At 41.8% G+C, this 42,658-nt stretch carries 35 protein-coding genes and 2 pseudogenes; 20 read left to right on the top strand and 17 right to left on the bottom strand.

What is annotated here, in order from left to right; all coding sequences use genetic code 11:
- Nucleotides 1-395 (bottom strand): 2-amino-4-hydroxy-6-hydroxymethyldihydropteridine diphosphokinase (folK, locus tag ACESK1_RS04425; RefSeq protein WP_372918314.1); only part of this gene is annotated, 395 nt, incomplete at its 3' end.
- 159 nt (nucleotides 396-554) lie between these two features.
- Between folK and ACESK1_RS04420 the strand changes: the two are divergent.
- Nucleotides 555-1,060 (top strand): annotated as a pseudogene (locus ACESK1_RS04420) (queuosine precursor transporter); the annotation flags it as partial.
- Between the two features lie 86 nt (nucleotides 1,061-1,146).
- On the top strand, nucleotides 1,147-3,834 hold the full coding sequence (locus ACESK1_RS04415; RefSeq protein WP_372918312.1) for an AsmA-like C-terminal region-containing protein: 2,688 nt from the start codon (nucleotides 1,147-1,149) through the stop codon (nucleotides 3,832-3,834).
- 76 nt (nucleotides 3,835-3,910) lie between these two features.
- On the opposite strand, the gene ACESK1_RS04410 is transcribed toward ACESK1_RS04415, so the two are convergent.
- On the bottom strand, nucleotides 3,911-4,705 hold the full coding sequence (locus ACESK1_RS04410) for a DUF2797 domain-containing protein (protein WP_372918310.1): 795 nt from the start codon (nucleotides 4,703-4,705) through the stop codon (nucleotides 3,911-3,913).
- Nucleotides 4,706-4,818: 113 nt separating this feature from the next.
- Between ACESK1_RS04410 and ACESK1_RS04405 the strand changes: the two genes are divergently transcribed.
- Nucleotides 4,819-6,333 (top strand): GH3 auxin-responsive promoter family protein, encoded by a 1,515-nt coding sequence (locus tag ACESK1_RS04405; RefSeq protein ID WP_372918308.1) that lies wholly within the window; start codon nucleotides 4,819-4,821, stop codon nucleotides 6,331-6,333.
- Between the two features lie 96 nt (nucleotides 6,334-6,429).
- On the opposite strand, the gene hemL is transcribed toward ACESK1_RS04405, so the two are convergent.
- Genes hemL through ACESK1_RS04385 form a run of 4 tightly spaced genes read right to left on the bottom strand, consistent with a single transcriptional unit; the run spans nucleotide 6,430 to nucleotide 9,854 of the window.
- On the bottom strand, nucleotides 6,430-7,719 hold the full coding sequence (hemL, locus tag ACESK1_RS04400) for a glutamate-1-semialdehyde 2,1-aminomutase (protein ID WP_372918306.1): 1,290 nt from the start codon (nucleotides 7,717-7,719) through the stop codon (nucleotides 6,430-6,432).
- A 4-nt stretch (nucleotides 7,720-7,723) separates the two neighbouring features.
- On the bottom strand, nucleotides 7,724-8,554 hold the full coding sequence (locus ACESK1_RS04395) for a glucosaminidase domain-containing protein (protein WP_372918304.1): 831 nt from the start codon (nucleotides 8,552-8,554) through the stop codon (nucleotides 7,724-7,726).
- Between the two features lie 4 nt (nucleotides 8,555-8,558).
- Nucleotides 8,559-9,494: a 1-aminocyclopropane-1-carboxylate deaminase/D-cysteine desulfhydrase gene (locus ACESK1_RS04390; RefSeq protein ID WP_372918302.1), complete on the bottom strand. Its 936-nt coding sequence runs from the start codon at nucleotides 9,492-9,494 to the stop codon at nucleotides 8,559-8,561.
- 33 nt (nucleotides 9,495-9,527) lie between these two features.
- A complete protein-coding gene (locus ACESK1_RS04385) occupies nucleotides 9,528-9,854 on the bottom strand; it encodes a hypothetical protein (RefSeq protein ID WP_372918300.1) in 327 nt (108 codons plus the stop codon).
- A gap of 32 nt (nucleotides 9,855-9,886) precedes the next feature.
- On the opposite strand from ACESK1_RS04385, the gene ACESK1_RS04380 reads away from it, so the two are divergent.
- From ACESK1_RS04380 to ACESK1_RS04365, 4 genes are all read left to right on the top strand, one after another.
- Entirely contained in the window at nucleotides 9,887-10,057 is a 171-nt protein-coding gene (locus tag ACESK1_RS04380) for a DUF5522 domain-containing protein (protein ID WP_372918298.1), read from the top strand.
- Nucleotides 10,054-12,051 (top strand): urocanate hydratase, encoded by a 1,998-nt coding sequence (locus ACESK1_RS04375; protein ID WP_372918296.1) that lies wholly within the window; start codon nucleotides 10,054-10,056, stop codon nucleotides 12,049-12,051. The genes ACESK1_RS04380 and ACESK1_RS04375 overlap by 4 nt, the downstream gene beginning before the upstream one ends.
- Nucleotides 12,052-12,069: 18 nt before the next feature.
- A complete protein-coding gene (locus ACESK1_RS04370) occupies nucleotides 12,070-12,612 on the top strand; it encodes a DUF4136 domain-containing protein (protein WP_372918294.1) in 543 nt (180 codons plus the stop codon).
- A 126-nt stretch (nucleotides 12,613-12,738) separates the two neighbouring features.
- Nucleotides 12,739-14,496, top strand: a complete 1,758-nt coding sequence (locus ACESK1_RS04365) for an aromatic amino acid hydroxylase (protein ID WP_372918292.1) — start codon at nucleotides 12,739-12,741, stop codon at nucleotides 14,494-14,496.
- Between the two features lies 1 nt (nucleotide 14,497).
- Here ACESK1_RS04365 and ACESK1_RS04360 read toward each other — a convergent pair whose 3' ends face one another.
- The 3 genes from ACESK1_RS04360 to alaS form a co-directional block, all read right to left on the bottom strand.
- On the bottom strand, nucleotides 14,498-15,112 hold the full coding sequence (locus ACESK1_RS04360; protein WP_372918290.1) for a DUF4230 domain-containing protein: 615 nt from the start codon (nucleotides 15,110-15,112) through the stop codon (nucleotides 14,498-14,500).
- A 285-nt stretch (nucleotides 15,113-15,397) separates the two neighbouring features.
- A complete protein-coding gene (locus ACESK1_RS04355; protein WP_372918288.1) occupies nucleotides 15,398-16,333 on the bottom strand; it encodes a GSCFA domain-containing protein in 936 nt (311 codons plus the stop codon).
- Between the two features lie 23 nt (nucleotides 16,334-16,356).
- Complete coding sequence (gene alaS / locus ACESK1_RS04350) at nucleotides 16,357-18,972, bottom strand: alanine--tRNA ligase (protein ID WP_372918286.1); 2,616 nt, start codon at nucleotides 18,970-18,972, stop codon at nucleotides 16,357-16,359.
- A 130-nt stretch (nucleotides 18,973-19,102) separates the two neighbouring features.
- On the opposite strand from alaS, the gene ACESK1_RS04345 reads away from it, so the two are divergent.
- The 5 genes from ACESK1_RS04345 to ACESK1_RS04325 are packed head-to-tail and all read left to right on the top strand — an operon-like array spanning nucleotide 19,103 to nucleotide 22,250.
- A complete protein-coding gene (locus tag ACESK1_RS04345) occupies nucleotides 19,103-20,080 on the top strand; it encodes a M23 family metallopeptidase (protein ID WP_372918284.1) in 978 nt (325 codons plus the stop codon).
- Nucleotides 20,080-20,409, top strand: coding sequence for a MerR family transcriptional regulator (locus tag ACESK1_RS04340; protein WP_372918282.1), 330 nt, complete (start codon nucleotides 20,080-20,082; stop codon nucleotides 20,407-20,409). The genes ACESK1_RS04345 and ACESK1_RS04340 overlap by 1 nt, the downstream gene beginning before the upstream one ends.
- 2 nt (nucleotides 20,410-20,411) lie before the next feature.
- Entirely contained in the window at nucleotides 20,412-21,008 is a 597-nt protein-coding gene (locus ACESK1_RS04335) for a LemA family protein (RefSeq protein WP_372918280.1), read from the top strand.
- Between the two features lie 3 nt (nucleotides 21,009-21,011).
- Nucleotides 21,012-21,452 (top strand): TPM domain-containing protein, encoded by a 441-nt coding sequence (locus ACESK1_RS04330; RefSeq protein ID WP_372918278.1) that lies wholly within the window; start codon nucleotides 21,012-21,014, stop codon nucleotides 21,450-21,452.
- Nucleotides 21,453-22,250: a YgcG family protein gene (locus ACESK1_RS04325; RefSeq protein ID WP_372918276.1), complete on the top strand. Its 798-nt coding sequence runs from the start codon at nucleotides 21,453-21,455 to the stop codon at nucleotides 22,248-22,250. It begins immediately after the preceding gene.
- A 49-nt stretch (nucleotides 22,251-22,299) separates the two neighbouring features.
- On the opposite strand, the gene ACESK1_RS04320 is transcribed toward ACESK1_RS04325, so the two are convergent.
- The 4 genes from ACESK1_RS04320 to era form a co-directional block, all read right to left on the bottom strand.
- Nucleotides 22,300-23,340, bottom strand: a complete 1,041-nt coding sequence (locus ACESK1_RS04320; protein WP_372918316.1) for an AI-2E family transporter — start codon at nucleotides 23,338-23,340, stop codon at nucleotides 22,300-22,302.
- Nucleotides 23,341-23,497: 157 nt separating this feature from the next.
- The gene (locus ACESK1_RS04315) at nucleotides 23,498-26,221 is read right to left on the bottom strand and encodes an outer membrane beta-barrel protein (protein ID WP_372918274.1); all 2,724 of its coding nucleotides are present in this window, start codon (nucleotides 26,219-26,221) and stop codon (nucleotides 23,498-23,500) included.
- Between the two features lie 103 nt (nucleotides 26,222-26,324).
- Nucleotides 26,325-27,632, bottom strand: coding sequence for a ribosome biogenesis GTPase Der (gene der, locus ACESK1_RS04310; RefSeq protein WP_372918271.1), 1,308 nt, complete (start codon nucleotides 27,630-27,632; stop codon nucleotides 26,325-26,327).
- Nucleotides 27,633-27,746: 114 nt separating this feature from the next.
- Nucleotides 27,747-28,628, bottom strand: coding sequence for a GTPase Era (gene era, locus ACESK1_RS04305; protein WP_372918269.1), 882 nt, complete (start codon nucleotides 28,626-28,628; stop codon nucleotides 27,747-27,749).
- A gap of 416 nt (nucleotides 28,629-29,044) precedes the next feature.
- On the opposite strand from era, the gene ACESK1_RS04300 reads away from it, so the two are divergent.
- The gene (locus tag ACESK1_RS04300; protein ID WP_372918267.1) at nucleotides 29,045-30,586 is read left to right on the top strand and encodes a SulP family inorganic anion transporter; all 1,542 of its coding nucleotides are present in this window, start codon (nucleotides 29,045-29,047) and stop codon (nucleotides 30,584-30,586) included.
- Nucleotides 30,587-30,626: 40 nt separating this feature from the next.
- Entirely contained in the window at nucleotides 30,627-32,063 is a 1,437-nt protein-coding gene (locus tag ACESK1_RS04295) for a TonB-dependent receptor (protein WP_372918265.1), read from the top strand.
- Between the two features lie 45 nt (nucleotides 32,064-32,108).
- Here ACESK1_RS04295 and ACESK1_RS04290 read toward each other — a convergent pair whose 3' ends face one another.
- From ACESK1_RS04290 to ACESK1_RS04275, 4 genes are all read right to left on the bottom strand, one after another.
- Nucleotides 32,109-33,608, bottom strand: coding sequence for a carboxypeptidase-like regulatory domain-containing protein (locus ACESK1_RS04290; protein WP_372918263.1), 1,500 nt, complete (start codon nucleotides 33,606-33,608; stop codon nucleotides 32,109-32,111).
- A gap of 64 nt (nucleotides 33,609-33,672) precedes the next feature.
- Nucleotides 33,673-33,996: a TraR/DksA family transcriptional regulator gene (locus tag ACESK1_RS04285; RefSeq protein ID WP_372918261.1), complete on the bottom strand. Its 324-nt coding sequence runs from the start codon at nucleotides 33,994-33,996 to the stop codon at nucleotides 33,673-33,675.
- Between the two features lie 117 nt (nucleotides 33,997-34,113).
- Nucleotides 34,114-36,060 (bottom strand): M1 family metallopeptidase, encoded by a 1,947-nt coding sequence (locus ACESK1_RS04280; protein WP_372918259.1) that lies wholly within the window; start codon nucleotides 36,058-36,060, stop codon nucleotides 34,114-34,116.
- 84 nt (nucleotides 36,061-36,144) lie between these two features.
- A complete protein-coding gene (locus ACESK1_RS04275; RefSeq protein WP_372918257.1) occupies nucleotides 36,145-36,609 on the bottom strand; it encodes an RNA methyltransferase in 465 nt (154 codons plus the stop codon).
- 150 nt (nucleotides 36,610-36,759) lie between these two features.
- Between ACESK1_RS04275 and ACESK1_RS04270 the strand changes: the two genes are divergently transcribed.
- From ACESK1_RS04270 to ACESK1_RS04245, 6 genes and pseudogenes are all read left to right on the top strand, one after another.
- Nucleotides 36,760-37,590, top strand: coding sequence for a universal stress protein (locus ACESK1_RS04270; protein WP_372918255.1), 831 nt, complete (start codon nucleotides 36,760-36,762; stop codon nucleotides 37,588-37,590).
- 128 nt (nucleotides 37,591-37,718) lie between these two features.
- A complete protein-coding gene (locus ACESK1_RS04265) occupies nucleotides 37,719-38,330 on the top strand; it encodes a diheme cytochrome c-553 (RefSeq protein WP_372918253.1) in 612 nt (203 codons plus the stop codon).
- Between the two features lie 167 nt (nucleotides 38,331-38,497).
- Nucleotides 38,498-39,175 carry a TetR/AcrR family transcriptional regulator gene (locus ACESK1_RS04260; RefSeq protein ID WP_372918251.1) on the top strand — a complete coding sequence of 226 codons (678 nt, stop codon included), beginning with the start codon at nucleotides 38,498-38,500 and terminating at the stop codon, nucleotides 39,173-39,175.
- 3 nt (nucleotides 39,176-39,178) lie between these two features.
- Nucleotides 39,179-40,921, top strand: coding sequence for a peptidase domain-containing ABC transporter (locus tag ACESK1_RS04255; RefSeq protein WP_372918249.1), 1,743 nt, complete (start codon nucleotides 39,179-39,181; stop codon nucleotides 40,919-40,921).
- Nucleotides 40,914-42,266 carry an HlyD family secretion protein gene (locus ACESK1_RS04250; protein WP_372918247.1) on the top strand — a complete coding sequence of 451 codons (1,353 nt, stop codon included), beginning with the start codon at nucleotides 40,914-40,916 and terminating at the stop codon, nucleotides 42,264-42,266. The genes ACESK1_RS04255 and ACESK1_RS04250 overlap by 8 nt, the downstream gene beginning before the upstream one ends.
- Nucleotides 42,267-42,298: 32 nt before the next feature.
- Nucleotides 42,299-42,658: pseudogene (locus ACESK1_RS04245) on the top strand (transporter); the annotation flags it as partial.

Genomic DNA, 42,658 nt, shown 5'->3' with positions numbered 1-42,658 from the left:
GCCAGCGGCTGCAAAACGAAACGCCGCTTTTGCATATGAGGATGCGGCAGGATAAGATCTTCAGAATTGATGATCTCCTCTTCCATCATCAGGATATCCAGGTCTAAACTACGGCTATGGAAGTCTTTGGAATCACTACGCAATCTCCCTGCTTCGGTTTCAATTTTTAGCAGTTTTTTCAGCACTTTTTTGGCCGAAAAACGGGTAGAAACAGCGATGCAGGCATTAAGAAAGTCATCCCCTTCAAAACCCCAGGCGGGAGTTCGGTAAACTTTCGAGATCTGGTGAACGTCACCAATCTCTTCATAAATTCTGTTTACCGCCTGTTGAAGCAGGCCTAAACGGTCGCCAAGATTGCTTCCCAGCGCTATATATACTAACTTAGGGGATTTCAAACTGAATTAAGAAAAATTTAATAAGGGTTTTGCTGTAAATTTCACAGCAAATTAAGCAAAACAAAACCACATACCCGTAAATTTGTTAGAAGACTTAACAAAAAAATTTGGCTGAACTTAACCTGAAAGACAGGCTTGCACCCCAGTATATTTATTTGATATTACTGGGATTTTTTCGGGTTGTACACATTTGAGATCTCTGTAGGAATTCTGCCCCTGGTCCTCACCTCCTTATCAACGATATCATCATTGAGGTATACGGGAAGGCAAACCGGGTAGTGATTAGAGGTGTTTTTGTTCGTTCTTTTCATTACTGATAATCTATGCATGCAGTGCATGCCAACGGGTGGTTTCCTATTGACGACGCGCTTTTCAGTAAAGTTTTTTGAGGCAAAGCAATCGCAGTTCCGGCGTGAATGATCGCCTACCTGCCGGCACAGTATATAAAGATTAATTTCTTCCATTTCTGGAAGCGGTTGACCAAAGGCAATCATTTATGGCTTCGGAATAAGTTTTCGACTTTCCTGTTTCAGTTTGTAGATACGTTTGCGGTCCTGTTTTTGCTAAGTAGCTTTGGAAAGATCGAATGGAAACTCTTTGGCGCCCTGCTCCTTAGCTGTTTCCTTTTTAAGGTCATTGTAGCCTCGCTGGACACAGCCTTGCTTTAGGCTTCGGTATATTTACTGAGAAAACGATTTGTAGGGAGAAGAATTTAAAGAATTAGAATTTTAGTATTGATAAATAGCTATATATGAAAAAAGTATTCAAAATAATCGGGATAGTCATTTTGGTTCTCCTGGTGATCCTTATCGCCGCGCCTTTTGTATTCGAGGCACAGATCAAGGATTACGTGAAAAAGACCATTAACCAGAATGTTGATGCACAGGTGGAATTCTCTGACATCAACCTCAGCCTGCTGCGGAGTTTTCCCCAGGCCACGGTTGTGATCAAAGATATCAGCGTGATCAACAACGAACCTTTTGAGGGCGACACGCTTGCCTTAGGAGAAGAATTACTGCTGGAAATGTCTATTAACGAATTATTCAAAGGCAGTGGAGAGGCCAAACGTCTGAATCAGCTTAAACTAAATGAGGGCTACATCAACATCCTGGTAGATTCCCTGGGTAATAATAATTACGATATCGCTATTGAAGAAACCACCAGCCCCGGGGATTCCACGGCGGGTTTTAGCTTTGACCTGCAACATTACGAGATCAATAACAGCCGCATCAAATACTGGGATGAAGGTCAAAACCTGTTGATGGATATTGAAGACTTAAATCACGAAGGAACCGGTGATTTTTCTCTTGCTGAGAGTGAGCTGGACACTAAATCTGATGCCTTAGTTTCCCTGGATTATGACGGGGTTAATTATTTAAACCGCAATAAGGTTGCCCTGGATGCCATAATTCAAATGGACCTGGAGAATATGCGGTATACATTCCTGGAAAATGAAGCCACCGTGAATCAGCTGCCGCTAAGTTTTGAAGGCTGGGTGCAGGTGAACGAAGACAATAACGAGATGGACATCAGTTTCCAGACTCCTTCTTCAGACTTTAAAAACTTCCTGGCAGTGATCCCGGAAACCTATGCAAAAAATATTGAAGATGTAGAAACCTCAGGGGATTTTGTAGTAAACGGAAGGATAAATGGTATTGTGGATGACACCTATATTCCAAAAATCGATATCAGGGCACAATCCAGCAATGCGAGGTTTAAATATCCCGACCTGCCAAAGAGCGTAGACGATATCAATATAGACCTGAAGGTGATGAATGAAACCGGCCTTGTAGACGATACCTTCCTCACCTTTGATGATGTAACCTTTAGGATAGACCAGGACAGGTTCAGCACAAATGGAAGTATAAAAAACCTGATGGGCAATATGCTGGTAGATATGGCACTGAAAGGAACGATAAATCTTGCCAGTCTTGAGCAGGCTTATCCCCTGGAACTGGAGCAGGATCTAAACGGGATCCTCACAGCCGACCTAACCACTCAATTCGATATGAATTCCATAGAAAAAGAACAGTATGAGAATGTGAACAGTCAGGGTACCGCCAATATCAGGAACTTTAGTTATAAATCTCCTGAAATCCCCAACGAAGTGAAGATCGCTAATGCCAATATGAACTTTAACCAGGGAAATGTAAATGTACCTGAACTGAAGCTCACAACCGGCCGCACCGACCTAACGGCTTCGGGAGAGATTCAGAATTTAATGGGCTTTCTTTTTACCGAGCAAAACCTTAAGGGTAATTTCAGGGTAAACTCGAATACCTTTGCTATCAACGATTTTGTGGTGGCAGAGACCGAAGAGGTGCAAACCGAAGATCCTGAAACTTCAGCTAAAAAGACGCAGAAGATTCAGACCGGCAGAGAAGCTGTGAAGATACCTTCATTTCTGGATACCGAGCTTGCCTTCAATATAGGCACGCTTATCTATGACGACCTCGAGTTGAAAAACGCTAAAGGAAATATCATTTTAAGAAATGAAACCGCCACCCTACAAAATATTTCTACGGAAATCTTTGACGGAACAATTGCCCTTAACGGAAATGTTTCCACCAGAGAGGCTACGCCTACCTTCGAGATGGATCTTGATTTAAATGCACTTAATATCGCCGAATCTTTTGCCAGCCTTGAAATGTTACAGGCCTTGGCGCCGGTAGCCCAGGCCCTGGAAGGTAAGCTGCAAACCAATTTGGAACTGAAGGGAAATCTATACGACGATCTCACCCCGCAGTTACAAACAATTGCCGGAAATGCCCTGGCCGAGATCCTCACCGCCGATGTTGATCCTGAAAAATTACCCCTGCTTTCCAGGTTGGACCAGCAATTGGAATTCATAGACCTGGACAATATTGACCTGAGTCAATTGAAAACTTATCTAACCTTTAAAGACGGAATGGTTGAAATACGACCATTCGATTTTGATATTAAAGGGATAAACGTGAGGGTTGATGGAAGTCACGGATTTGATATGAGCATGAACTATAACCTCAACCTGGATATTCCGGCCCAGTTACTTGGCAATCAAATCAGCCAAAGCCTGAGCAGTTTAAGCGGGGAAGAACTTCGCGATATGGTGGTAGCATTACCGGTTGGTTTGAAGGGTACGTTCCAGAATCCGCAGATAAATATCAATATGGAACAGGCCGTTAGCCAGTTAACCCAACGCATCGTAGAAAAACAAAAGGATAACCTAAGACAACGGGGAGAAGAGGCAATAAGGGACGTAATAAGTGGAAGAACCGGACAGCAAGAGGAAACCGACACTACGGCTACCGGTGATACCACGGACACTACTACTCAAACCCCCAGAACCAGGGATACCACGGACACCCAGGAACAACAGGTGAAAGATGCCGCAAGAGAAATCCTTGGAGGAATCCTTAAGAAAAAGGAAACAAAAAAGGACACTACTAATCAGCAGTAGTTACTGAATATTGAACTATAAGGAACAGGCCGGCATTAAATTGCCGGCCTGTTTGTTTGTGTGCTTTATTTTAAGTCTATTTCACCTGCAGCTCTACCACAAAGCCTTCATGGCCGCGAACATTAAATACTGTACCGTCTTCAAAGAGCAGGTACTGGCCTTTGATACCTTTAAGAACACCTTCGTAAAACGGGGTTTTTCCCAGGTTCAGGGTCTTTATTTTTTTGGGAAACTCCAGTACCGGAAATTCAATTTCAGTTTCTTTATTATTGGCCAGATAGTATTCCCGGGCTTCTTCAGGGATATATTGTTTCAGGTTTTCACGGATCTCCGCCAGGTTTAGGTCCAACACATCGTTGGTGAGCATTTTGCGCCAGTTGGTCTTATCGGAAACATGGCTTTTTAAGGCGACTTCTGTGATTCCGGCGAGGTAACGGTTGGGAACTTCCACGATCTCAATGGCCTCATGAGCCCCCTGGTCTATCCATCTTGTTGGGATTTGAGACCTACGGGTTACTCCTACTTTCACATCGCTGGAGTTAGCGAGGTAAACCACGTGAGGCTGCAATTGCGCCCGCTTTTCAAATTCCAGGTCACGGTCTTCTTCGTCGAGATGAGCTTTGCTAAGCTCGGGGCTAATCACCCAATCACCTGCCTGCGGAATTGAATTAAAACAATCGTAACAATATCCCTGGCGAAAGATCTTTTTCTGCAGGCTACAATTCAGACATTGAAACCTCAGGAAATTAATGCTTAAAGTCTTCCCGAGAAGCTGATTCATATTGATGAAATCGCTTTCAAAAATGAGGTAATACTGTACCTTATCGGTGATCTCAGTTCTCATTTTTGTAAGCACTCCTTCGTATCTCATATAATTTTCTGTATTTTTAACCGAAGTTGATTTGCAGGCTTCCAAGTTTAAACTAATTTTAACCGGCAATACCCGCTGAAGCATTGTTCAGCGTATAAAGATATAAAGAAATAATGCCAATCCCATTAGTAAACTCCGTGGCTTCGTGGTTTCTCAAGAAGCGTATTCACCAGATGGAGTTATTTATAAAATACCCCAACGAAGTTCAGGCAGAACTCCTTAAAAATCTTATTTTCAAAGCTAAAAATACCGAAATTGGTCGAAAGTATGATTTCAGCAGCATGAAATCATATACCGACTTTGCGAGCCGATTGCCCATTCAGCAATATGAAGACTACCAGGATTGTATAGAACGCAGCCGGCAGGGAGAAACGAACCTCTTCTGGCCTACTCCTATCAAGTGGTTTGCCAAATCCAGCGGAACCACCAATGCTAAAAGCAAATTTATCCCGGTGAGTGAAGATTCCCTGGAGCTTTGCCATTATAATGCGGGAAAAGATTTGCTATGTATGTATCTCAACAACAATCCGCAGTCTCAGTTGTTTACCGGGAAGAGTCTGCGCCTGGGAGGAAGCAAGGAAATTTACCGCAGCAATGGTACTTCTTACGGCGATCTTTCGGCTATTCTTATAGACAACATGCCATTTTGGGCAGAATACAGCAGTACTCCCAGCAACGATGTTTCCCTCATGCATGACTGGGAGTTAAAAATGCCCGCTATAGTTAAGGAAACCAAAAGCGAAAGGGTAACGAGTCTGGCCGGAGTTCCCAGCTGGATGCTCGTCTTGCTCAACAATATACTGGAGGCTACCGGCAAGGAAAATCTTTTTGAAGTTTGGCCCAGTCTGGAAGTATATTTCCACGGAGGGGTGAGCTTTGAACCTTACGGACCGCAATACAACAAGATCCTGCCGAAAGAAGACTTCAGGTATTATGAGATCTATAATGCTTCGGAAGGTTTCTTTGCCTGCCAGGATCAAAACGACTCCAAAGAATTACTCCTGATGCTGGATTACGGAATATTCTATGAATTTATCACCATGGACACCTACGGCAGCGAGAGTGAAAAAGTAATCCCACTTTCAGAGGTAGAGACCGGAAAAAATTATGCAGTTGTCATCACTACCAACGCCGGACTCTGGCGTTACAAGATTGGAGATACCGTTAGGTTTACTTCCATCAACCCATACCGGATTAAGGTTTCCGGGAGGACTAAACATCACATCAATGTCTTTGGGGAAGAACTCATCATAGAAAACGCTGAAGAAGCTCTCAAAAAGGTTTCCCTGGTTACCAACTGCGAGATCGTAGATTATACCGTGGCGCCAATATTTATGGAAGGACGGGAAAAAGGCGCTCACGAATGGATCATTGAGTTCAAAAATCAGCCCAGCGATTTCGAGCAATTCACAACCGAACTGGATAAGGCCTTACAAACTGTAAACAGCGACTATGAAGCAAAACGTTACAACAATATGACCCTGAATATGCCCAGGGTTCACCAAGCCAGGGAAAAACTATTTTATGACTGGCTGAAGAAGAACGGCAAGCTCGGCGGACAACATAAGGTTCCCAGACTTTCCAATTCCAGAGATTATGTCGAGGAATTACTGGAAATGAATAGCTAACAAAAACAAAGCGTATAAAAAAATGCCCCCGAAAGGTCAAACTCCTTTCGGGGGCATTTTATATTTACAGAAGCGTTTGCTAAATAAACCTCAAACCTACAGGTCTTTGGAAACCTTTTCCACCGCTTCAATGGTCTTATCCAAATCTTCATAGGAAAGCGCCTCGCTGATAAACCAGGTTTCAAAAGCACTTGGTGCGATATATATTCCGTTTTCCAGCAGGCCGTGGAAGAATTTATTGAAGGTCCCGTTTGCAGCCGATTTGGCGGCTGATTCGAAATCAAAAACTGGTTCGTCCCCGAAATGCACCGAGATCATAGAGCCCATACGGTTAATGGTATGAGGCACATTGTTGGCTTTCAGTGCTTTTTCAATTCCCCTGTGCAGATATTCGGTTTTCTTATCGATACTCTGAAATATCTCCCGGTTTTGATCCAGTTCGGTAAGCATAGCAAGGCCTGCAGCCATGGCTAATGGATTCCCGCTCAGGGTTCCCGCCTGGTAAACCGGGCCTACCGGTGCCAGGTAATCCATAATTTCGTTTCGGGCGGCAAAAGCTCCCACCGGAAGTCCTCCACCAATCACTTTTCCGAAGCAAAGGATATCGGCTTTAACCCCGAGTCGTTCCTGAACTCCACCGGGTGCAAGTCTGAATCCACTCATCACCTCGTCAAAAATCAGTAAAATATCATTGGCATCACATAAATTCCTTAATCCTCGCAGGAAACCGTCTTTTGGCGGGATACATCCCATATTTCCGGGTACGGGTTCAATGATAAGGCAGGCGATCTCATCTTTATTAGCTTCAATCACGTCCTTAACATTCTCCAGGTCGTTATAACTGGCCAGCAAAGTATCTTTTGCAGTGCCCTGAGTTACCCCTGGGCTGTTTGGTGTTCCAAAGGTGACCGCGCCACTCCCTGCCTGAATAAGGAAGGAATCGCTATGGCCGTGGTAGCAACCGGCAAATTTGATGATCTTTTCTTTCCCGGTGAAACCACGGGCCAGACGCACGGCACTCATCGTTGCCTCAGTTCCTGAATTCACAAACCTTATCTTATCGATATTAGGCACCATCTTTACAGCCAGTTCTGCAATTTTGGTCTCGATTTCCGTAGGTGTACCAAAGGAAGTTCCGCTTTTTGCTTTTTCTACTACAGCATCCACTACAGGTTTATGAGCATGCCCGAGGATAAGTGGTCCCCAGGAATTTATGTAATCTATAAGTTTATTTCCGTCTTCATCATAAAGATAGGCGCCTTCTGCCTTTTTAATGAAAATCGGGTCACCTCCCACCGCTTTAAAAGCGCGTACAGGAGAGTTAACTCCACCGGGAATTACTTTTTGTGCCGCAGCGAAGAGCTCGCTGCTTCTTTTATAAATCATATTTTTAATATTCTGAAGATGAAATAATATATAAGATCTGGCCTACGGCAAGGCTTTCGTCTTTTAGGTCGTTGTAACGTTGTAAATCTTCCACTGAAATATTATAACGTTTCGCGATTCCGTAAAGGGTATCCCCTTTTTCCACACGGTAAGTTAGTTCTGAGGGTTCAGGATTATGGGTATAACTAGGGGAAGGTCTTTTCAGGACATCGGCGTCATAACGATATAATTCGTAACGCTCAATAATGCCGATTAACTTTTGAGGGTATTTTCTATCGGTTGCATATCCGGCCTTTCGGAGTCCGCGGGCCCAGGCCTTATAATCATCGGTACTTAACTCGAACAATTCGGCATAGCGAACTCTTTCCGTAAGAAACAGCGAATGATCCCTATAGGAATACCGGGCGTCTTTATATTTTCTGAAACATTCTCCACGGGCATCATCATCATGATACACTCTGGGCCCGTCCCATTCGTGACATTTTATACCGAAATGATTATTGGCACGCCGGGAGAGATCACCCTGGCCAGCCCCCGATTCCAATATTCCCTGGGCAAGAGTAATACTGGCAGGAATATTATACAGTCGCATTTCCTCCTGGGCGATACCTGAAAAATCCTTGATATAATCTTCTACGCTATAACGCCGGGGTGAGGGTTCAAGGGTTTCTATCTTAAGAACCCTTGGTTCTTCATTTTCTAAAGGACGAGGTTCCGGTGGGATTATCCGGGTCCCGGAATCATTTTTCTTTTTGGTAACCACTTTTTTCTTACTCCCGCAGGACACGACAAAAACCGCAGCAAAAACCAATAAAAGTATGTATTTTATCCTCATCTTGTTAGTTGATTAAGGGCAGATTCTTTTTTCGTAAGACATTATTAATACCGTCTATTCCCTGGAGTCCGCCTGTATGAATAGCAAGGATCTTAGACCCGGCAGGGAATTTCCCTCTTTTTATCTGGTCAAAAATACCAAAAACTAATTTTCCAGTATATATAGGGTCAAGCTGAATTTGATATTTTTTTTTGAATTTAATAATAAAATCAATTAATTCCGAATTCACCTTAGCATAACCACCAAAATGATAGTTTAGTATAAGCTCCCAATTATTTTTATCACTGTATTTCCGTATTTCTTCAGCAAGAAAATCACCTTTCAGGGCCGGAAATCCCAAAATATGTTGATCTATATCCGATATATTGATTATTCCCGAAATTGTTCCTCCGGTTCCAACAGCACAGCAGATATAATTGAAATCTTCATCGTCGGGTCCCAGAATTTCCATACAGCCTTTTATAGCCAGATCATTTGTACCTCCTTCCGGGAGCAGATAAAAGTCACCAAATTCATCCCGTAATTTTTGCTGAAAAGTGGCGGTTGTTTTTTCCCGGTATTCTTGCCGGCTTACAAAATGAAGTTGCATGCCGCAGGAGTGGGCGAATTTTAGACTGGAATTTGCTTCCAGTGTTTTTGAAAGATCTGTTCCAAGCTCTTCTCCGCGAATCACCCCGATGGTTTTTATCCCGGCAATCTTTCCGGCAGCAGCGGTGGCTGTGATATGGTTAGAGAAAGCGCCACCGAAAGTTAGCAAGGTTTCTTTGTTCAGGCGGAGCGCTTCCTTCAGGTTATATTTTATTTTTCTGAACTTGTTACCAGAGACCTCCGGATGCAATAGATCTTCCCGTTTCAGGTAGAGAGATATGTTCCCGGGAAATTCAGCAATAAACTGATTTCCAGAAGAGACTGGAATATTATAATGCAATGGTTCCGGCATGCTGCAAATATCTCAAAATCTATTTTTGGACCGCTATAAAAATTGCAAAAAGGCCCAGAATTTTCGTTCCTTAAGGTAATCGTCTTTCATCTCCTGCGTATAGGCTTCGCGCTCAAAGCTTATATTCTTATAAGCCAGAAAAGTGTCCTTGTATTGAATAAGCCTGAAAAGATATTCTATTAAATACCAGAGATAAAAAGGCAACACAAGAAGTTCGAGCTGTTGCCTTAGGTGAATCTTTTCGTGATTTAAGAAATAGTGATCGTCCTTAAGCTCCCTGTTTTTAAGGATCACAAAAGGCCAAATGCTCACCCCTTTAAACTGCTTCCCGAGCAGATATTTGTTGACTATCAGAATCACGCAATCAAGATAAGAAATTGTATTTTTGTGATATGAGTTTTTTAAAGAAAAGAATTCCCTTGGAGGAAGGAGATTACTATCTCACCCCGGAAGGCTACCGATGTTTTACCGAGCAATATCATCTTAAAAGAGGTTATTGTTGTGAAAGCGGTTGCCGGCACTGTCCCTACGGATACAATAAGAAAACCAACACACAACAATGACAAAGCTTAGCTTCAAAGAGCAAATATTACAAGGAATACCCGAAACTTTACCGGCAAAGAAAATCTATAATCACAATGTAAATCATGCGCCTAAACGCAAAGATATTCTTAGCAAAGAAGAAAAAAAGCTAGCCCTTCAAAACGCCCTTAGGTATTTCAAACCTGAACATCATGAGGAGTTGATACCTGAATTCAGGGAGGAACTTGAAAAGTACGGTCGCATCTATATGTACCGATTCCAACCTGATTATGAGATGTACGCGCGTTCTATTGAAGAATACCCTGGAAGAACTCCTCAGGCCCGTGGGATCATGTTGATGATCCAGAATAATCTGGATCCCAAAGTAGCCCAACACCCAGACGAACTCATTACCTATGGCGGAAACGGGGCTGTTTTTCAGAATTGGGCTCAGTACCTGCTTACCATGAAATATCTGGCTGAAATGGATAATGAGCAAACTTTAGTCATGTACAGCGGCCACCCGATGGGGCTTTTCCCCTCGCATAAAAAAGCTCCCAGAGTAGTAGTAACCAACGGAATGATGATCCCTAATTATTCCAAACCGGATGATTGGGAAAAATTCAATGCACTAGGTGTAACCCAATACGGCCAAATGACAGCAGGAAGTTACATGTACATAGGGCCACAGGGAATTGTACACGGCACAACCATAACCGTTTTAAATGCAGGCCGGAAAATATCCACTTCAGGAGAAGGCCTGGAAGGAAAATTATTTGTTACCTCAGGGCTTGGAGGGATGAGTGGCGCGCAGCCCAAGGCGGGAAATATCGCCGGATGTATAACAGTTTGTGCCGAAGTAAATCCCAAAGCCACAAAAACCCGTCACAGTCAGGGTTGGGTAGATGAAGTAATCGAGGATCTTAAGGAACTGAGCACAAGAGTGAAGCAGGCGAAAAAAGACAAAGAAGTGGTTTCCATCGCCTACCAGGGGAATATAGTGGATGTCTGGGAACATTTTGATGAGGAGAATATCTATGTCGATCTGGGCAGTGACCAAACTTCCCTACATAATCCCTGGGCCGGAGGTTATTATCCTGCCGGGATTAGCTTTGAAGAGGCCAACAAAATGATGGCCGATGAGCCGGAAAAATTCAAAAAGAAAGTTCAGGAAAGTTTGCGCAGGCAGGTAAATGCCATTAACAAACACACGGCCAACGGCACCTATTTCTTTGACTATGGTAATGCCTTTCTACTGGAGGCCGGGCGTGCAGGCGCTAATATCTTTGCAAAAAACGGCAGGGATTTTAGATACTCCAGTTATGTTCAGGATATCATGGGACCTATGTGTTTCGATTTTGGTTTCGGACCTTTTAGATGGGTTTGTGCTTCAGGAAAAGAAGAAGATCTTGATAAAACCGATAAAATTGCCACTGAAGTCCTGGAAGAACTAAAAAAGGACTCCCCGAAGGAAATTCAGCAGCAAATGGCCGACAATATTAAGTGGATACAGGGAGCCAGGGAAAACAAATTGGTAGTAGGTTCCCAGGCAAGAATCCTTTATGCCGATGCCGAGGGAAGAATTAAGATCGCCAGGGCCTTTAACGATGCCATAGGCCGCGGTGAAATAGGACCTGTGATCCTGGGAAGAGATCATCACGATGTTTCAGGAACCGATTCTCCATACAGGGAAACTTCAAATATTTACGACGGGTCCCAGTTCACGGCTGATATGGCCATTCAAAATGTAATTGGAGACAGCTTTAGAGGGGCCACCTGGGTAAGCATTCACAATGGTGGTGGTGTAGGCTGGGGAGAGGTTATTAATGGTGGATTTGGTATGATTCTTGAGGGTAATAAGGAGTCGGAAGAGCGCTTAAAATCTATGCTTTTCTGGGATGTCAATAACGGAATTGCAAGACGAAGCTGGGCCAGAAATGAGGCGGCGGTTTTCACTGCAAAGCGTGCCATGCAAATGGAACCGCGTTTAAAGCTTAGCATCCCGAATATGGTGGATCCGCGCTTATTGGACTAAAACTAAAAAATAACACCTATGAGATTCTTAAAAATTACTCCGGTTATTCTGCTACTTGCAGTTTTTCTTACCTCATGTAGCAGCGTTAGGGTTGCTTCAGATTACGATCGCGAGGCCGATTTTAATTCTTATCAAACCTACGCTTTTTTCAAGCCCGGAATCGATAAGGCTGAAATCTCAGATCTCGACAAGAAGCGTATTTTAAGAGCTATTGAGACTGAAATGCAAGCTAAAGGATTCACCAAATCAGATGAACCTGATATGCTGGTAAGCATTTTTACCAAAACCAACGAGAACATCAACATCTACCAGAACAATATGATGGGCTGGGGATATGGCTGGGGATGGCATCCCTGGTACTGGGGTTCAGGTTATAACACCGTAAACCGCACCAGCGAAGGAACGCTTTATATAGACCTTATTGATGCGGAAGACAAAGAACTGGTATGGCAGGGAATGGGCACCGCCGCTCTTGCCCGGGAAGTGAATAAAAAACAGGAAAGGATAAATGAAATAGTACAAAAGATCCTTGAAAAATATCCTCCAGGCGCCGACCAGTAGGAAATTTAAAATATACAAAAATGCCCCTCCCAAAGGGGCATTTTTAATTTACAGGGGTTTCTGTTGCCTTATTCTTAATTTCGGGCATAATTCTTTATATTTAGATCAAAATTAAGGCTTGCGATTATGTTAGATAAAATTGAATCAAATGAAATTCTGGACAGGCTTCCTGCCCATCTTCAGCAATTTATAAAACCGCAGAATTATGAGGATTATACCCCAATCAACCAGGCGGTATGGCGTTATGTGATGCGGAAAAATGTAAGTTACCTCAGCAAGGTGGCTCACGAATCCTACCTGGAGGGTCTTCGGCAAACAGGAATTTCCATAGACAGTATTCCCAATATGTACGGGATGAACCGTATCTTAAAAGAGATTGGCTGGGCAGCAGTAGCCGTGGACGGATTTATCCCCCCTGCAGCATTTATGGAATTTCAGGCCTATAATGTATTGGTTATCGCCAGTGACATTCGCCAATTAGAACATATAGAATATACCCCTGCACCTGATATTATTCATGAAGGTGCCGGCCACGCTCCTATTATCGCCAATCCAGAATACGCCGAGTATCTAAGGCGTTTTGGGGAGATTGGATGCAAGGCAATTTCAAGTGCAAAAGATTACGAAATGTATGAGGCGATAAGACATCTTTCTATTATTAAAGAAGCCGAAGATACTCCTCAGGAAGAGATTGAGGCCGCGGAGAAAAAAGTAGACGAATTGCAAAATAATATGGGGAAACAGAGTGAAATGGCCCAGATAAGAAACCTGCATTGGTGGACCGTTGAGTACGGCCTCATTGGCACTCCCGAAGATCCAAAGATCTATGGAGCCGGTTTGCTTTCTTCAATTGGCGAAAGCACCTGGTGTATGACCGATAAGGTGAAGAAGATTCCGTACACCCTAGAAGCCAGCAAACAGGACTTCGATATCACCAAACCTCAGCCACAGCTTTACGTCACTCCTGATTTTGCTCATTTAAGTTCGGTACTGGAAGAGTTTGCGAATAAGATGGCACTTCGCCAGGGTGGCCTTTCAGGGATACAGAAATTAATTGAATCCAAAAATATCGGAACTATAGAACTCAGCACCGGTTTACAAATCTCGGGAGATTTTTCACGGGTCATTGAATTTGAAGGGAAACCCGTTTACATCCAAACAACCGGAAAAACGGCCTTATCTCACAGAGAAAAAGAATTGGTAGGTCACGGGACAAGTAATCATCCCGACGGTTTTGGCTCACCAATAGGAAGTCTCAAAGGTATCAACCTGAGTATTGAGGATATGAGTCCCAGAGACCTCAGGGCTTACGATATTTACGAAGGAGAGGAGATAGAACTCGAATTTGAAGGGGGAATAAAGGTTTCCGGAGAAATCATCACCGGCACCCGAAACCTGCAAGGCAAAATAATTCTAATAAGTTTTAAAAACTGCACCGTGACCAACGGAGAGGAAATTCTGTTCGAGCCCGAATGGGGAAAATTCGATATGGCGGTAGGAAAAGAAATAATTTCAGCTTTTGCCGGCCCAGCCGATGCCGAGTCTTTCGATCTTATAACCCATACCCCATCAAGCACCACAATTAAAAGCAAGAAAACGCCGGAACGGCAGGAACTGGAAGAACTTTATGCTTCTGTAAGAAACATAAGGGACGGAAAAAATGCCAAATTCTCCTTACAGGCTGTGCTGGATCTTTTAACTCAACACCATCTCAACGATTGGTTATTAAGTATAGAAATATATGAATTGGCGGCTGGAAAGGATGAAGCTTTAGCCCGGGAAGCCTTAGAAAATTTGGAAAAAGTCAAGATAAGACGTCCGGATATAAGCCATCTTATAGATGGCGGTTTGGAACTTATTGACGAAAAACTAGTAATGAAGTAGTTTAGAGTTTTATTTCTTCCAGATCTTCAGAGTTAGAAAAGCGCTGGTCTTTATATTCAAGGGTCCAGCCCATAGTGCTGGTGAGGATGTAAATCTTTTGCAGCTCACTAATCAGCCGGTTTTGCGCGTTGGATTTTAGCGTAGAGCCATCTACCTTTTTCCGGATGGAAGCTTCAATCCGGTTTCTGATCTTATTATGATCTTCGGCCTTAAACTGGTTCAGGTAATCCTGGGTGACATCGTAATATTTTATTTCGGGATTGATCGTGATCTCTTCTTCAGGAATACTAAGGATACGCACGATCTTATTTTCTTCATCTATCTCGGTCTCCAGTTTGCTCAAATCGTAAGCAACCGTGGCTTTTGCGTTAACCACAATCAAAGCCTTTTTCCGGGCGGAAAAGATATCGAGGTAGAATTTTCGGGAATCATTATAACTATAAACCTGGGAGAAAGTCCCTTCAGTGACTACCAGTTTCCCTACATTTTTTATCTGTTCCTGAAGCAGGTTTGTATTGGCTTCGAGGCGATCACGCTCATCATCGCGATTTTCACAATATCTTATTCCAAATACAATAAGAAGCACCAAACCAGCACCGATAAGAAAGTTTCTCATAAAGCCTTATTTAACAGGAAGAAGGGATTATTTTCGCCGGATAGCACAAAATTGAAAGTTTAGGTGGTTTTAAAAAAAAACTTATGGACGGCCCCACCCGTCCATAAGTTAAAACTTCTAAAATCTACCCCAACAAATTTTAGAAAAACGAATTATATTTCCAGAGCTTAACCTATAAACTAACTTAAACTCCTGAATATTCAATTCTCATATAAAATTACAAAATAAAATTACACTCGGCAGATATTAAGATGATTTTAAAGTTTCAAAAGAGTTAATAAATCATTAAAATCTTATGTGAGAATATCTTTTCTGAAGATTTGATTTCCGGATTTCCAACTTTTTAAGGAAGCTCCTGTGCGCGTCAGAATTTTCGTTAAAAGGCCTGTGGGCAAGGGCTTTTTGTATGTTTTCCACCTCAGCCAGCGTAAGTATAGCTTCCTCTGTGAACCAGGTTTCTGTAAATCTTTTCCATATATAGTCAATTGCAACCGGTGATGGATGCAGCATATCTTCAGCATAAAAACGGTAGTCCCTAAGCTCATCCATCATGATTTCGTAGGATGGAAAATAAGTACCCTTCCCAACCGAATGCACTGCACTGATGAGATTGGATTTACTATGCTGATTTTCTACAAAGCCATCCCTGAGATGCCTGATTGGTGATATAGTAAAAATGGGTTTTGAATGAGAATTAATACTTTCAAGTTGAGCTGAAATCTTTTCCAAATTTCCAGTGATTGCCTCACCAGAAGATAATTCTTTTTTAAATTCCCGCTGCGGAATTTTATGGCAGTTAGCCACCGGATTTCCGCTTTCAAGGAAAGTATAGTTCCAGGCAGTACCCAGAGTGATCACAACATGACTGGCCTCCTTCAGGAATTTCCTGGTTTCCTCAAGCCTCTGATTCAGATTTTCAAGAATACCCTCTTTATCAGGGTTGCTCAAAGCGGAATGTGCTTCAAAACAATGCCAGCGTTCATTATGAAAAAAAATATCCTTTTCAGAATAATGATAGCCCGAAAGCACGCGGCCAAGGAAGGTCTCAATGGCCTTGGGGTGAAATAGAATACCAAAAGGATTCTGAAGCTGCCGTAGCTTAAAATATTCTAGTTTAGCGCCTATGTTCTCAACAAAACAGGAACCGGTAAGAAAAACCCGGGAATCGTAATCGATCTTGGGTTGTTCTTCCTTAATCGGGATTCTGGTCCTGAATTCCATAGAGTTTAGATTAAAGCGCTTTTTTATTCTTTAATATAAGATTTTGCTTGCTGCAAAGCATCGTTAAGTCCACCAGGATTTTTACCTCCCGCGGTAGCGAAAAACGGCTGGCCACCTCCACCACCCTGAATGAATTTCCCGAGTTCTCTTACGATCTGGCCTGCGTTTAGCTCTTTTTCCTTTACCAGGTTTTTTGAGACATAACAGCTAAGCAGGGCTTTGCCGTCCTGTTCTGTTCCGAAGAGTAGGAAAAGGTTCTCCATCTCATCTCCCAGCTGATAAGCCAGGTCTTTGAGACCACCGGCATCTAAATCAACCATTTTGGCGAGGAAATTTACTCCGTTTATTTCTTCAATTTCAGCCTTTAATTCGGTTTTAAGGTTTTTCGCTTTATCTTTTGATAAGGCTTCAACCTGTTTTTTTAAAGCTGAATTCTCTTCCTGCAGGCTGCTCACCGCTTTCACCGGATCTTTAGCGTTTTTAAGTTCGCTTTTAATCTGATCCAGCACATGGGTTTGTTCGGCGAAATATTCCCGAACTGCATTGCCCGTTATAGCTTCAATCCTTCTAATTCCGCTGGCAACTGCAGCTTCAGAGGTGATCTTGAAATACCAGATATCCCCGGTATTTTTCACGTGAATCCCTCCGCAAAGCTCCATAGAATCCCCAAATTGGATAGCCCTTACAGACTCACCATATTTTTCACCAAAAAGTGCAATAGCGCCCTGGTCTAGTGCTTCCTGAAAAGTGATGTTACGTTGTTCATTCAGGGCGATCCTTTCGGCTATCCGTTTATTCACAAATTCCTCTATCTGCTCCAGTTCCTTTTTAGTCACTTTACTGAAATGAGAGAAATCAAAACGCAGATAATCACTCTTAACCAATGACCCCTTTTGCTCCACATGAGTTCCCAGCACATAGCGTAAGGCCTGGTGAAGCAAATGAGTAGCGGAATGGTTTGAGGCGGTTTCCTCACGCTGGGTTTTACCTACCACGGCCATTAATTTCCCCTTTGGATCCCGGGGTAGTTTTTTAGCAAAATGAACGATAAGGTTATTTTCCTTTTTGGTATCGAAGATGGATATTTTATTTCCATCGGCTTCCTCCAGGTAGCCTTTATCTCCCACCTGGCCACCGCCTTCAGGATAGAATGGAGTTTCGGTTAGCACGAGCTGATAGACCTCACCCTGTTTCTTTGTTTCTACCTTGCGGTATTTTGCCAGCTGCACTTCGGCTTCCAACACATCGTAACCTATAAAAGCTTCATCGGCTACCGGGTTAAGTTCCTGCCAGTCTCCGGCAGTGATTTGAGTGGCGGCACGGGAGCGGTCTTTTTGTTGCTTTAATTCTTCTCCGAATTCTTTTTCGTCAAGGTCATAACCGCGCTCCCTTAAGATAAGCGCAGTTAGATCTATGGGGAATCCGAAAGTGTCGTATAGTTCAAAGGCTTTTTTCCCTGACACCTTTTTTCCTTCGGTTTCAGCGATAATATTTTCGAGACGAACCAAGCCCTGGTCAAGTGTACGAAGGAAAGAATTTTCTTCTTCCCTGATCACATTTTCGATAAGCTTCTTTTGTGAAACAAGTTCAGGAAAAGCATCTCCCATCTGTTTGCTCAATGTTGAAACCAGCTTGAAAATAAATGGTTCTTTGGTGTCGAGAAAAGTGAAGCCGTATCGAATCGCTCTTCTTAAGATTCGGCGTATAACATAACCTGCGCCGGTATTAGAAGGCAACTGGCCATCGGCAATGGAAAATGCAACCGCACGAACGTGATCAGCGATCACCCTGATGGCGATATCGGCCTTTTCAGACTTTCCGTAAGTGGTATTGGTGATCTTTTCTAACTCCTGGATTAGTGGAGTAAAAACATCGGTATCGTAGTTGGATTGTTTTCCCTGCAGAACCATACAAAGACGTTCAAAGCCCATCCCGGTATCGATGTGTTTTGCCGGAAGTTCTTCCAGGGAGCCATCGGCCTTTCTGTTGTATTGCATGAAAACCAGGTTCCATATCTCAACAACCTGCGGATGATCTTCATTTACCAGCTCACGGCCGGGTTGTTTGGCCTTATCGGCTTCAGAACGGATATCGATATGAATTTCAGAACAAGGTCCGCAAGGTCCCTGGTCGCCCATCTCCCAGAAATTATCCTTTTTATTTCCGTAGATAATCCGCTCTTCAGGGGCGATCTTCTTCCAGATCTCCAGGGCTTCGGTATCCAGGCCAAGACCATCCTCTTCACTACCTTCAAAAACCGAAATATATAGATTCTCTTTTTTGATCTTAAAAACTTCAGTCAATAGCTCCCAGGCCCAGTTTATGGCTTCTTCCTTGAAGTAATCGCCGAAACTCCAATTTCCCAGCATCTCAAACATGGTATGATGATAGGTATCCATCCCTACCTCTTCGAGATCGTTATGTTTTCCGCTTACGCGAAGACATTTCTGCGTATCGGTAACCCGGGTATATTTTGGCACCGAATTTCCGAGGAAATATTCCTTGAACTGGTTCATCCCTGCATTGGTAAACATAAGCGTGGGATCGTCTTTTATCACCATTGGCGCCGAAGGCACTATCTGGTGGGATTTCGATTTAAAAAATTCTAAGAATTGGCTGCGTATTTCCTGAGATTTCATCAAAACGTTTTATTCTAAATTTTATAAAATTGTGACGGCGTCGAAACAATTTTTATATTTGCTCGTTAAGCCTTTATAGTTTGCACGGTAATTGCTCTTATTGGTCGCAAAAATAGCATAAATTTGACTCATGTCGAAGGTTAAATATTATTACGATAGCGAAACGCTTTCCTATAAAAAAATCGAACGCCGCAAAGGCAGGCGCATAGGCATTATATTCCTTAGTATTTTAGGTACTTTTCTGGCAGGATTTCTTCTTCTAGTGGCTTATCTCAATATTCCACAAATAGAAACTCCTAAAGAAAAAGCATTAAAACGGGAACTTCATAATATGCAGTTGCAGTATGGACTACTGAACAGAAAAATGGACCAGATCCAGGATGTACTGGCCAATGTAGAAGACCGCGATAACAATATTTACAGAATGTATTTCGAGGCCAATCCTATTCCCGAAGAACAGCGCCGGGCAGGATTTGGCGGTATAAACCGGTACCGGGACCTGGAAGGTTTTGATAACTCAAAATTGATCGTAGAGACCAACAAGCGAATGGATATCCTTACCAAACAGATCGTGGTTCAGTCTAAATCTTTAGATGAGATCGCCGAGCTGGCCAGGGAAAAAGAGGAATTATTATCTGCTGTACCTGCCATTCAACCTGTAAAGAACGAAGACCTCAGCAGGATCGCTTCGGGTTATGGATGGAGAACAGATCCTTTTACCAAAGTGAGAAAATTCCATTACGGGATGGATTTTACCGCTCCCCGGGGAACCCCTATTTATGCGACAGGAGATGGAAGGATAGCACGGGCAGATAACAGATCAACTGGTTACGGAAATCATATTAGAATAGATCATGGCTACGGGTACACGAGTTTGTATGCCCACCTTCATAAATATAATGTAAGAGTTGGGCAGCGTGTAATGCGCGGAGATATTATTGGCTATGTAGGTAGTACCGGTAGATCGCAGGCGCCGCATCTCCATTACGAGATCTTTAAAGACGACCGAAGAATAAATCCTATTAATTTCTATTACGGCCATCTTTCCCCCGAAGAATTTGACGAGGTTTTGAAGAAGGCCCAATTGGAAAACCAATCTCTGGATTAATGCATCTTAACCTACCCGATAAAAGATATTACAGTATTGGTGAAGTAGCAACCGCCTTTAATGTCAATACTTCCCTTATCCGTTTTTGGGAGAAGGAATTCGATGTTATTAAACCGAAGAAAAATGCCAAGGGGAACCGGAAATTCACTCCTGAAGACATCAAAAACCTGGAGTTTATTTATCACCTTGTAAAAGAAAGAGGGTTTACCCTGGAGGGAGCAAAGATTCATTTGAAGGAAGAAAGACAGAAAACCCTCAACAACTTTGAAATAATTCGTAAGTTAGAAGGCATTAAAGCAAGACTAACCGACCTTAAAAATCAATTGTAAATATGAAAAAGTGGCTTATCCCGGCAATTATTATTGCCATTGTAGTTTTTGTAATCTACAGTTTTACTGCGGGCGTTAATAACACCGCTGTACAAAAAGAAGAAAACGCCAAAATGGCCTGGGCCAATGTAGAGAGCTCCTACCAACGCCGGAATGATCTAATTGGAAACCTGGTACAAACTGTAGAAGGTGCAGCCGATTTTGAAAGAGGAACGCTTACCGATGTTATCGAGGCCCGTTCCCGAGCCACTTCTGTCAATGTAGATGCCGATAATCTTAGTGCAGATCAGATCCAGCAATTTCAGCAAGCCCAGAGCGGAGTAAGCTCGGCCTTATCGAGATTACTGGTAACTGTAGAGCGTTATCCAGATATCAAGGCTAACCAAAATTTCCTTCAATTACAATCGCAGTTGGAAGGAACAGAGAACAGGATCAATGTTGCCCGGGACAGGTATAATGAAGCCGTTGCCGATTACAATACTTATATCAGAGTGTTCCCGAATAATATTTTTGCGGGGATGTTCGGTTTTGAGAGGATAGAACGTTTCCAGGCAGATGCAGGAGCAGAGGACGTTCCAGATGTTGAATTTGATTTTTAAACAATGAGCAAGGTAGAAGATTTCTTAAGCAAAAAGGAAGAAGAAGAGATTGTTGAAGCTATTAGAACCGCCGAGGGTCACACTTCCGGGGAGATAAGAGTTCATCTTGAAAAATCATGCGGAGAGAAAGATATCTTTGAGCGGGCCATGGAGGTCTTTCACCAACTGAAAATGGATAACACCAAAGAGGAAAACGGAGTGCTTATCTATGTAGCCGTGGAGGACCATAAATTTGTTATCTATGGAGACCGTGGAATAAACGATGTGGTTCCCCCTGATTTTTGGGAAAGCACCAAAGATGCCATTGTAAATCAGTTTAAAGAAGGAAAGTTCAAACAAGGTTTGGTAGACGGGATCCTTAAAGCCGGAAAACAGCTGGAAGAACACTTCCCCTGGTCGCCCGACAACACTAACGAACTCTCCAATACCATTTCAAAAGAATAAATGCTACAAGCCCAATTCAAGTCTATATTCACTTTACTTTTTTCACTGGCCCTGGTATTCTCCGGGTATGGTCAAAGGGACATTCCCCCAAGACCTTCGATGCAAACCAGTGTTTATGATGAAGCCGATGTTTTAAGCAGCGCGGAAGAACAAAATCTTGAGCAAAAGCTTATAAATTACGCAGATACCACTTCTACCCAGATCGTGGTAGTTACTATTGAATCTTTACAGGGAGAATATGAAGGCACCTATGCCGCTCACTGGGCTGAGGAATGGGGAATAGGACAATCAAAAGAAGATAACGGGCTTTTGATCTTAATGGCTGAAAACGACAGAAAGATCTGGATCACCACCGGCTATGGCCTGGAGGAATACCTCACTGATGCCAGGACCAAACAAATTATTGAGCAGATCATCCTTCCTGAATTCAGGCAGAATAATTATTACGGTGGTCTTGATAAAGGAACCACAGCGATCTTCCAGGTGCTGGAAGGTACTTTTCAGGGCGCACCTGAAACCAAAGGGAAATCTGAAGGCATCCCTATACAGTTACTCATCCTCGGAATTATCTTTTTAGTCATTATAGTTTCGTTAAGCAACAAAAATAAAGGCGGCCGCAATGGTGGTCGAAGAAGTACCGGAGGCACGCTACTGGATGCAATTATCTTAAGCTCCCTTGGACGCGGCTCTTTTGGAGGCGGCAGTTCAGGCGGTGGCTTTGGAGGCGGCGGCGGTGGCTTCGGGGGAGGTTTTGGCGGCGGTGGCTTTGGCGGTGGTGGTGCCGGGGGAAGCTGGTAGGCGTCACATCAGTTGACAACATTCTTAAACCATCGTCATAACGAAAATATTATTTTTCTTCCTCCTGCTCCTCAGGCTTTTTTGTTTCTGATTTATTCTCTTGTTCAACCTGGAGCTCATATCCCGCCTCTAAATTATCTTTTACGTACAATTCATTAATAATTACAACGAGTGCAGCAAGAATTGGTGTTGCCAGTATTAAACCGAGAATACCGGTAAGAATCCCCAGCAATACCATCCAGAAAAGTGTAAGTGCCGGTGGAAGATGTACCATTTTCTTCTCAATCAGGGGAGTTATCAGGTAACTTTCTACTATTTGTATACCAAAATACAGGATGAGTACATAAATAAACATATTTCCCCCCTCCATTAACGCAATCAAAACAGCAGGAGCAAGAGCTAAATAAGGGCCAATATTCGGAATAAAAGAAAAAAGAGCAGCAATTAAAGCTAATGCATAAGGAAGGGGCATTCCCAGAATTTCCAATCCGATAGCTGTTAAAATACCTACAACCAACATAGAAATGAGTTTGGCCATCATCCACAAACTTAATGTAGATTGGACTTTATTCATGACTTCCCGCAGGCGTGGACGAAAATCTACCGAAAAAAGGCGAACAAACCCTTGTGTGTAAATATGTGGAGTGGATGCAAGAAAGATCCCTGTAATAATTATTATAAAAAAATTAGCTATTGCACCAATAGTTGACGAGAAAGAACCCACTATTCTTGAAAAAATTTCTTCCCTGTTATTCATTAATTCGTCCATTTCAGTAGGAAGTTCATCAAATAATTCCTTCCCCACCTTGGTACCGGTGATCTCTTCCTTTAAGTTGTTAAGGGATTTAGGCAAGGTATCGGACATTTCCCGCACCTGGGAAGCTATGGAAGGCCCGATTAGAATTATCATTAGATAAAGAATACCTACGGAAAACAGAATAACCAGTAGCAAAGCTAGCCAATATTTCATCCCGGTATTTCTTACAATCCAGCTGGAACTATAATTCAACAATACAGAAAGAAATATTCCGGCGAATACAAGCAGAAAATAATTAGGATGAAATACTAACAGCGCAAAGCTGGAAATCATCAATAGAGTTATAAAAATGCCGGTGGTAATTTTTTTGTTGAATTTCTCCATAGAAACTAAAGATATCAAATTCCTGGAATGAAAAAGATTTATTTCCTTCAAAAGACTGTTAGTATATCTTTTGAAAGAAACACCACACCTACCTGGAAAAATCGACCTATCTCCTACGGCCTCTCCCCTGTGGCCCGCCGCCGCCACCAAATTTATCCAGTTTATAGGTAAAACTCAGCATGGCATAACGCCTTAAAATAAGATTGCTGGTATCCTGAATAAAGTCATCCCCAATGGTTCGGCGGGTATCAATATTTTGGTTGAGCATATCGTATACCTTTATCTTTATGGTAGCATCGTCATCAAGAAACTGGTAACCAAGACTGGTATTCCACAGTAAAGAAGTATTATCAAAACCTGGAGTAGCAATTCCGAAATAATTGTAAGAAATATCATTTCCAAAAACCACGTTCTCGGGCCAATAGGTAGTTACTTCCAATCCAATACGATGATTAAAGAAATCTTCATTTCTGGCCGGATTAATGTCGTAGGTGGTATTATTATAAGTTAACTGATAACCAGGATTAATATCAAAGAGTTCATCTATAGCATAAGTAAATCGAAGGTTTGATGAAACGCTGTAACGCTCTGCATTATATTTTACAGTATTGGTAAAACCAACATTTTTATTGTAAGATGCATTTACTCCACCCCCAATACGGAATTCCCTTTTATCGTTTTTGATCTGTTTATTAAGGAATACCCGGGCATTAGCGCTCATTACACCGTCAACATTGGTGTAAGTGGTAGTTCTAACAAAATCTTCTATAGTGGTATAGGGCACCACGGTATTATCGGTAAAGTTTACATTCAAAGAACTAAAAATCCCACTCCTGGTAGAAAAGTCGAAATTTCGGTAATTAAGTCTAAAACTTTGCCGGTAAGCCGGATCCAGCTCTGGATTTCCAATTCGGATATTCAAAGGATTTGTTCGGTCTATAACCGGTTGCAATTGATTAATGGAAGGAATATCTACATTCGTATCATAACTAAACGTAATACTTTTTGATCTTTCCACCTCATAACGAACCCTGGCTCTCATGAAGAGATTATTGTAGGTATTATCAAAGGCTGCATCTTCAAGGAAATTCTCATTTTCAAGGCTGGTATGCAAAAGCCCAAAATCGGTATTGATCCTCCAGATATCACCTTCATAATTTAAACCAACATTAGGAATATGCCTGAGGCTGGTTACCTGAAAATCGTTACTTAATATTTCATTTAACCGGTTGTAATCATCATTGCCATTTTCGGCTTCATAGACATATCTTTTATTCGTAGAATTTGAATATTCCATATCGTAAGAAACATCCAGAAAAAACTGATCGGCAAGCACACTGCGTTTACTTACTTCAAAAGAATAACTATCTTCCTTTTCGTCTTCATCTATATACTGATCCTGAATTTCAGTGATTTCCTCCCCATCTTCAGCAAATAAGCTTTCTGAATAGAAAATGTTATCATTTCGTTGCCTGTTGTGGTCATTGGAAAATTCAAGTTGTAAATAAGCACCCCTGCTTCCAAAACGTTTTATGAAATCTAAATCGTTATTAAAACTCTGGCGTTCCAAATCTTCATTATTGAATACTTCAGTGTTATTGATAAGATTTCCGTTCTCATCCAGTGATTCTTCAACTCTGTTGCGTGTTGATTTCCCGAAATTGGCGTTATATCGTGGCCGGATTGAGAGGCGAGTAAGGCTATCAAACTCGACTTCGAAGTTAACATTTGCCCGGTGGCTGTCGTTAAGGAGGTTGCTTCTATCTTCAGAATTTGAATAATACAGGGAGTCAGGTAAAATGTTTTCCCTTGAAACCAGGGTCCTTCTTTCCGTATCGTTTCTTCCAAAGAAATAATCGCCGCTTAATCTTATTCTATCTTCCCATTTATTTACAAAATTTCCACCTCCGGTTTCTGCCTTGGTAATTCCTCCTGCGCCGCCTCCAAATACAGCTCTTCCGGCGCTACGACCCATCATCCCAAAAACCTCATCATAACTAAATCCGGAACTGTTTATATTGTTTGAACTCCCAAGGGCACTAATTCGAAGGTCATCTCTAAAATAGTTAGCAATGGCACTCATTTCATAGCGGTCATCTGTACCACCACCTACCGTAGCTCTTGCAAAATATCCCTGGTTTTTATCTTCTTTTATAGTGATGTTTACGGTTTTATTTTCGGGATCTCCGGGTTTCCCGGTAAATTCCTCAGATCTTGTTTTAGTATCGGTTACCTGAATTTTATCTATGATATCCTTCGGAAGATTTTTTGTGGCGATACGGTGATCGTCTCCAAAGAATTCTTCCCCGTTCACCATCACTCTTGAGACCGGTTTCCCGTTTACAGTGATATCTCCGTTAGAATCTATCTCAACCCCCGGAAGCCTTTTCATGAGCTCTTCAAGATTCGCATTTGGTTGGGTAGAAAATGAGTCAGCATTAAACTCGAGGGTATCTTTCTTTACCGAAATAGGAGCGCTTGTTCCCTGCACAAGAATTTCATCGAGGGTATTATCCTGCATTTTCATGGTGATATCCCCAAGTTCCAGGCTTTTCTCAATTTCCAGGCTGCGGTTATAGGTTTGAAATCCCGCATAGGAAATCCGGAAATTCACTTTTTTAGCTTCAGTGGTTCCTGATAGGTGAAATTTCCCGTCTCTTTCCGAAATAGAATAAGTTACCAGGCTACTATCTGAAGCCTTTTCAACATAAACAGTGGCCGATTCGAGCGGATTCCCATCGGGATCCAACACTTTGCCTGTGATTTCAAAATTTTGTGCAGTTAAGGTCCCGGCTAAAAACAAAAAGGCCAGGGAAAGGAAAATTCGCATTAAGGGTGGTCGTTAAAATTGATAAATGAATTGAGGCAATTACATGCACTCTCTAACAATGTTGGTTGTTAGACTCCTCAAATGTTACAAAGTTTAACCTGTCTTATTTTTTCCTAAAATACACGGCTACAGGAACCCCGTTGAAATCAAAGTTTTCCCGCAGTTTGTTTTCAACGAACCTTCGGTAAGGTTCCCGGACATACTGGGGCAGATTACAGAAAAAGGCGAACTGTGGTTGTGGGGTGGGCAATTGCGTACAGAATTTAATCTTCACATACTTCCCTTTATAGGCCGGCGGTGGAGTGTGTTCCAGAATAGGCAGCATCACATCGTTAAGCTCGCGGGTCTTTATTTTTTTACTTCTATTCTCAAAAACCTTCACTGCGGTTTCAATAGCCTTAAAAATTCGCTGCTTGGTAAGTACAGAGATGAAAACGATAGGCACATCGGTAAAAGGTTCGATCTCCCTTCTAATCTCAGCCTCAAAATTCTTCATGGTATTGGTTTCTTTATCTTCTACCAGGTCCCATTTATTTACCAGGATCACGATCCCCTTTCGGTTTCTTTCAGCAAGCCAGAAAATATTCTGAACCTGGCCATCGAAGCCTCGGGTAGCATCGAGAACGATCAAACAAACATCGCTATTTTCGATGGCACGTACAGAGCGCATCACCGAATAGAATTCAAGATTTTCTTTAACCTTTGATTTTCGGCGAATTCCGGCGGTATCTACCAGGTTGAATTCAAATCCGAACCGGTTATATTTGGTGTCCATGGAATCGCGGGTAGTCCCGGCGATATCGGTAACGATATACCGATCTTCCCCAATAAGGGCATTGATAAAAGAAGACTTTCCGGCGTTAGGACGGCCCACCACTGCAAAACGTGGAAGTTCAGATTCTTCTTCAGCTTCCTGTTCCGGCAGCGCTTCTATAACGGCATCCAGAAGATCTCCTGTGCCACTGCCATTGGTACTGGCAATTGGAAAATATTCGCCAAGTCCAAGGGAATAGAATTCCACAGCGTTTTCCAGTCGTTTATTGTTATCCACCTTGTTAACTGCAAGAAATATGGGTTTTTCAACTTTTCTGAGAAGGGTGGCAACGTCTTCATCCATGGGAGTTACTCCGGTTTCAACGTCTACCATAAAGATAATGGCATCGGCTTCATCAATGGCCAGTTCTACCTGCTTATCGATCTCGGCCTCAAAAACATCGTCGCTACCTTTTATATATCCACCGGTATCAATAAGGGAAAAAGTCCGACCATTCCAGTCAGATTTTCCATAATTACGGTCCCGGGTCACCCCGCTAACCGAGTCAACGATAGCCTCACGACGTTGAATGAGACGGTTGAAAAAGGTTGATTTCCCTACATTTGGCCTTCCCACGATAGCAACAATACTGCCCATAACTTTTTCTTTTATTAAAATGCAAAATTAGTGTAAAAAATCGGGTTTAGCCGAAAAGTCTAATCCGCATATTTTTAAGTCTGAAAAAGGTCCAATACGAGGCCTTCAATTTATCTAATCATTATAACCGAAGCGCTTAAGTTGTCTTTGGTCGCTACGCCAGTTTTTGTTCACTTTCACGTATAGCTCAAGATGCACTTGTTTTCCGAAGAATTTCTCAAGGTCTTTTCTCGCCTCCACGCCTACTCTTTTCAAAGCCGCACCTTTATGGCCAATGATAATTCCTTTTTGAGTATCGCGTTCAACCATTATCACGCTGCGCATTCTGATGATCTTTTCTTCCTCGAAAAATTCCTGGGTATCGATCTCAACAGAATATGGAATTTCTTTTTTATAATGCATCAGGATCTTCTCGCGGATGATCTCATTTACAAAAAAGCGTTCGGGTTTATCGGTAAGGGTGTCTTTTGGATAAAATGGCGGAGCTTCGGGTAAGAGCTCAACAATACGGTTGAAGACTTCAGCTACATTAAAACCTTCAAGGGCAGAGATTGGGAATATTTCAGCATTGGGTACTTTTTCGGTCCATAAAGCTACCTGGGATTCCAGTTCCTCCTGATTGGATTTATCGATCTTATTAAGTAGCAATAAAACAGGGATTTTAGCCTGGATAATCTGGTCGAAAAAAGCTTCATCTTTAAGTTCCTGCTCACCAATTTCTACCATATATATCAAAACATCGGCATCTTCAAAGGCCGATTTCACAAAACTCATCATCGATTCCTGAAGCTGGTAGGCGGGTTTTATAATCCCCGGAGTATCGCTAAGGATCATCTGGAAATCATCTCCATTAACGATTCCAAGAATTCGATGCCGCGTGGTTTGTGCCTTGGAGGTGATTATGGATAGTTTCTCACCCACAAAAGCGTTCATCAAAGTTGATTTTCCCACGTTGGGATTTCCTATAATATTTACAAAACCTGCCTTATGTGCCATCTTCAAAAGTATTTATTCTGCAAAAATAGCAAGACTTGTGGCAAATGCAGTCCTAGAAATGACTTTAAATTTTTAAAATATCCTGAAAATCAGTTAAATTTAAGTTATTGAAGTTCAGGATATTCCAAATTTTAAGCTTTATCCCAGGTCTATCAAATTTGAAAATCGTTTTTTAAAAGTTTATCGAATTCACAATTTAACCCGCTACAAATTAAGAGAATAACAAAAAATGGAAGATAATTGGACTTGAGCTTTTGGCTTAAGAATAATTGATTAATTTTGCCGGCTCTTATGAAACACGGAAGAAACATACAATCATCCTTGATTACTCCGCCCTAAACAGGCCTATGCACTCCCGTTTGCCTTTATTCCGCGATAAAATTTCGCCAATCACCATATACTAAATTTTTATTCTGATGAAAAAGATTTTCAACCTTTTTGATTTTTCACAAAAAGTAGATTACAAAACAGAAGTCCTGGCCGGATTAACCGTTGCCCTGGCCTTAATTCCTGAAGCGGTAGCCTTCGCGCTTATCGCCGGATTATCGCCACTAACCGGTTTATATGCGGCCTTTGTTATGGGCCTAATCACCTCGATTTTTGGAGGGCGTCCCGGGATGATTTCCGGAGCAACGGGTGCGGTAGCAGTTGTTATTGTAGCATTGGCTATATCTCACGGACCCGAATATGTTTTTGCCACGGTAGTTCTGGCAGGATTGATCCAGGTGCTTGCAGGAGTACTACGCCTGGGAAAACTCATCAGACTGGTACCGCATTCGGTTATTTTCGGATTCGTTAATGGACTGGCCATTATAATTTTCATGTCTCAGCTTGACCAGTTTAAAACTCCAAATGCGGCAGGCGAACTGGAATGGATGACCGGCACGCCCCTTTACACTTATCTTGGACTCGTACTAACCGCTATTTTAATCATCTGGCTATTACCAAAATTAACCAAGGTGGTTCCGGCCACATTAGTAGCTATCCTTGTAGTATTTGGGATAGTTGCTTCTTTGGGTATAGACACCAGGACCGTTGGAGATATCGCCTCAATTAAAGGTGGATTTCCACCCTTTCATATCCCAATGGTACCCTTCAACCTGGACACTATCATGCTGATCTTCCCTTACGCCGCGATCATGGCGGGAGTAGGCTTGATAGAGAGTCTGCTTACGCTTAATATTATAGATGAGATCACCGAAACTCGTGGAAGCGGTAACAAGGAATGTGTAGCCCAGGGCGGTGCCAATATTCTATCCGGTTTCTTTTCCGGAATGGGAGGTTGTGCCATGTTAGGGCAGAGTCTTATTAACGTATCCTCAGGAGCACGAGCCCGATTGTCGGGAATTGTTGCTGCAGTGAGTTTGCTTATCTTTATCATGTTTGGTTCAAGTGTGATTGAACTTCTACCTATGGCGGCCCTTACCGGACTTATGATCATGGTTGCCGTTGGTACATTTGAGTGGGCCAGTTTAAGAACCTTCAGAAGAATGCCTAAATCTGATATTTTAGTTATGGTGCTTGTTACCGGAGTAACTGTGGTGCTTCATAACCTCGCTCTTGCGGTACTAATTGGCGTAATTATTTCAGCGCTTGTTTTTGCCTGGGATAACGCCAAACGAATTAGAGCCAGAAAAAGAGTAGACGAAGAAGGTGTTAAACATTACGAGATCTACGGACCTCTCTTCTTCGGATCTGTTCAGGCATTTAATGATAAATTTGATGTTTTAAATGACCCTGAAGAAGTCGTGATAGACTTTTCTGAAAGCCGTATCGTAGATATGAGTGGAATTGAAGCGGTTAACAAACTAACTGAAAGATACCACAAACAAGGAAAGAAACTTCATTTAAGACATTTAAGCAGTGACTGCAGGGCACTCTTAAATAAAGCCGATGCCATCATTGAAGTTAACATCCTGGAAGATCCAACCTATAAAGTTGTAGTAGATAAGGTTTAAGTTTAGTAAATTTATAGGGCAACTATAAAATTCTAAGAATATGTCTGTTATTGATGAGGGAGACCTGGAATTCGAGAACATTATTTCAGTAGAGAATAAGACCTTAAGAATAAATCTAAACAAAAACATATACGGCACCTTTGCCGAAATTGGCGCTGGCCAGGAAACGGTGAGAAATTTTTTCCGGGCCGGGAATGCCTCCGGTACCATTGCCAAAACCATAAGTGCTTATGATAAGGATTTCAGTGATGCGATATATGGTTTAGAATCAACAGGAAGATATGTAAGTGAAGTCCGCTTAAAAAGCATGATTGATTATGAAAGCAAGCTGATTGAAGAGCGAATATCCAGGGAAAAACATCCAGACAAATTATTTTTCAGCTATGCCAATACCGTAGCGACAATAGACTGGGCCAAAAAATACAAAGGACACGGCTGGTTGGGCATAAGATTTCAAACCAAACCCAGGGAGGAATACAGCAATATTATCCTGCACGTCCAGTTTCATGAAAATAGCGCAGTTCACCAGCAAATAAGTCTGGGAATTCTTGGAGTTAATCTTATTTACGGAGCCTTTTATCAGTTTGACGATCCTAAAAAATTGCTTAAACATCTTCTGGATCACCTGGATACCGATAAAATTGAGATTGATAGCATAAATTTTACAGGGCCTGTTTTCAAGGAGGTAGACAACCGCCTGATGAGTCTTCAATTGGTTAAAAACGGAATCACAGAAGCCGTAATGTTCAACACCGAAGGAAATAATATCCTTCCTGCCAATGTCCTGTACAAGAAGAATATCCTAACACTTCGCGGAAGTTTCCGACCGGTGACTAATGTGAATATGAATATGTACGAGAATTCTCTGGATTTGTTTAAAAAAGAAAAGAGGGTTGACCCTGAGAAAACAGTAGTGATTTTCGAGATAACGCTATCCAACCTGAAGTCTGAAGGGGAAATAGACGAAAAAGATTTCCTGGACCGTGCTGACCTGCTCTGCGGCCTTGGCCATAACGTGATGATCTCAAATTTTCAGGAATATTATAAAGTAGTAGAATATTTCTCCCAGCACACCAAGGAACAGATGGGGCTGGCGATGGGTGTTAACACGCTGATAGACATTTTCGATGAAAAATACTATCGGCATTTAAGTGGTGGAATTCTGGAAGCTTTCGGAAAACTGTTCTTCAAGAACCTGAAGATCTATCTATATCCGCTTAAAAATCCGGAGACCGGGGAAATTACTACCAGCAAAAACCTGAAGGTTCACCCACGGATTAAGGAACTCTATAAATTCTTTTTAGATAATAACAGGGTGGTAGACATAACAGATTATGAACCTAAAGTATTAGACATTCATTCCCGACAGGTACATCAAATGATAGTAGAAGACCAGGAAGGATGGGAAAAGATGATCCCCGAAAAAACCGCCAAAATGATCAAGGAAAAAAACCTGTTCAGGGAAGAGAAATCCTAAATCTAATTTAAAATCCCGGCTAGCTGCCGGGATTTTTTTGTCATCCTATTCTACCGCGGTAAAAGCCTTTATCGCTGCATTGGGTTCAATAATATTATAACCATCCCAGAAAGCCGAATTATAGGTTTTAAAGGTTTCAAAGTCAAAAGAATCAGAAGTTTTTAAAGTTTCAAAGTCTTTACCCGTCAAAAAACTATCTTCATAAACCACCAACTGATATTTTTTTAAGGATCCAACATTAATTTTTATATCGAGATCAAGTTCATTTTGTTTCCTCCTGCCTTTTACGAATTTATTCTTTTCTATAACTTTCAGAGGTCGTTCGATACCCACACTTTCACCTTGCTCGAGCTCCAGATATTTGGTTTGATATTTCCCACTCTCATTCTTAGAAAAGATCATTTTCCCGCGAAAAACATCTTCCAGCGTACTTATTCCAAAAAGACGGAATTTCTTCAAGGGTTTCACATTTTCATAATCGATCCTGTAAACTCCAAAATCTTCAGTGTTCACAAACATTTTTCCTCTAAAATCGGCGTTGCGTTTGGGTGAAAAGGAAATTACATAAACCACGGCATCCTCAATCTGGGAATATCCGTCTACCCTGAAATTATATTTCCTGGATTTTTCGAATATATCAAGCTGGATATCCTCTTTCCAGAACATATTTTGATGCAGGGTTTTTATTTTTGAAGTCGCAAAAGTTCCCAGACTCTTTTGTTTCTGAAGCTTTTCTTTCTTCAGTTCCTCCGGAGTTTTTTCAGCATCAGGCTTTTCCTCCTGCATATCTTCAGCAAACTCATCGGCATCAACCTTCACCCCTACTATACCCGATTTGATCTTTAGGAAAGAATTGCTCTTTATATTCTCCTGAAAAATTTGCTCTAGTTTTCCGTTTAACTCCTTAAGATCTGCTAGGTTTTGCGGGTTGTGAAGATCAGCGGCTTTGATCAACTGAATTTTCTGTGAATCGTAGTTCCCGTAAAAGTCACCCAACATTTCTTTATAAGAATCGCTTTGCCTGGGAATACTTGCGGTGACTTTATTCATCAGCTCCTGGTTGAGCTCGGGAATTGTGCTTTCTTCAACCTTGAGATCAAATCTTCTGACATTGCTAAGCTGTGACTCCCTGAAAAAAAATCTTTTTTGAGAATAACCGAGATCGTAATTTTTACTGATATTTTCCTTTATTCTATCCAGGATCTCATCAACCGACAGGTTTTTGTTACTAAGAAAAACATTATCGAGTTCTATACTCTGTGGCTTCATAAAAATGAGAGAATCCCTGAAATTCAGCGCTGAAATCTCCATAGGCTCGTAACCCAGAGAAGAGATCTTAATCAAATCATCTTCCTTCAAGTTGGCGCAAAAACCAAATTTCCCTTCATCGTTGGTGATCACCCCTTTATTCGCGGCGTATTGAATCGTGGCAAAAGGAATGGCTTCCCGGGTTTTCTCATCCAGTAGTCGGGCAGCATATTCCTGCGCGATGGTTGGAGAAATCGCAACAAATAAGAAAAAGAAGAAAAATGATACTGAGCGCATTAGGTTTTCTTTAGAAGACGGAATTAAAGAGGAAATGTTACACCCATGGCGTTTGATTTCAAAATTAACTTGCGCAATTCACGCAGAACAGGCTTTCTGGTCTTATCATAATTCGGCCAATAGGGATAGGATTCTTACATTTCACACAGATACCAAATTCTTTGCTCCCGGCTTTATCCAGAACCCTCTTCAAATCCGTAAGTTTTTGTTCGGTCTGTCGAAGGGCAGCTTCATTCACGCTTTTATTATTAATGGCATCCATTCTGGACACGCGACCAATAGCATTTTCCGGGGAAATAGGCTTGGTAAGGTCCCTGTATTTGATAACCTGGTCTTCGGTCCTGGCGATCTCTTCCTTTATTTTTTCAATTATTTCTGTATTATCCATTCCTGAAAATTTTCAGCATAAATATCGGGATTTACTTATTAATTCTGATGGAAAACCATAAACAAAAAAAGGCTGCCCGAAAACCAGGCAGCCTTAACATAATTTTATTTAGATGACTTAATCCCTGTATATAGACTGTGGCCAGACATCATTAGAAAAGTTAACGTCTGGTAATAATTTTTCAGGATCTAGTTCCACGCTTTTCACGTTTTTATCGGTTCTGTGAAGGTAATTCCAGGAATCACCACGCTGCCAGATCTCCACTGGAAGCTTAAGGGTTTCGGAAGAATCATCCTCATAGGTTATTTCCATCACCACCGGCATTGGGATCTCCCCACGGTTCTCCAGGCTCACCACGTAATTGCCCTGAAATTCCTGAACTCCGGTTACGGCAATGTCTATATTTCCGGTTCCGTAGAACCAGCCTTTAAAGAACCAGGAAAGGTTTTCACCGGTAACATTTTCCATATGATTAAAAAAATCGGCCGGTTGGGGATGTTTGTAAGCCCAGGATTCTATGTATGATTTAAAAGCATTATCAAAACGCTCTTCTCCAATAATATATTCCCGAAGCAGTAACAAACCTATGGCCGGTTTGTAATAAGCCGTCATTCCAAGATTTCTAAGGTTGGTAACATCAGGATAAGTATCTATACCTTCCCTTTCTTCGCTGGTGAACCAACCGATCATGTTTCTGGTTTGGTTAAGTCTGGAAGGATATTCCCCGTCATTAAACTCCAGGCTACTGTAATGATTGATAAAAGTATTAAAACCTTCGTCCATCCAGGCATAGCGTCTCTCGTTGGATCCAACGATCATGGGGAACCAGTTGTGTCCAAATTCATGATCGGTTACACCCCATAGCGATGCACCTTCGCTTTTATAGCTACAAAAATTCAGGCCGGGATATTCCATCCCGCCGATATCTGCGGCAACATTTACAGCACCGCCATAAGGGTAATCAAACCACTTTTCAGAATAATGCTCTACCGAAGCTTTAGAATATTCGGTAGAACGGCCCCAGGCGTCTTCTCCATCACTTTCTTTAGGGTAAGCCGATTGTGCCAGTGCAGTTTTTCCGTCTGCCAGATTGATCCTTGCTGCATCCCAGATAAAGGCTTTAGACGAACCAAAAGCTACATCACGAGCGTTCTCCATCTTATAGTGCCAGGTAAGCGTGCCTTCCTGTTTTGCTCTTAAAGACATATCGGTAACCTCTTCAGGTTTTATAAGGTAAACGGTAGTATCACTTTTTGCTGCCTGATCCCATCTTTCCTTTACTTTACCTGAAAGCACCTGTCGCGGGTTCTGCAAAGTTCCTGATCCAACCACAATATGGCTGGCAGGGGCGGTTATTTTATAATCGTAATCCCCATAGTCCAGATAAAACTCTCCGGCGCCAAGGTAAGGTTCTATATTCCAGCCTTCAACATCATCCAGGACGGCAGCACGCGGAAACCACTGCGCCAGGGCATATATGGTCCCGTCTTCTACATCCAGGCGGCCCATACGATCCATCCCTTCAACGGGAATTTTATATGTAAAGTCCATCGAAACTGTTGCTTTCCCTCCTTTTGCCGGGATTGGTTTATCAAAGAAAACCTGCATTCTGGTATCGTTGATAAGATATTCATTAGAACTACTTCTCTTCACCCTGGCTTCAAGATTAGAAATAGTATAGCCTCCTTCGATATCGCCATCATACCGATTTCCCTGGATTGGAGTGGTTAAAGTACCACGGGAATCTTCGGTGAAACGATTCTGCTCAAGATGCATCCAGATAAAATCCAGAGCTTCGGGGCTGTTATTGGTGTAGGTAAGGGTGATTTTACCGGTGATAGTATGTTCCTGGTCATCAAGGGTAGCTTCAATATCATAATCGGCTTCATTTTGCCAGTAATCGGGACCGGGTTTTCCGGTAGCCGAGCGGTATTTATTCCCGCTTCGGTCCATAAATTCGTCAAAATCGGCCTGGTTGTTTTCCACAACCTCCTGTGCCGTCACAGTCACACCGAACATTCCGGCGACCGCAAAAGACAACATCAGTCTTGAAAATATCTTCATTCTTTTTAGTTTAGTTTTTAATTCACGCTAATTTAATGAATGCCTTAAAATATCCAATTTTAACCGAAGAAAAGACTTTTGGGCTCAAGTAGAAAATTCGGGCTTCATTCCCCGGTCATACATTACAATGCTACCTGCTACCGAAACATTCAGGCTGAGTTTAGATTTGAATTTCACCAGGTGATGAGCTTTCTCAATGGCCTGATTGGAAAGTCCGTGGTCTTCGGCACCAAGAAGATAAACACAGCGGCGTGGATGCTTAAAACTCTCGAGTGGCACGGCTGTTTCGGTTAATTCTACACCTACCAGCATCGCAGCTTTAGGCAAATGCGCATAAAAATCTTTAAAATTTTCATAGTGAAAATAGGGCATAGCTCCTACTGCTTTATGCGTGTCGCAAGCTTGTTTTTCGTAGCGGTTTCCTATTGTGAAAATAAAACTTGCACCCATATTCTGGGCAGATCGCCAAAGCACGCCAAGATTTTCCGGGGTCTTGCCATTTTGAATACCTATCCCAAAAAAACCCTGTTCCAGATTATCTGTTTCCATAAAGCTGTAAAATTTGTGTGTTCAGAGGATAGGCAAAATAACAATGCCTGAACCGAAAATTCAAAAATGATTTAAATCATTTAAAAAATACTATTCACGTCTTAACTTTATCTATGTTCACCGATTGGTTTAATATAAAAATTCAAACTTATGAAACGTGTTCTAATACCCACCGACTTTTCTGATTGTGCCAATCATGCTTCCAATATTGGTTTAGAGCTTGCCAAAAAGCTTAATTCTGAAGTTAGCTTTTTGCATCTTATAAATACTCCGGTAGACTGGAGTAAGCTTTCCCTTGAAAAAGAAACACTTTACCCTGAAACCAAGACAGCTATTGGCGATGCCAAGGACGCTTTGCTAAAGCTTGAACGCCGGGCTGAAAAGCTTGGGGTTGAAGCAAATTCTCTACTTTTATTCAACCAGGGAGTTGAAGAGATCCAGAATTATATCAGCAAGGAAAAATACTGCCTTGTGGTAATGGGAACTCACGGCGAGAAAGGAATGGGAAAATTTATGGGCAGCAATACCCAGCGGGTTTTAAAACACTCCCCTGTTCCCGTCTTATCGGTTAAGCAAACAGACCGTCCTGCTCCCCTGAAAAAGATTGGTATTGCTTCCGATTTCCAGGAAGATTCCAAAGAGAGTTTCCTGGATATCCTGGAACTGATAAAAAAGTTTGGTTTGGAAATAGACGTGGTTTACGTAAATACTCCATACACCTTTATGGAAAGCAACCAGATAGAACAAGCAATGGATGCATTCCTGAGTCAGGAAACCGATGTGAATGAAAAACGCTTTGTTTACAATGCTAAAAACGAAGAACGCGGCATCGGGATGTATATCACCTCAGAAAACCCCGATATGCTCGCTACCGTCACCCATCAACATTCAAATTTAGGGAAAATATTCAGTCCCGGAGTTACAGAAAATATAATCAATCACTTTGATCTCCCTGTACTGAGTATCAATCTTAAAAAGTGAGATTAAACAAAAATTAAAGGTTTTTCCTTATTTACTCTTTCAGTTATTTTATTGAAACTTCGGGTTTCCCCAGGTATCAGGCTTCCTATTTTGATTTTGAAAAGTTTTACCAATTAAAATTCAATATTATGAAGTCTATTCTCCACAGCTTTCTCCTATTATCTGTCAGTTTAATGATTGGTTCCTTTGTGAGCTGCAAGGAAGCTGAAGCAAAAAAAGATTACCAACCTGCCCCTGAAAAAGATACAATAAGCCAGAAAGATCTTGTTAAACGCGGGAAATACCTGGTTAACACTATTGGCTGCCAGGATTGCCATAGCCCAAAAAGAATGGGTGAGCGCGGACCGGAGTATATAAAAGAGCTCTCTTTTTCCGGATACCAGGCGAAAAATGAATTACCGCCAATAAGCCAGGACGCGTTGGATAAAGGCTGGATGCTTATTTCTCCTGATCTTACTGCCGCGGTTGGCCCCTGGGGTGTATCCTTTGCTGCAAACCTCACTTCTGATGACACCGGAATAGGAAATTGGAGTTTTGAGCAGTTCAAACGTTCTCTAACCGAAGGTAAGCTTAAGGGTCTGCCCAACGGGCGGATGTTATTACCGCCAATGCCCTGGGAAAATTTCAAAAATCTTGAGGAAGAAGATCTACGGGCTATGTATGAATATTTCCTGAGCACAGAGCCGGTGAATAATCCGGTACCGCCACCAATTCCTCCTCAAAAATTAACCAGCCTATAAAGGTGAGAAATCATCCATAACAGCCATTAAAAATCCCTGTACCGACTACGGCACTGGGATTTAATTCATTCTCAAAAGCAGGTACAAAGAATTGTTTTTCGCAAATTAACAAGAGTTTAACTTGCGTATATGATAGGTTTACTATTATTTTTGCCCAAATTTCTATTATGAAAAGTTTTTTTTCTAACATTTCCATTCAGGTAAATCCCCATTCCTACCTGAAAAACCCGGAATCCAGTGCTTTAGGAAAGCGGATTATTGCCGGAAGCATTGAAATGATTGAGGAGATTGGCTTTGAAAATTTCACCTTTCAAAAGCTGGCAAGGTCTATCAACTCTACCGAGGCATCAGTTTACCGGTATTTTGAAAGCAAACACAAGCTGTTGCAGTACTTAACCATTTGGTATTGGGGTTGGTTGGAGTATCATTTTATTTTTAAAACAGCCAATATAGATTCACCTGAAGAAAAACTTAAAAGAGCCATTATTCTGCTAACAAAACCCATTGATGAGGACAGTAGTTTTTTTCATATCAATGAAATTAAGCTTCAGAATATTATAATTTCAGAATCCTCAAAGGTATATTTAACCAAAGAAGTGGACCAACAAAATAAAGCTGGTGTATTTGCAGGATACAAAAAGCTGGTAAACCGGGTGAGCGATATTATCCTGGAAATCAACCCAAGGTATAAATATCCTCATATGCTGGTTTCAACTATTATTGAAGGAGCACACAACCAACGCTTCTTTGCGGACCACCTGCCGGGATTAACCGATATAGTTAAGGGAGAAGATGCAATCACCCAATTTTATAAGGAAATGATCTTCCGCACTATTCACGAATAAAAGATGAGCAAAGACGAGATGACAAATACCGAAAAGCCAAGCCCATTAAAAAGACTCTTCAGGTTATTAAAACCGGATCAGCAGGAAATTATTAACATCTATATCTATTCTATTTTTAATGGACTAGTTTATTTATCGGTGCCATTAGGAATTCAGGCAATTGTGAATCTTATCATAGGTGGAGAGATCACAACTTCATGGATATTACTGATTATTTTCGTTGTACTGGGAGTGGCGGCTACGGGAATTTTACGCCTTTTTCAATTCAGAATTACTGAAAACCTGCAACAAAAAATATTTACAAGAGCAGCTTTCGAATTTTCATATCGCCTGCCCAGGGTAAGAATGGAATCTCTTTATAAACATTATGTCCCGGAATTAATGAACCGTTTTTTTGATGTTATGACGGTGCAAAAGGGACTGCCAAAATTACTTATCGACTTTTCTGTAGCTGTTTTGCAAGTGTTATTCGGCCTAATCCTTCTATCACTCTACCATCCTTTATTTATCGTTTTTAGTGTACTTCTGGTGTTTTTGCTTTACGTAATTTTTCATTTTACTGTAAAGAAGGGACTTACCACGAGTTTAGAGGAATCCAAATACAAGTATAAAGTTGCTCACTGGCTGGAAGAAGTGGGCCGTAACAATATCTCTTTTAAACTTGCGGGAGACACAGCACTACCCCTGGAACGGACGAATAGCCATGTAAGTTCTTATTTAAAATCCAGGGAGAGCCATTTTAAACTCCTGATGCAGCAATATTCCTACATGGTAGTTTTTAAAGTTATTGTAGCTGCAAGTTTGTTAATCCTGGGAGGAATCCTGGTCATGAATCAAACTATAAATATAGGACAGTTCGTTGCAGCCGAGATCATCATTCTTTTGGTAATGGAATCGGTTGAAAAACTAATCGTTAGTCTCGAAACAATTTATGACGTAATCACCGGGCTCGAGAAGATCGGAGAAGTGACCGATCTTGAACTGGAAAGGACAGAAGGTATAAATCTAAAAGATGAAATGAATACCCCGGGAATGAAGGTAAAAACTGAAGGTCTTAGCTTCAAATATCCTGGAAGCGAAAGAAATATCCTTGAGAGCATCTCCCTGGCGGTTAAAAGGAAGGAAAAATTTCTGATCACAGGTAAAAACAATTCAGGAAAATCAACTTTACTGAAGCTTATTGCAGGACTATATGATGTAAAGAAAGGGGTGGTTTCCTACAATGGAATTTCCCTTAATAATTTAAATATCAACGATATGAGATCGGTGATTGGAGAATGTTTTGCCCAGGGAACCTTATTTGAAGGCACAGTTCTGGAAAATATCACCATGGGAAGAAAAGATATCCCCTTTGAAAATGTAAAATGGGCGGTTAATCATCTAAAGTTAAAAAGTTTTATAAGAAACCTGCCAAAAGGCTATGATACCTTTGTAGAACCCCAGGGATATAAATCTTCCCGGAGTATAATCACCAAGATTTTAATCGCCAGAAGTATTGTGAGCAAGCCAAATTTATTGCTCATTGAAGATATTCTTGACAATCTCGATCGCCAGGAACGGTTTAAGATCATGGATTTCCTTACTTCTGAAGAACAGGACTGGACTCTGATAGCCGTTTCTTCCGAAGCACATTTTGCTAAACGCTGTGATCGTATTGCCATATTTTCCAAAGGAAGAATTACCAAAACCGGCACCTATGAGGAACTGAAATTATCAGAAGAATTTAAAAACGAGGAAGATGCTTAATATTTCATCAAATAAAATAACCGATAAGGTTAATCAGACTTCCTACACAAGCCTTGAAAAGGTGGAAAGCCGGAAATCGGGAAAATGGCTAAAAAGGCTCATTGGAATTTTCTTCCTGCTAATGTTTATAAGCATGTTTCTTCCCTGGACCCAGAATATAAGAAGCAAGGGACAGGTAACAGCACTCCAGCCAGAGCACCGGCCGCAAAGTATTGAATCTATTATTGCCGGTAGAATTGAAGACTGGTTTGTAATGGAGGGCGACTATGTTGAAAAAGGAGACACCATAATGTTCGTTTCAGAAATAAAAGACGATTATTTCGATCCTGATCTTTTAGAAAGAACCCGGGCGCAACTTAACTCCAAAGAACTGGCTGTTGGGTCTTACAGAGAAAAAGTAAATGCCCTTGACAACAGGATTGCAGCTCTACTGGAAACCAATCAGCTGAAATTACAACAGGCAAGAAATAAGGCCCGGCAGTCAAGGCTGAAGGTTGAAAGTGATAGCATGGACTATCAGGCGGCTATTATAAATTATGAAATTGCTGAAGAACAATATGAGCGAATTCTCGGTCTGTACGAAGAAGGCTTAAAATCCCTTACTGACCTTGAAAACCGGAGACTTAGCATGCGAAAGGAGCAGGCTGAAATGATTTCGGCTCAGAACAAGCTGCTCACGAGTCAGAATGAGGTGATTAACGCCGAGGTAGAACTGAGTTCTATCCAGGCGCAGTATCGCGATGCTGTTGCCAAAGCACAATCAGATAAATTTACCACGCTAAGCGGTCTATATGAATCGGAGGCTGAGATCACCAAACTGGAGAACCAATACACTAACTATTCGGTTAGGCAGGGAATGTATTATATCACCGCTCCTACCAACGGTTATATTACCCAGGCTATCCAGTCTGGGATTGGAGAAACTTTAAAAGAAGGCGATCAAATTGTGAGCATTATGCCAGCCGATTATGAACTGGCAGTAGAAATGTACGTGCGCCCAATTGACCTACCACTCCTTCAAAAAGGTCAGGATGTGCGTATTCAGTTTGATGGGTGGCCTGCAATAGTTTTCTCAGGCTGGCCCGAGCAAAGTTACGGTACCTATGGCGGGGAGATCTTTGCTATAGACAGATTCATCACTAAAAACGGCAGGTATAGAGTTTTGGTAGCTCCCGATCCTGAGCAACCAAAATGGCCTGAAGCCTTAAGATTAGGTGCAGGAACTTCAAACATGGTGCTACTTAAAGATGTGCCTGTGTGGTATGAGCTGTGGAGAAATATCAACGGCTTTCCACCCGATTTTTATTCTCCTGAAGAAGAAGGAATTAATACAGAAAAGAAGTAAACAAGACACTTCTGCTAATCAAGAACATGAAGATGAACTTTTTAAAAAATATATTCCTGTTTATGCTAATATTCTCCCAGGCTGTTCCAATCCGGGCACAGGAATTTGGGACTGAAAAGATTCTGACTTTTGAGGAATATATCGATCTGGTAAAGGCAAATCATCCTGTAGCCCGGCAGGCAGAAAATCAATTGGAGATTGGCGATGCTGATGTTCAGGAGGCAAGAGGAGCCTTTGATCCCAAGATCTTCAATAATACCAAACAGAAGAATTTTAAAGGTACCGAATATTACAGCATCATTGAAAGCGGATTAAAGATCCCAACCTGGTTTGGAATAGAACTGCAGGGTGGTTACGACCTCAACGAAGGTGCTTATCTCAACCCACAGAAT

This window comes from Salegentibacter sp., from assembly GCF_041642575.1.
Taxonomy (GTDB): Bacteria; Bacteroidota; Bacteroidia; order Flavobacteriales; family Flavobacteriaceae; genus Salegentibacter.
Note: the sequence above shows the minus strand (reverse complement) of the source record. Positions and strands in the feature narration are given on the sequence as shown.

Coding starts and splice junctions, on each gene's coding strand:
- ACESK1_RS04415 (WP_372918312.1), top strand. CDS start 1,147: ATGAAAAAAGTATTCAAAATAATCGGGATAGTCATTTTGGTTCTCCTG.
- ACESK1_RS04410 (WP_372918310.1), bottom strand. CDS start 4,705: ATGAGATACGAAGGAGTGCTTACAAAAATGAGAACTGAGATCACCGAT.
- ACESK1_RS04405 (WP_372918308.1), top strand. CDS start 4,819: ATGCCAATCCCATTAGTAAACTCCGTGGCTTCGTGGTTTCTCAAGAAG.
- hemL (WP_372918306.1), bottom strand. CDS start 7,719: ATGATTTATAAAAGAAGCAGCGAGCTCTTCGCTGCGGCACAAAAAGTA.
- ACESK1_RS04395 (WP_372918304.1), bottom strand. CDS start 8,554: ATGAGGATAAAATACATACTTTTATTGGTTTTTGCTGCGGTTTTTGTC.
- ACESK1_RS04390 (WP_372918302.1), bottom strand. CDS start 9,494: ATGCCGGAACCATTGCATTATAATATTCCAGTCTCTTCTGGAAATCAG.
- ACESK1_RS04380 (WP_372918298.1), top strand. CDS start 9,887: ATGAGTTTTTTAAAGAAAAGAATTCCCTTGGAGGAAGGAGATTACTAT.
- ACESK1_RS04375 (WP_372918296.1), top strand. CDS start 10,054: ATGACAAAGCTTAGCTTCAAAGAGCAAATATTACAAGGAATACCCGAA.
- ACESK1_RS04370 (WP_372918294.1), top strand. CDS start 12,070: ATGAGATTCTTAAAAATTACTCCGGTTATTCTGCTACTTGCAGTTTTT.
- ACESK1_RS04365 (WP_372918292.1), top strand. CDS start 12,739: ATGTTAGATAAAATTGAATCAAATGAAATTCTGGACAGGCTTCCTGCC.
- ACESK1_RS04360 (WP_372918290.1), bottom strand. CDS start 15,112: ATGAGAAACTTTCTTATCGGTGCTGGTTTGGTGCTTCTTATTGTATTT.
- ACESK1_RS04355 (WP_372918288.1), bottom strand. CDS start 16,333: ATGGAATTCAGGACCAGAATCCCGATTAAGGAAGAACAACCCAAGATC.
- alaS (WP_372918286.1), bottom strand. CDS start 18,972: ATGAAATCTCAGGAAATACGCAGCCAATTCTTAGAATTTTTTAAATCG.
- ACESK1_RS04345 (WP_372918284.1), top strand. CDS start 19,103: ATGTCGAAGGTTAAATATTATTACGATAGCGAAACGCTTTCCTATAAA.
- ACESK1_RS04340 (WP_372918282.1), top strand. CDS start 20,080: ATGCATCTTAACCTACCCGATAAAAGATATTACAGTATTGGTGAAGTA.
- ACESK1_RS04335 (WP_372918280.1), top strand. CDS start 20,412: ATGAAAAAGTGGCTTATCCCGGCAATTATTATTGCCATTGTAGTTTTT.
- ACESK1_RS04330 (WP_372918278.1), top strand. CDS start 21,012: ATGAGCAAGGTAGAAGATTTCTTAAGCAAAAAGGAAGAAGAAGAGATT.
- ACESK1_RS04325 (WP_372918276.1), top strand. CDS start 21,453: ATGCTACAAGCCCAATTCAAGTCTATATTCACTTTACTTTTTTCACTG.
- ACESK1_RS04320 (WP_372918316.1), bottom strand. CDS start 23,340: ATGATTTCCAGCTTTGCGCTGTTAGTATTTCATCCTAATTATTTTCTG.
- ACESK1_RS04315 (WP_372918274.1), bottom strand. CDS start 26,221: ATGCGAATTTTCCTTTCCCTGGCCTTTTTGTTTTTAGCCGGGACCTTA.
- der (WP_372918271.1), bottom strand. CDS start 27,632: ATGGGCAGTATTGTTGCTATCGTGGGAAGGCCAAATGTAGGGAAATCA.
- era (WP_372918269.1), bottom strand. CDS start 28,628: ATGGCACATAAGGCAGGTTTTGTAAATATTATAGGAAATCCCAACGTG.
- ACESK1_RS04300 (WP_372918267.1), top strand. CDS start 29,045: ATGAAAAAGATTTTCAACCTTTTTGATTTTTCACAAAAAGTAGATTAC.
- ACESK1_RS04295 (WP_372918265.1), top strand. CDS start 30,627: ATGTCTGTTATTGATGAGGGAGACCTGGAATTCGAGAACATTATTTCA.
- ACESK1_RS04290 (WP_372918263.1), bottom strand. CDS start 33,608: ATGCGCTCAGTATCATTTTTCTTCTTTTTCTTATTTGTTGCGATTTCT.
- ACESK1_RS04285 (WP_372918261.1), bottom strand. CDS start 33,996: ATGGATAATACAGAAATAATTGAAAAAATAAAGGAAGAGATCGCCAGG.
- ACESK1_RS04280 (WP_372918259.1), bottom strand. CDS start 36,060: ATGAAGATATTTTCAAGACTGATGTTGTCTTTTGCGGTCGCCGGAATG.
- ACESK1_RS04275 (WP_372918257.1), bottom strand. CDS start 36,609: ATGGAAACAGATAATCTGGAACAGGGTTTTTTTGGGATAGGTATTCAA.
- ACESK1_RS04270 (WP_372918255.1), top strand. CDS start 36,760: ATGAAACGTGTTCTAATACCCACCGACTTTTCTGATTGTGCCAATCAT.
- ACESK1_RS04265 (WP_372918253.1), top strand. CDS start 37,719: ATGAAGTCTATTCTCCACAGCTTTCTCCTATTATCTGTCAGTTTAATG.
- ACESK1_RS04260 (WP_372918251.1), top strand. CDS start 38,498: ATGAAAAGTTTTTTTTCTAACATTTCCATTCAGGTAAATCCCCATTCC.
- ACESK1_RS04255 (WP_372918249.1), top strand. CDS start 39,179: ATGAGCAAAGACGAGATGACAAATACCGAAAAGCCAAGCCCATTAAAA.
- ACESK1_RS04250 (WP_372918247.1), top strand. CDS start 40,914: ATGCTTAATATTTCATCAAATAAAATAACCGATAAGGTTAATCAGACT.